Origin of the sequence: Marinobacter sp. LA51, from assembly GCF_030297175.1 — a bacterium.
GTDB lineage: Bacteria > Pseudomonadota > Gammaproteobacteria > Pseudomonadales > Oleiphilaceae > Marinobacter > Marinobacter apostichopi.
The window spans coordinates 3,730,914-3,774,518 of record NZ_AP028070.1 but is presented as its reverse complement, the minus strand read 5'-3'; the positions used below and the strand labels follow the sequence as shown (position 1 = coordinate 3,774,518).

At 58.1% G+C, this 43,605-nt stretch carries 39 protein-coding genes and 2 riboswitches (1 of these 41 cut by a window edge); of the genes, 31 read left to right on the top strand and 8 right to left on the bottom strand.

All coding sequences use genetic code 11. The annotated features are described in order from the left end of the window. The first annotated feature begins 658 nt into the window (after nucleotides 1-658). The 6 genes from rpmH (at nucleotide 659) to QUE89_RS17320 (ending at nucleotide 5,565) form a co-directional block, all read left to right on the top strand. Complete coding sequence (gene rpmH / locus QUE89_RS17345; RefSeq protein ID WP_008172542.1) at nucleotides 659-793, top strand: 50S ribosomal protein L34; 135 nt, start codon at nucleotides 659-661, stop codon at nucleotides 791-793. A gap of 12 nt (nucleotides 794-805) precedes the next feature. Beyond that, nucleotides 806-1,213, top strand: a complete 408-nt coding sequence (gene rnpA / locus QUE89_RS17340) for a ribonuclease P protein component (RefSeq protein WP_286221267.1) — start codon at nucleotides 806-808, stop codon at nucleotides 1,211-1,213. Beyond that, nucleotides 1,213-1,506: a membrane protein insertion efficiency factor YidD gene (yidD, locus tag QUE89_RS17335; protein WP_286221266.1), complete on the top strand. Its 294-nt coding sequence runs from the start codon at nucleotides 1,213-1,215 to the stop codon at nucleotides 1,504-1,506. Before rnpA ends, yidD begins: the two co-directional genes overlap by 1 nt. Before the next feature lie 4 nt (nucleotides 1,507-1,510). Beyond that, nucleotides 1,511-3,214: a membrane protein insertase YidC gene (gene yidC / locus QUE89_RS17330; protein ID WP_286221265.1), complete on the top strand. Its 1,704-nt coding sequence runs from the start codon at nucleotides 1,511-1,513 to the stop codon at nucleotides 3,212-3,214. Between the two features lie 73 nt (nucleotides 3,215-3,287). Beyond that, the gene (gene mnmE, locus QUE89_RS17325) at nucleotides 3,288-4,658 is read left to right on the top strand and encodes a tRNA uridine-5-carboxymethylaminomethyl(34) synthesis GTPase MnmE (protein WP_286221264.1); all 1,371 of its coding nucleotides are present in this window, start codon (nucleotides 3,288-3,290) and stop codon (nucleotides 4,656-4,658) included. Between the two features lie 154 nt (nucleotides 4,659-4,812). Further along, entirely contained in the window at nucleotides 4,813-5,565 is a 753-nt protein-coding gene (locus QUE89_RS17320; RefSeq protein ID WP_286221263.1) for a substrate-binding periplasmic protein, read from the top strand. 49 nt (nucleotides 5,566-5,614) lie between these two features. Here QUE89_RS17320 and QUE89_RS17315 read toward each other — a convergent pair whose 3' ends face one another. Further along, nucleotides 5,615-7,444, bottom strand: coding sequence for an acyl-CoA dehydrogenase C-terminal domain-containing protein (locus tag QUE89_RS17315; protein ID WP_286221262.1), 1,830 nt, complete (start codon nucleotides 7,442-7,444; stop codon nucleotides 5,615-5,617). A 243-nt stretch (nucleotides 7,445-7,687) separates the two neighbouring features. Between QUE89_RS17315 and QUE89_RS17310 the strand changes: the two genes are divergently transcribed. From QUE89_RS17310 to QUE89_RS17215, 20 genes are all read left to right on the top strand, one after another. After that, nucleotides 7,688-8,248 (top strand): DUF3833 domain-containing protein, encoded by a 561-nt coding sequence (locus QUE89_RS17310; RefSeq protein ID WP_286221261.1) that lies wholly within the window; start codon nucleotides 7,688-7,690, stop codon nucleotides 8,246-8,248. 40 nt (nucleotides 8,249-8,288) lie between these two features. Beyond that, nucleotides 8,289-9,383 carry an efflux RND transporter periplasmic adaptor subunit gene (locus QUE89_RS17305; protein ID WP_286221260.1) on the top strand — a complete coding sequence of 365 codons (1,095 nt, stop codon included), beginning with the start codon at nucleotides 8,289-8,291 and terminating at the stop codon, nucleotides 9,381-9,383. Between the two features lie 2 nt (nucleotides 9,384-9,385). After that, nucleotides 9,386-12,532 carry an efflux RND transporter permease subunit gene (locus tag QUE89_RS17300; protein WP_286221259.1) on the top strand — a complete coding sequence of 1,049 codons (3,147 nt, stop codon included), beginning with the start codon at nucleotides 9,386-9,388 and terminating at the stop codon, nucleotides 12,530-12,532. A gap of 117 nt (nucleotides 12,533-12,649) precedes the next feature. Next, nucleotides 12,650-13,948 (top strand): MFS transporter, encoded by a 1,299-nt coding sequence (locus QUE89_RS17295; protein WP_286221258.1) that lies wholly within the window; start codon nucleotides 12,650-12,652, stop codon nucleotides 13,946-13,948. A 341-nt stretch (nucleotides 13,949-14,289) separates the two neighbouring features. Further along, nucleotides 14,290-16,176, top strand: a complete 1,887-nt coding sequence (mnmG, locus tag QUE89_RS17290; protein ID WP_286221257.1) for a tRNA uridine-5-carboxymethylaminomethyl(34) synthesis enzyme MnmG — start codon at nucleotides 14,290-14,292, stop codon at nucleotides 16,174-16,176. 9 nt (nucleotides 16,177-16,185) lie between these two features. Continuing rightward, complete coding sequence (rsmG, locus tag QUE89_RS17285) at nucleotides 16,186-16,842, top strand: 16S rRNA (guanine(527)-N(7))-methyltransferase RsmG (protein ID WP_286221256.1); 657 nt, start codon at nucleotides 16,186-16,188, stop codon at nucleotides 16,840-16,842. Nucleotides 16,843-16,863: 21 nt separating this feature from the next. Next, complete coding sequence (locus tag QUE89_RS17280; protein ID WP_286221255.1) at nucleotides 16,864-17,658, top strand: ParA family protein; 795 nt, start codon at nucleotides 16,864-16,866, stop codon at nucleotides 17,656-17,658. A 60-nt stretch (nucleotides 17,659-17,718) separates the two neighbouring features. Then, nucleotides 17,719-18,594: a ParB/RepB/Spo0J family partition protein gene (locus QUE89_RS17275; protein ID WP_286221254.1), complete on the top strand. Its 876-nt coding sequence runs from the start codon at nucleotides 17,719-17,721 to the stop codon at nucleotides 18,592-18,594. A gap of 270 nt (nucleotides 18,595-18,864) precedes the next feature. Next, on the top strand, nucleotides 18,865-19,266 hold the full coding sequence (locus tag QUE89_RS17270; RefSeq protein ID WP_041341942.1) for a F0F1 ATP synthase subunit I: 402 nt from the start codon (nucleotides 18,865-18,867) through the stop codon (nucleotides 19,264-19,266). A 19-nt stretch (nucleotides 19,267-19,285) separates the two neighbouring features. Then, nucleotides 19,286-20,158, top strand: a complete 873-nt coding sequence (gene atpB / locus QUE89_RS17265; protein ID WP_286221253.1) for a F0F1 ATP synthase subunit A — start codon at nucleotides 19,286-19,288, stop codon at nucleotides 20,156-20,158. Between the two features lie 75 nt (nucleotides 20,159-20,233). Next, nucleotides 20,234-20,491 (top strand): F0F1 ATP synthase subunit C, encoded by a 258-nt coding sequence (atpE, locus tag QUE89_RS17260; protein ID WP_012138088.1) that lies wholly within the window; start codon nucleotides 20,234-20,236, stop codon nucleotides 20,489-20,491. 67 nt (nucleotides 20,492-20,558) lie between these two features. Then, nucleotides 20,559-21,029: a F0F1 ATP synthase subunit B gene (locus QUE89_RS17255; RefSeq protein WP_041341948.1), complete on the top strand. Its 471-nt coding sequence runs from the start codon at nucleotides 20,559-20,561 to the stop codon at nucleotides 21,027-21,029. 15 nt (nucleotides 21,030-21,044) lie between these two features. After that, complete coding sequence (locus tag QUE89_RS17250; protein WP_286221252.1) at nucleotides 21,045-21,581, top strand: F0F1 ATP synthase subunit delta; 537 nt, start codon at nucleotides 21,045-21,047, stop codon at nucleotides 21,579-21,581. A 28-nt stretch (nucleotides 21,582-21,609) separates the two neighbouring features. Further along, nucleotides 21,610-23,154, top strand: coding sequence for a F0F1 ATP synthase subunit alpha (gene atpA / locus QUE89_RS17245; protein ID WP_286221251.1), 1,545 nt, complete (start codon nucleotides 21,610-21,612; stop codon nucleotides 23,152-23,154). A gap of 75 nt (nucleotides 23,155-23,229) precedes the next feature. After that, nucleotides 23,230-24,090, top strand: a complete 861-nt coding sequence (gene atpG, locus QUE89_RS17240; RefSeq protein WP_286221250.1) for a F0F1 ATP synthase subunit gamma — start codon at nucleotides 23,230-23,232, stop codon at nucleotides 24,088-24,090. 56 nt (nucleotides 24,091-24,146) lie between these two features. Continuing rightward, nucleotides 24,147-25,541 carry a F0F1 ATP synthase subunit beta gene (atpD, locus tag QUE89_RS17235; protein WP_286221249.1) on the top strand — a complete coding sequence of 465 codons (1,395 nt, stop codon included), beginning with the start codon at nucleotides 24,147-24,149 and terminating at the stop codon, nucleotides 25,539-25,541. Between the two features lie 46 nt (nucleotides 25,542-25,587). Continuing rightward, nucleotides 25,588-26,010, top strand: coding sequence for a F0F1 ATP synthase subunit epsilon (locus tag QUE89_RS17230; protein ID WP_041341952.1), 423 nt, complete (start codon nucleotides 25,588-25,590; stop codon nucleotides 26,008-26,010). Between the two features lie 149 nt (nucleotides 26,011-26,159). Further along, nucleotides 26,160-27,527: a bifunctional UDP-N-acetylglucosamine diphosphorylase/glucosamine-1-phosphate N-acetyltransferase GlmU gene (gene glmU, locus QUE89_RS17225; protein WP_286221248.1), complete on the top strand. Its 1,368-nt coding sequence runs from the start codon at nucleotides 26,160-26,162 to the stop codon at nucleotides 27,525-27,527. 27 nt (nucleotides 27,528-27,554) lie between these two features. Further along, entirely contained in the window at nucleotides 27,555-29,387 is a 1,833-nt protein-coding gene (glmS, locus tag QUE89_RS17220; protein WP_286221247.1) for a glutamine--fructose-6-phosphate transaminase (isomerizing), read from the top strand. A gap of 78 nt (nucleotides 29,388-29,465) precedes the next feature. Further along, nucleotides 29,466-29,564: riboswitch (glycine riboswitch) on the top strand. Between the two features lie 191 nt (nucleotides 29,565-29,755). Continuing rightward, nucleotides 29,756-31,000, top strand: a complete 1,245-nt coding sequence (locus QUE89_RS17215; RefSeq protein ID WP_286221246.1) for a D-amino acid dehydrogenase — start codon at nucleotides 29,756-29,758, stop codon at nucleotides 30,998-31,000. On the opposite strand, the gene QUE89_RS17210 is transcribed toward QUE89_RS17215, so the two are convergent. Continuing rightward, on the bottom strand, nucleotides 30,997-31,887 hold the full coding sequence (locus tag QUE89_RS17210) for a LysR substrate-binding domain-containing protein (RefSeq protein ID WP_286221245.1): 891 nt from the start codon (nucleotides 31,885-31,887) through the stop codon (nucleotides 30,997-30,999). The genes QUE89_RS17215 and QUE89_RS17210 overlap by 4 nt on opposite strands. Nucleotides 31,888-32,054: 167 nt before the next feature. Here QUE89_RS17210 and QUE89_RS17205 point away from each other — a divergent pair, with 167 nt between their 5' ends. Next, nucleotides 32,055-33,173 (top strand): S-(hydroxymethyl)glutathione dehydrogenase/class III alcohol dehydrogenase, encoded by a 1,119-nt coding sequence (locus tag QUE89_RS17205; RefSeq protein ID WP_286222933.1) that lies wholly within the window; start codon nucleotides 32,055-32,057, stop codon nucleotides 33,171-33,173. A gap of 34 nt (nucleotides 33,174-33,207) precedes the next feature. On the opposite strand, the gene QUE89_RS17200 is transcribed toward QUE89_RS17205, so the two are convergent. From QUE89_RS17200 to QUE89_RS17180, 5 genes are read right to left on the bottom strand one after another with little or no spacing between them, the layout of a single operon-like run. Beyond that, entirely contained in the window at nucleotides 33,208-33,672 is a 465-nt protein-coding gene (locus tag QUE89_RS17200) for a MarR family winged helix-turn-helix transcriptional regulator (protein WP_286221244.1), read from the bottom strand. A gap of 34 nt (nucleotides 33,673-33,706) precedes the next feature. Next, nucleotides 33,707-34,846 (bottom strand): cyclohexanecarboxyl-CoA dehydrogenase, encoded by a 1,140-nt coding sequence (gene aliB, locus QUE89_RS17195; RefSeq protein ID WP_286221243.1) that lies wholly within the window; start codon nucleotides 34,844-34,846, stop codon nucleotides 33,707-33,709. 57 nt (nucleotides 34,847-34,903) lie between these two features. Beyond that, complete coding sequence (locus tag QUE89_RS17190) at nucleotides 34,904-35,686, bottom strand: enoyl-CoA hydratase-related protein (RefSeq protein ID WP_286221242.1); 783 nt, start codon at nucleotides 35,684-35,686, stop codon at nucleotides 34,904-34,906. A 32-nt stretch (nucleotides 35,687-35,718) separates the two neighbouring features. Then, a complete protein-coding gene (locus QUE89_RS17185) occupies nucleotides 35,719-36,486 on the bottom strand; it encodes an SDR family NAD(P)-dependent oxidoreductase (protein WP_286221241.1) in 768 nt (255 codons plus the stop codon). A 32-nt stretch (nucleotides 36,487-36,518) separates the two neighbouring features. Next, entirely contained in the window at nucleotides 36,519-38,183 is a 1,665-nt protein-coding gene (locus tag QUE89_RS17180; protein ID WP_286221240.1) for an AMP-binding protein, read from the bottom strand. Between the two features lie 194 nt (nucleotides 38,184-38,377). Here QUE89_RS17180 and QUE89_RS17175 point away from each other — a divergent pair, with 194 nt between their 5' ends. The 3 genes from QUE89_RS17175 to QUE89_RS17165 all read left to right on the top strand — a co-directional run bounded on the left by QUE89_RS17175 (nucleotide 38,378) and on the right by QUE89_RS17165 (nucleotide 41,780). Further along, nucleotides 38,378-39,154: an enoyl-CoA hydratase gene (locus QUE89_RS17175; protein WP_286221239.1), complete on the top strand. Its 777-nt coding sequence runs from the start codon at nucleotides 38,378-38,380 to the stop codon at nucleotides 39,152-39,154. A gap of 198 nt (nucleotides 39,155-39,352) precedes the next feature. Next, entirely contained in the window at nucleotides 39,353-40,858 is a 1,506-nt protein-coding gene (gene nhaB, locus QUE89_RS17170) for a sodium/proton antiporter NhaB (RefSeq protein ID WP_286221238.1), read from the top strand. Between the two features lie 91 nt (nucleotides 40,859-40,949). Beyond that, a complete protein-coding gene (locus QUE89_RS17165) occupies nucleotides 40,950-41,780 on the top strand; it encodes a substrate-binding periplasmic protein (RefSeq protein WP_286221237.1) in 831 nt (276 codons plus the stop codon). A gap of 12 nt (nucleotides 41,781-41,792) precedes the next feature. Here the strand turns inward: QUE89_RS17165 and QUE89_RS17160 are convergent, their stop codons facing one another. Beyond that, the gene (locus tag QUE89_RS17160; protein ID WP_434784082.1) at nucleotides 41,793-42,518 is read right to left on the bottom strand and encodes a DUF3047 domain-containing protein; all 726 of its coding nucleotides are present in this window, start codon (nucleotides 42,516-42,518) and stop codon (nucleotides 41,793-41,795) included. A 115-nt stretch (nucleotides 42,519-42,633) separates the two neighbouring features. Further along, nucleotides 42,634-42,847: riboswitch (cobalamin riboswitch) on the top strand. Between the two features lie 176 nt (nucleotides 42,848-43,023). On the opposite strand from QUE89_RS17160, the gene QUE89_RS17155 reads away from it, so the two are divergent. Then, nucleotides 43,024-43,605: the 5' end (the start) of a ribonucleoside-diphosphate reductase subunit alpha gene (locus QUE89_RS17155; RefSeq protein WP_286221236.1), read on the top strand. The gene runs 2,202 nt beyond the window's last position; the window shows 582 of its 2,784 coding nt (coding positions 1-582); it begins with the start codon at nucleotides 43,024-43,026; the stop codon falls past the right edge of the window.

Sequence of the window (43,605 nt, the reverse complement as noted above, 5' to 3'; positions counted from 1 at the left end):
GACAGCCTGCTCCTGATAACCCAGAAATGGCTCAGATCAGAATAGCTAGACATCCAATCCAAAGAGGTAACGCGAGATTCTAACCCGATGGGCCCACCAGTGAAAGACCGCCGACTATTTCATGAACAGGCTGTGGAAATAAAAGAATAAACTTATCAATTAGTTCCAGACTTACCTACAGCCTTGTGTACAGAAATTTCTTTCAAAAACTGTTATCCACACCCCCCTGTGCATACCCTGCCTTCAACCCTGTGTGAAACCCTAGGACCGAACGGTGGATAACTAGGAGGTGATTACCCGAAGTCACTTATGCACAATTCGTGGTGCCATTGTCCACAGGGCTCATCGGTATTTGTAAGCCCCCTTATCATCTCCGTAACTTACGGGCTGAAATACGTTTTCGTCGCTTATCCACAGAAAAACGCCTCAGTAATAACAGTAATAATTAATCCTTAAAGAGAATTCTAAAAGAACCTATAGATTTTATTATCTGGTCTAGATCTGGTCTGGCTAGTCCAGCCAATGAGCACCTGTGAAAACCACTTATCGATACCCATTGAACTTTCCCCCGCATTTGCATATCATGCCGCTCCTGTTTTGGCTGTACATTTTCCAGCCACATACGAATTTTCAACTTACGAATTGTGAGATCATCACCATGAAGAGAACGTTTCAACCAAGCGTCCTGAAGCGTAAGCGCGTACACGGTTTCCGTGCCCGTATGGCCACTGCCAACGGTCGCAAGGTTATTTCCCGTCGTCGTGCCAAAGGCCGCGCACGTCTGTCAGCGTAACCAGCGCGCCTCATGAAGGCTTTGAGTTTCCCGAAATCGCACCGTCTGCTCAGACCGGCTGATTACGGCAAAGTCTTCGATGACGTACAGCTGAAAGTTCCGCACAGGAATTTTCTGATCCTGGCGACACCGAATAATCTCGGTCACGCCAGGATCGGTTTAATTTTTTCCAAGAAAAATCTGAAGCTCGCGGTCCAGAGAAACCGGATCAAGCGACAGGTTCGGGAAACCTTTCGGCACCAGACCGATTATCCAAGTTTGGATATTGTCGTACTCGGTCGCCAGGGGCTAGCCCATCTGGAAACCCCAACGGTAACGGCCGCGCTCAACGATTTGTGGCGTCGACTAAAGCGGAAACACCAGCAATCGCTACCTGCGAACGCCACATCAGCACAACCAGCCGGCAAAGGATCGGGTTGATGCGTAAAGTCCTGCTTGCTCCTATCCGTTTCTACCAGTACGCCCTCAGTCCCATGATGGCCAGTCATTGCCGCCATTATCCAACCTGTTCACAATACGCCGTTGAAGCGATCAACCATCACGGTGCGTTGAAAGGGCTGATTCTCGCTACTCGCCGGTTATTGAGATGTCATCCCTGGGCCGAGGGTGGTTATGATCCAGTACCGGGTATGGCACAATCCGATTCCAGCAAGGCCGTAACACCCTGCCTTCAGGCTGAGCACTCCCACACTACAACCCAGACCAGACAGTAACTCTATGGATATTCAACGCATCGTATTATTTGCCGGCCTGGCTATTGTCAGTTATCTGATGGTGCTTGCCTGGAATGAGGATTACCATCAGCAGCCGCAAACCGAACAGGTGGCCCAGACCAACACCGGTTCAACCACCGGCGGCGAAGACAGCATGGTGCTTCCTGAGCAGAACCAGAGCACTGGCACCAGTGAGGAGTTCAGCACACCGGAGAGCGGAGAGCAGATCGCCACCGCGACGGATTCCGACGTCACCGTTGAAGACCAGTTTGTTACCGTTCGCACCGACGTTTTCGAGCTCACCATTGACCGGGTCAGTGGCAATCTTATCCACAGCTCGCTGACCGATTACGACAAGTCCCTGAATAGCCGGGAACCACTGAAGCTGCTGACCAACACCAACAGCCGCACCTACGTCATGGAAAGTGGTTTGATTGGCCGCAATGGTCCGGACAGCCGTGCCAATGGTAACGCACCGGTGTATCAGACCAACGCAGACAGCTATGAGTTGTCTGATGGCCAGGACCAACTGACTGTTGATCTCACCTACACCACCAATGACGGCGTCAAGATCACCAAACGCTATCAGTTTGAGCGCAACAGCTATGAGATCGGCGTGCGCTACCTGATCGATAACCAGTCCAATGAGGCCTGGAAAGCCAATTTCACCGGTAAGATCGTCCGGGACCAGGCGCCCGACCCGACCGCTCAGAACAGCATGGGTATTCAGGCCTTCCTGGGCATGGTGATGAGTTCTTCGGAAGATCCGTACGAAAAATTCGATTTCGGTGATCTGTCAGAAACTCCAATAAATCAGTCGGTTACCAATGGTTGGTTGGCTTTCCTTCAGCACTATTTCCTGGCTGCCTGGGTACCGGAGCCTGATCAACCGGCTCAGTTCCAGACCACACGCCGCGGCCCCCTGTACGTGATGGGCTTTGTTTATCCGGCCACCACCGTGGCAGCTGGTGACAGTGTGGAAGTGGGTGCCCGCGCCTACGTCGGCCCGAAGATCATCGATCGGCTGGAAAATGTGGCACCGAACCTCGACCGCACCGTCGATTTCGGCTTCCTGTTCTTCATTTCGCTGCCGCTGTTCATCATCCTCGAGTGGTTCTACGGCCTGGTGGGCAACTGGGGTGTCGCTATCATCCTGCTGACCGTGCTGGTCAAAGGCGTGTTCTTCCACTTGTCGGCCACCAGCTACAAGTCCATGGCCAAGATGCGGGCGGTCGCACCGCAATTGACGCGCCTGAAGGAACTGTACGGCGACGACCGACAGCGCATGTCCCAGGAAATGATGGCGCTGTACAAGCGTGAAAAGATCAATCCGTTGGGCGGCTGTCTGCCGATCCTGGTGCAGATGCCGGTGTTTATCTCCCTGTACTGGGTACTGTTCGAGAGCGTGCAGTTGCGTCATGCCCCGTTCATGCTCTGGATTCAGGATTTGTCCCAGATGGATCCGTACTTCATTCTGCCGATCCTGATGGGCGCCAGCATGTTCATGCAGATGCATCTGAACCCGACACCGCCGGATCCGATGCAGGCCAAGATCATGAAGATGATGCCGCTGATCTTTACGGTATTCTTCCTCTGGTTCCCGGCCGGTCTGGTACTGTACTGGCTGGTGAACAATATTCTGTCGATCAGTCAGCAGTGGTACATTACCCGCAAGATTGAAGCAGAGACGGCTGGTAAAAAGTACTGATCAGTATTTTTGACCCAACCCAAACAGAGGCTCCTTCACGGAGCCTCTGTTGTTTGTGCCCGAAGGAATGTTCATGAGCCAGACAGCAGACACAATTGCCGCCATTGCCACTGCCCCCGGCCAGGCCGGTGTGGGGATTGTCCGGGTGTCCGGACCGGCCGCCGCGGACATCGCCCGGCAAATGCTGGGCTTTATCCCCAAACCGCGATACGCCCATTACGGCCCCTTCCTGGACCAGAATGGTGGCCTGATCGATGAAGGTATCGGGTTGTTCTTTCCAAACCCGCATTCGTTCACCGGCGAAGATGTGTTCGAACTCCAGGGCCATGGCGGTACCGTTATCCTCGATCTGCTGCTGCGGGAAGTCTGCAGCCGTGGCGCGCGGCTGGCGCGGCCGGGGGAGTTTTCCGAGCGGGCGTTTCTGAACGACAAGCTGGATCTGGCCCAGGCCGAGGCCATCGCTGATCTTATTGAAAGCAGTTCGGAGCAGGCCGCCCGCTGTGCCGTGCGTTCGATGCAGGGGGTGTTCTCCCGTCGTGTCGACGATCTGGTGGATGCGGTGACTCATCTGCGCATCTACGTCGAAGCGGCCATCGACTTTCCCGAGGAGGAAATCGATTTCCTGGCTGACGGTAAGGTTGCCGGCGATTTGCAGCAGCTGCTCGACCGGTTGGAGACCATTCTGGGCGAGGCCCAGCAAGGCACCATTTTGCGGGATGGCATGAAGGTGGTGATTGCCGGCCGTCCCAACGCCGGCAAGTCGAGCCTGCTCAATGCCCTGGCCGGTCGCGAGGCGGCCATCGTGACCGCCATCGAAGGCACCACCCGGGATGTCCTGCGCGAACATATCCACATCGATGGCATGCCGCTGCACATCATCGACACCGCCGGCCTGCGGGACAGCCCGGACGAGGTTGAGCAGATTGGTATTGCCCGGGCCTGGGATGAAATTGCTCAGGCAGACCGGATCCTGCTAATGGTGGACGCCACCACCACCGAGCAGACCGAACCCCACGAAATCTGGCCGGATTTTATCGACCGCTTACCCGCCAACGCCCCGGTTACCGTGGTGCGCAACAAGGTGGATCTGTCCTCGGAAGCCGTGGGCTTCACCGATACCGACGGTGATGCTGCGCCGGTGATCCGGTTGGCTGCGAAATCTTCTGACGGCCTGGAAGTGCTGCGGGATCACCTCAAGCAATGCATGGGCTTTGCCAGCACTACCGAAGGCGGCTTCCTGGCCCGGCGCCGACACCTGGATGCTCTGGAGCGGGCGCGCGCGAACCTGTTGCAGGGTCAGGGGCAGCTGGAAGGTTATGGCGCCGGCGAATTGCTTGCCGAGGACCTGCGTGCGGCTCAGGATGCCCTGGGCGAAATCACCGGACACTTGAGCCCGGACGAACTGCTGGGCAAAATCTTCTCCAGTTTCTGCATCGGAAAGTAATGGCAGATTGCCGGCATGCCGGCGGTCAGCCCGGCTTTTGTTTCAGCTCCGTTACCAATTGATACGTTTTTATCTCCCAATCCGGGAACGCACAGCGGTAATCTTGTGTTCTAGTTACGGAATTTACTTATTGAGTACATTGGGGAGTAAAGGCGTGATCAAACTAGTAACAGGTTTTGCCACGGTGGCGCTGACGCTGATGGCGTCGACAACCACCGTGCAGGCAGAAGAACGGCTCTACCTCTACACCGAAAATTTCCCTCCGTACAACATGAGCGCATCCGGGCGTGCGTTTGAGCATGGTCAGGAGGATATTGACGGGTTGTGCACGGAGCTGGTGGTGGCGGCGCTGAAGCAGACCAATCTCGATTACCGCATCAAGCTCCGCAACTGGGACTACGGTTACAACCGCGCGCTGAGCAAGGAAAACCACGGCATTTTCTGTACCACCTACACCGAGGAGCGCGCGCCGCTGTTCAAGTGGGTAGGGCCTCTGACCGACAACCTGTGGACAGTTTTCGCACCACCGGGTTCTGACTTCGAGATGGACGAGCTCTCGGACGCCAGGGGCATGGTGTTCGGTGGTTACCGTAATGACGTCAAATCGGAATATCTGATCAAGAAGGGCTATGAAGTTTCGGCTCTGGACAGCGATGACCTGAACCCGAAGCGACTGGAACTGGGCCAGATCGATCTCTGGCTGGCCGATCGTCTGGGTGGCCCATACGTGGCGTCACAGCAAAATGTTGAAGGCCTGGTGCCGGTGTTCTCGTTCAACGATACCCAGTTATTCCTGGCGCTGAACCTGGAGACATCGGACGAGGTGGTCGCTGAACTGAAAGGTGGGCTGGCAGCCATTCGAGAGTCCGGTATGTTCGAGGCGATTGAGACCAAATACGGTCTTTAAAGCTTGGCTGATAAAATCCCGGGGCGGGCCCGGGACTTAAACCATCCGCCTAGCCAGTGAACGCCATGTCTTCAGCGTCCAGTTGCATCAGGTTTCTGGTTGGACTGAGCATGCTGGTGGCGTGGCTTTGGGCCCGGGGCAACAGGCGCTCGTAATAGAACTCCGCCGTGGCCAGCTTGGCGTGGTAGAACGCCTTGGATTCCTCGCCGCCGTTGGCCAACTTATCCACAGCCACCGCGGACTGCCTTAGCCACATGTAAGCCATGGTGACGTAGCCGCTGTACATCAGGAAATCGTACGCGGCAGCACTGACCACATCGCGATCCTTACGGGCGGCCAGCATTACCCGCACCGTCAGCAGGTTCCACTGCGCAGTCAGTTTCAGCAGCTCCACCGCGAACGGCCGCAGCCGCTTGTCGGTTAGCTGCTTGCGGGCAAAGTTGGCGACCTTCAGGGTAAATTCCCGAACCGCGCCGCCCTGCGTCATCACCAGGACTTTGCGACCCAGCAAATCCAGGGCCTGGATGCCGGTCGTGCCCTCGTACAGAGTAGCAATCCGGGTATCGCGCACAATCTGTTCCATACCGTGCTCGCGGATGTACCCGTGGCCGCCGAACACCTGCATGCCCAGGTTGGCGGCCTCGTAGCCCATTTCGGTGAGGAAGCCTTTCAGGATCGGCGTCAGGAAGCCCAGCTTATCGTCGTATTTCGCGACCTTGTCCAGGTCTCCTTCGGTGTGGCCTTCCACCATGTGGTCGGCCAGTCGGGCGGCGTAATAGAGCATCGCCCGGCCGCCCTCGGCGACGGCTTTCTGGGTCAGCAGCATGCGCCGGACATCACCATGGTGGATCAGCGCGTCGGCGACCTGGTCCGGCTCCTTCTTGCCGGACAGTGCGCGCATGGAGCGGCGTTCGCGGGCATAGTCCAATGCCCATTGGTAGGACAGTTCGGCCGGTCCGACACCCTGGATGGCGGTGCCGATGCGGGCGGTGTTCATGAAGGTGAACATGCAGTTCAGGCCTTCGTTTTCCGGGCCGATCAGCAAGCCGGTGGCGCCGTCGAAGTTCATCACGCAGGTAGCCGACGCCTTGATCCCCATCTTTTTTTCCAGGCTGCCGCAACTTACGCCATTGCGCTCTCCTACACCGCTTCCGTCTTTACCCCCGGACGGCAGGAACTTGGGTACGATGAACAGACTGATGCCACGGGTGCCTTTGGGCGCATCCGGAAGGCGTGCCAGCACTATGTGGACAATATTCTCGGTCAGGTCGTGGTCGCCGGAGGAGATGAAGATCTTGGTGCCGGTGAGTTTGTAACTGCCATCAGCCTGGGGTTCGGCCCTGGTTTTTACCTGGCCCAGGTCGGTGCCGCATTGTGGCTCGGTCAGGCACATGGTTCCGGCCCAGCGGCCCTCGGTGAGGGGCCGCAGATAGGTGTGTTTCTGGTCGTCGCTGCCGTGCAGGAAAATGGTATTCATGGCGCCCAGGGATAGGCCCGGGTACATCGAGAACGACCAGTTGGCGGTTCCCATCATTTCCTGTTTCAAAAGGCCCATGGAGGCCGGCAGGCCCTGACCGCCGAATTCCTCGGGCGCGGAAAGCCCTTGCCAACCGCCCTCGGCGTACTGCTGATAGGCGGTTTTGTAGCCTTCCGGTGTGGTCACTTCACCGTCGGTCAGGGTGCAGCCCTGCTCATCGCCACTCTGGTACAGCGGGCTCAGGACTTCCTCACAGAACCGGCCGCATTCGGAGAGAATGGCGTCCACAATATCGGGACTGGCGTTTGCGCCGCTGGCGAGGCGCTGGTAATGCCCGGGATAGTCAAACACTTCATTGAGCAGGAATTTCATGTCGCGCAATGGCGCTTTATAAACCGGCATAACGGTTCCTCGTAATCCTTGGCTGTGGATAAGTTATCGTTGGGCTGAGCCCTTTTCGATTGTTGTACGGTATTCCCCCGGCGCTGCCATTGACGAAAACCACCCCCGGTCCTGTCAAAAAAGACAATTGGCCGAAATGACGGGGTTTTCCACAGGCCCCTGATTGTTGATCGGGCCTAACCAACAGCGCGTATCCTGTACTCAGATGCCTCATCCACCTTTTAGCCTGCGAGTGTAAAAATCATGCAAAGCCCCTCTGTAAGCGCCGTTGTTGCTGGCCCCGTTCGTCTACTCTGGTTATTGTTTGCGGTGTGGTTACTGGCAGGTTGCGCCGGAGCTTCCCTGGACGATTACGCCGACCGGGCGCCGGAGCTGATCCCGGCCCAGTTTTTTACCGGTGAACTCTCGGCCCGGGGTGTGGTCAAGGACTACGTCGGTACGGTCATTCGCACCTTCGATGCGGACATCAGCGCCTCCTGGGATGACGACGGTACCGGCACCCTGGACGAGGTTTTCCGCTTCGACGATGGTGAAGTACAGACCCGGACCTGGACTCTGACTCCGGTAGACGACGGCTATCGGGCCACCGCCGGCGATGTGGTTGAGCCGGGCCTGATGCAGTGGCGTGGCAATGCCATCCACATGAATTATGTGCTGCGACTGGCGTACGGGGACGGTACCCTGGATGTGCGCATGGACGACTGGATGTACCTGGTGACCCCGGACACCCTGATCAACGAAACCACCCTGAGCAAATGGGGTATCGATGTTGGGGAGATTTTGCTGGTGATCCAGAAACGATAACCGAACCCGACGACGTTCACTGATTTTTTGGAAACTGTGTATGTGGAAGCAATGGCTGGTGGCTCTGGGCTTTGTGGTTGTAGCCGCCGGAGCTGCGGTGGGCTACCTGAAGCTGGGGTCCGGTGAGCAGGCCCAGAGCGGTCGTGAACGTCCGCCATCGGCCGTCAACACCCGGCTACCCGAGCGGGACACCGTGCGCGATGTGGTCAAGTCGGTGGGTAACCTGGAGGCCTTGAACTCGGTCGAAGTGACCAGCGAGGTCAGTGGCCGGGTGGTGTCGCTGCAGCTGCAGAGTGGCGCCCGGGTGGATCAGGGCACGGTTCTGCTGCAACTGGATGATCGCCAGGCCCGGGCCGACCTCCAGGTCATCGAATCCCAGCTCGCCGATGCCCGCCGTCAGTTTGAGCGCGCCCAGCAATTACGCTCCAACAGCAGTGTGTCCCAGGCCGAAGTCGATGCCTTGCGCACCGCGGTCAGGGTGGCCGAAGCCCAGCGTGAGTCGGCCCGGGTTCGGCTGGAAAACCATCGGATTGAAGCGCCCTTTGCCGGGGTGCTCGGGCTCAGTGATATCGACATTGGCGCCTATGTGAGCGCCGGGACCTCCATCGCCACCCTGGACGCCACCGACCGGATGGAACTGAATTTCGCCGTTCCCGAACGCTTCCTGGGCGCCGTAAGCCTGGGCCAGAGCGTGGCTGGTTTGTCGCCGGCTTACCCAGAGGACCACTTTACCGGCGAACTGGTGGAACTCGGTACCCGAATCAACCCACTCAGTCGCACCCTGCCAGTACGGGCTTTAATCGATAACTCGGCCGGCAAGCTGCGGCCGGGCCAGTTTATGTCCGCCACCCTGACCCTCAGGGAGCGGGTGGCCCTGGTGATTCCCGAACAGGCGGTGATGATCCGCGGCGATGAGCAGTATGTCTTTGTCGCCGAGGATGGCGTCGCCCGCCGGACCCCGGTGACCCTGGGTTCCAGAATGCCGGGCCGGGTTGAAGTGTCCGAAGGCCTGAGTCTGGAGGATGCGGTGATCGTTACCGGTCAGGACCGGATCAGCAATGGCGACCGGATTCGGGTCCAGGACGCTGACAATGCGATTCCGGAGAATCGCTTCGTTCAGTCCATGGAGTCCTGAGCGTGATCCTGTCCGATGTCTCTATTAAACGACCGGTATTTGCCACCGTCATCAGTCTGCTGATCGTGGTCTTCGGCCTGGCAGCCTTGCTGGGCCTGCCAGTGCGGGAGTATCCCGATATCGATCCACCGGAGGTCTCGATCTCCACCGACTACACCGGCGCTGCCGCCGAGGTGGTGGACACCCAGATCACCCAGGTGATCGAGGGTGCGATCAGCGGAATTGAGGGCATCCGCTCGATCGAATCGTCAACCGAACAGGGCGAGTCCCGCACCAGCATCGAGTTTTCCACAGACCGGGATGTGGATATCGCCGCCAACGACGTCCGCGACGCGGTGTCCCGGGTTGCTAACCAGCTGCCCGAGGAAGCCGATCCGTCAGTGGTGCGTAAAGCCGACTCTGACGCCCGGCCGATGATGTGGGTGACGCTACGCAGTGACGTCTGGGACAGTGCCGAACTCAGTGATTTTGCTGACCGGGCCCTGGCCGACCGGTTATCAGTGCTGGATGGTGTTGCCGATGTCTTCATCGGTGGTGAACGCCGTTACGCCATTCGGGTCTGGCTCGACCGGGAACGACTGGCAGCCCGGGATATCACCGTGGCGGAAGTGGAAGCGGCACTGCGGGCCAACAACGTGGAACTGCCGGCCGGCTCGGTGGATTCTTCCACTCGCAACTTCACGGTCCGGGCCGAGGGCCGGGTGTCGACGGTGGAGGAATTCCAGCGCCTGGTGATCCGGCGCGACGGCAATGACCTGCTGCGGCTGGGAGAGGTTGCCAACGTCGAGATGGGCGTTGAATCCGACGTCGGTCGTTTGCGCGCCAACGGTCAGACCGCCATTGGCATGGGTATTATCCGCCAGTCCAAGGCCAATACCGTGGCGGTGTCTGATGCGGTTCAGGCCGAACTCGAGAACATCCGGGAAACCCTGCCTCCGGAAGTCACCATCGCCGAGAGTTACGACGAATCGATCTTTATCCGCGCCTCCATCAAGGAGGTGGTGATCACCCTGGCCATTGCCGTCTCCCTGGTGATCCTGGTGATTTTCCTGTTCCTGCGCTCCTGGCGGGCCACCCTGATACCGGCGGTGACCATTCCGGTGGCAGTGATAGGCGCGTTTATCGGCCTCGGTTTCCTGGGCTTTTCCATCAACGTGCTGACCCTGCTGGCGGTGATCCTCGCCATCGGCCTGGTGGTGGACGATGCCATTGTCATGCTGGAAAACATCCAGCGCCGCATCGATAACGGTGAGCCGCCGTTGCTGGCGTCTTATCGGGGCGCCAAGCAGGTGGCCTTTGCCGTAATCGCCACCACCCTCACGTTAGTCGCGGTGTTTGTGCCCATCTCGTTCATGGGCGGCAACGTCGGCCGACTGTTTGCCGAGTTTGGTTTCACCCTGGCGGCTGCCGTCGTGGTGTCCAGCGTGGTGGCGCTGACCCTGGCACCGATGCTCTGTTCCAAGTGGCTGCGCCACAGCCCGGAAACCGCCGAGGGTCATCGCTTGTGGACTGCCAGCGAGAAAGTGCTCGATGGCCTGACCCACGGTTACCAGCGCCTGTTGCGGTTCTCCCTGAACCAGCCGGGGCTGTTGCTGGGGTTGGGATTGGCGGGGATGATCCTGGCCGCTGTGGTGTACCCACAATTGCCCCAGGAACTGGCGCCGACCGAAGACCGGGGCATCATCATCATGCCGGCCAGTGCACCTCGGGGCGCAACGGTGGAGTTTACCGATCACTACGTACGCCAGGCCGAGGCCGAGCTGCTGCCTTACCTGGAATCTGGTGTGGCTGACCGCTTGCTGTCGATCGTTGGCTTTCGGGATGAGGAAGACAACGCTTTCATGATCATGGGTCTGGCGCCCTGGGAGGAACGGAGCACCAAGCAGCAACAGATCACCAGTGAGTTGCGGGGCAAGCTGAGTCAGGTCTCGGGTATCCGGACGGTGGCAGTGAATCCACCGGGGCTGGGCCAACGGGGCTTTAACCAGGAGGTGCAGTTTGTGGTGGCCGGCCCGGATTACGAATCGGTCCAGGCCTGGAGTGATGAACTGGTGGAGCGGGCCAAGGACAACCCCAACCTGCTGAATCTGGACACGGATTTTGAACTGACCCGTCCGGAACTGCGGGTGTCGATTGACCGCGAGCGCGCCGCCGACCTGGACATTACCGTCGAGGATGTCGGCCTGACCCTGCAGACCATGCTGGCGTCACGGCAGGTCACCACCTTTCTGGATCGCGGCCGCGAGTACGACGTGATTGTGCAGGCCGCGGATGCCGATAGGGCGACCCCGGCTGATCTGGGGCAGATTTTCCTGCGACCCCGCGAGGGTGGCACCCTGATTCCGATGCAGGCTCTGGTGTCGATTAAGGAAACCGGTGCCAATCCGGATCTGCGCCGCATCGACCGGCTGCCGGCGGTGGTGATCAGTGCATCCCTGGCCGATGGCTACGATCTGGGCTCGGCTCTGAACTATCTGAATAACCTGGCTGTGGATAACTTGCCCCCGGAGGCGCGGGTCAGCTACCAGGGCCTGTCCCGGGAATTCCAGGAATCGTCCGCTGCCATCTACCTGACTTTCGGGCTGGCATTCGTGATCGTGTTCCTGGTGCTGGCGGCGCAATTTGAAAGCTGGATCCACCCGTTGATCATTATGCTGTCGGTACCGCTGGCGGTGACCGGTGCGCTGCTGGCGCTCTGGTGGTCGGGTATCAGCCTGAACATCTACAGTCAGATTGGCATCATCATGCTGCTTGGTCTCATGGCCAAGAACGGCATCCTGATTGTCGAGTTTGCCAATCAGCTACGGGACCGGGGCTACGCCGTTAAAGACGCCATTCTGGAAGGGGCCAGCCTGCGTTTCCGGCCGGTACTGATGACCACCATTTCCACCGTGTTTGGCGCCGTACCCCTGGTGGTTGCCACCGGTGCCGGCGCCGAAAGCCGTGCGGCGATTGGTGTGGTGATCCTGGGTGGGCTGGTGTTCGCGACCACGCTGACCCTGTTCATTATCCCGGTGCTGTATAACCTGCTGGCGCGCTTTGCCAAATCGGCCAATGCGGTGGAGAAGGAGTTGGAGCGTCAGGCCGGTGGCAACGCCGGAGGGTCGGTCACCTCAGCCGCACCGCAAAAGCGGGCCGACGATTTCTGACGCCGATTCTGGCTCTGGCATCTGTGGACAACTCCGACTACTCTGCCCACTCGACTAGGCCAACGGCTGCCGCCCGGCCATGGCCTTGCGATGCCACGCACGACAACAGGATGATCCATGGCCACACAAAGCCAGTTCCGATTGCTGGGACAACGGCGGTTTCTGCCGTTCTACCTGACCCAGTTCTCCGGCGCCTTTAACGATAATCTCTACAAGAACGCCCTGTTGCTGCTGATCACCTTCAGCGCCGGTGGCCTGATGGGGTTGTCGGTCAACGTGGTGGTCAATCTGGCGGCGTTTCTGTTCATTCTGCCGTTCTTCCTGTTCTCCGGTATTGCCGGCCAGCTGGCGGACAACTACGAAAAGGCCCGGATCATTCGCACCGTCAAATTGGCGGAGATTGTCATCATGACGCTGGCGGCCGTCGGCCTGTGGTTTGGCTGGTATGAGCTATTGCTGGTGTTGCTGTTCCTGATGGGTACCCAATCCACCTTCTTCGGGCCGGTGAAATACGCGATCCTGCCCCAGGTGCTGGCCGATGACGAACTGGTCGGCGGTAATGGCCTGGTCAGCATGGGTACCTTCGTCGCCATCCTCCTGGGTACCATCGTTGCCGGGCTGCTGATGGGTTATGACCTGGCTGCGAAATTGACTGCCGTGGCGGTACTGGTGATGGCGGTATTGGGTTATGTTGCCGCCCGCCAGGTGCCGCCGACCGGGGACCGAAGCGAGGCGCGGTCGGTCCCGTTGCGACCGGTACAGGAAACCTGGCAGTTGATGGTCATTGCCGCCGAGCGGCCCCGGGTGCTGCTGGCGGTGCTGGCGATTTCCTGGTTCTGGTTCCTCGGCGCCGCCTACCTGACCCAGTTTCCGAATTTTGCCCGCACCAGTCTGCTTGGGGATGAAACCGTGGTCACCCTGTTGCTGTCGACGTTTATTGTCGGGATATCAGCCGGTGCCATGCTCTGTGAGCGACTGACTCGCCACCGAATTTCTCTGGTCCCAGTGCCTTGGGGCGCCCTTGGGCTGACCCTGTTGGGCGTGGATCTGTTCTTTGCGGTGCCCGAATCGCCAATGCAATCGACCTGGCTGACGCTGTTGAGCGATCCCGTCTACCTGCGGGTGCTGTTCGATCTGGTGGGCATCGGTGTCTGCGGGGGCTTGTTCATTGTCCCGTTGTACGCGTTCATCCAGCACGAGACGCCGGATCACAAGCGTGCTCGCATCATTGCCGCCCTCAATGTCATTAATGCCCTGTTCATGGTGGTCAGTGCCCTGGTGGGGATTCTGGTGCTTGGAGTACTGGAAGTGACTATTCCCGGATTTTTCTTGTTGTTATCACTGCTTAACGCTGCGGTCTGGCTGGTGGTGTGGCGCCTGCGCCGACTGGAGCCGGTAAAATCTGTGGATAATTAATTGGATAAGCGTCGGAAAACCTTTGGATTAATTTTTTTAAGTATATTAAAAACATGCAGTTAAGCTTAATTTTAGGTCGGTTTACCCATGTCTGAATATGTGGATAACTGTCTTGAAAACTTTTCTGAGAAGACCGGTACAAGCGTTTGAAAAGCCGATATATTTCGGTTATCCACTACCGTCATCCACAGGCAACGGGCGGGTTTTTTTGGTGTCTGGGGTGTTGTTGGCTTTCAACACCGCTCGGCTCTGGTTAAAATTTGCACATTCCAACTGCAATTCGGTGGCCGAGACGTTATACTCGCCGCCCTGTTTTTATCCCCCGATTTCCGAGGTGAACTGTGGATTTTCCAACCCGTTTCGATGTCATTGTCATTGGTGGTGGCCATGCCGGCACTGAAGCCGCGCTGGCCGCGGCGCGCATGGGCTCGCAGACCCTGCTGCTGACCCATAACATCGAGACTCTGGGCCAGATGTCCTGCAACCCCGCTATCGGTGGTATCGGCAAGAGCCATCTGGTGAAGGAAATCGACGCCCTCGGCGGTGCCATGGCCACGGCGACTGACCGCGCCGGCATCCAGTTCCGGGTCCTGAACAGCCGGAAAGGGCCGGCGGTGCGCGCGACCCGCGCCCAGGCTGACCGGGTGTTGTACAAGGCGGCAATCCGGGAAGTACTGGAAAGTCAGCCCAACCTGACTCTGTTCCAGCAGGCTGCTGATGATCTGATTGTGGAAAACGATCAGGTCACCGGAGTGGTGAGCCAGACCGGGATCCGGTTCAACGCCAAGACCGTGGTCCTGACCACGGGCACCTTTCTGGGCGGAGTTATCCACATCGGCATGCAGCATCATTCCGGTGGTCGCGCCGGTGATGCCCCGGCCAACGCCCTGGCCCAGCGCTTGCGGGAACTGCCGTTCAATGTTGGTCGGTTGAAAACCGGTACGCCGCCGCGGATCGATGCCCGCAGCGTGGACTTCTCGGTGATGGAACAGCAATGGGGCGACAATCCGGCCCCGGTGATGTCGTTTACCGGCAGCCGAGCACAGCACCCGGAGCAGATCTGCTGTTACGTCACCCGGACCACCGAGCGTACTCACGACATCATCCGTAGCGGCTTTGACCGCTCGCCGATGTTCGCTGGCAGCATCGAAGGTGTCGGGCCGCGCTATTGCCCGTCCATCGAGGACAAGGTTAACCGCTTCGCGGACAAGGATTCGCACCAGATCTTTGTCGAGCCCGAAGGCCTGACCACCAACGAGCTCTACCCCAACGGTATTTCCACCAGCCTGCCTTTTGATATCCAGTTGCAGGCGGTACGGTCGATTCCGGGTTTTGAGAATGCCCACATTACCCGCCCGGGCTATGCCATCGAATACGATTACCTGAACCCCCAGGATCTGCGCCACACCCTGGAAACCAAGTTTATCCAGGGCCTGTACTTTGCTGGCCAGATCAACGGCACCACCGGGTACGAAGAAGCCGGTGCCCAGGGACTGTTGGCGGGCATCAACGCCGCGTTGCGGTCCCAGGACAAAGACTCGTGGTACCCGCGCCGGGATGAAGCCTACCTGGGCGTGCTGGTGGACGATCTGATCACCATGGGTACCAGTGAGCCCTACCGCATGTTCACCAGCCGGGCTGAATACCGGTTAATCCTGCGCGAGGATAACGCCGATCTGCGCCTGACCGAAATCGGTCGCAAGCTGGGTCTGGTGGACGATCATCGCTGGCAGGTCTTCAACGACAAGCGCGAGGGCATCACTCAGGAGCGCCGTCGACTGGAAACCACCCGGATTCACCCGAATACCGACGCCGGGGAGCGGGCCAACGGTTTCCTCAAGCAGCCGCTGACCCGGGACCAGTCCCTGGCCGAGCTGCTGCGCCGGCCGGAGATCGCCTACAGCCACATTGCTGAAATCGGTGCCGACAGCGCCGAAAATCCGAACGTTGCCGATCAGGTAGAGATTGAGATCAAGTACGAAGGCTACATCTCCCGTCAGGCGGATGAGATTGAACGTCTGCGCCGCAATGAGAACACCGAATTGCCAGTGGACCTGGATTACGATGTCATTGGTGGTCTGTCCAATGAAATCAAGCAGAAACTCAAGGAAGTGCGGCCAGAAACCGTGGCCCAGGCGTCCCGGGTTCAGGGTGTGACCCCGGCGGCGGTCAGCCAGATCCTGGTGCACCTGAAAAAGCGCGACCTGTTGCGCAAGCAGAGTGCCTGATCTGATCCCATGACCAATTCACTCTCTAATTCGCTCTGGCAGCGCCAGCTCCGGGACGGGCTGGTGGCAATGGATGTGTCCCTGAGCGAGGCCCAGCAACAGCAGTTGCTGGCCTTCCTGAACCTGCTCAACAAGTGGAACCGGGCCTACAACCTGACTGCAGTGCGTGACGAACGCGAGATGGTGTCCCGGCAATTGCTCGACAGCCTCAGCATTCTGCCCCGGGTTCATACCGAGCATCTGCTGGATGTGGGTGCCGGTGGTGGACTGCCTGGCATCCCCCTGGCGATCGCCCTGCCAGAGCGCCGGTTCACCCTGCTCGACAGCAATGGCAAGAAAACCCGGTTCCTGAATCAGTGTGTGCTTGAGCTTGGGCTCGGCAACGTTGAAGTTATCCACGGCCGGGCCGAAGCCTGTACACCGGAGCAGCCGTTCTCCCAGATCAGTAGCCGGGCTTTCACTGCGCTCGAGAACCTGGTCAGCTGGTGCGGCGATTTGCTGGCAAATGGCGGCGAGTTCCTTGCCATGAAAGGTCAGTTTCCGGATGATGAGGTGGCTGCGCTTCCGGCCGGCTGGCAGGTAAAATCCAGCCATTCGCTGGAAGTCCCCGGAGCCGATGGCGACCGTCACCTGCTGGTGGTCACCCGGGCAGATCATTCCCAGTAACCCGCAAACAGGAGGCGAGACATGGCGCGCGTGATTGCAGTGACCAATCAAAAAGGCGGTGTGGGGAAAACCACCACCTGCGTCAACCTTGCTGCGTCGCTGGCCGCCACCAAGCGCCGGGTTCTGCTGGTGGATATGGATCCCCAGGGCAACGCCACCATGGGTAGTGGTGTGGATAAAAACGCCCTGGAGCTTTCTGGCTACGATTTGCTGACCAAGCGCGCCACCGCCGCTGAAGTCATCTTCCTGGCGGAATCGTCCGGTTTCGATATCCTGCCCGCCAACGGCGACCTCACCGCGGCGGAAGTGGAACTGATGAACGAGATCGGCCGCGAGCATCGGCTGCGCCTGGCCCTGAACACAGTTCGGGACAACTACGATTATATCCTGATCGACTGCCCGCCCTCGCTTAGCCTGCTCACCGTAAACGCGCTGTCGTCAGCCGATTCCGTGCTGATTCCCATGCAGTGCGAGTATTACGCGCTGGAAGGCCTGGCCGCGTTGATGAACACGGTTGAACAGATCCAGGAGACGGTGAATCCGAATCTGCAGCTGGAAGGCATACTGCGCACCATGTACGACCCGCGTAACAGCCTGACCCTGGACGTATCTGGTCAGCTCAGCGAGTATTTTGGTGACAAAGTTTACCGGGCGGTGATTCCCCGCAACGTTCGCCTTGCCGAGGCCCCGAGTTATGGTATGCCGGCACTCAAATACGATCGTGCTTCCAAGGGAGCGGTGGCGTATCTGGCCCTGGCTGGTGAAATGGTCCGGCGCCATGGCTCAACAAAGACATCCGCGCCGATGGCGGTGTAACATACCGCCCTGTCACTCAATAACGCATAACGAATTTCAACGGGAAGAATGACTGACACCATGGCGGCGAAGAAACGAGGATTGGGTGAGCGAGGACTGGGAGCGCTGTTGGCGGGCTCCAAGGTCAATCTCGACCAGGAACTGAAGGATCATGATGGGGAGCTCCGCGAGGTGCCCATCGACCTCATCCAGCGTGGCCGCTTCCAGCCACGCCGGGACATGGACCCGGCGGCGCTGCAGGAACTGGCAGATTCAATCCGTCAGCAAGGTGTGATGCAGCCTGTGGTGGTGCGTCCCATTGCTGAAGGCCGCTACGAGCTGATTGCCGGTGAGCGCCGCTGGCGTGCCACCCAGATGGCTGAGCTCGACAGTATTCCCGCCATCATTCGGGATGTGCCCGATGAAGCCGCCATTGCCATGGCGCTCATCGAAAACATCCAGCGTGAAAATCTCAATCCGATCGAAGAAGCCTTCGCTCTGCAACGCCTGCAGGATGAGTTTGGTTTGACCCAGGCTCAGGTCGCCGAGGCTGTGGGTAAGTCCCGTACCACCATCACCAACCTGCTGCGACTGATTGGCCTGACTGAAGACGTTCGCCTGATGCTTGAGCACGGCGACCTGGAAATGGGCCATGGCCGTGCCATGTTGACCCTGCCGCCGGAACAGCAGATGCAGGTGGCCAAACAGGTGGTTGCCAAATCCCTGTCTGTGCGCCAGACCGAGGCGCTGGTGCGCCGGGTTCAGCAGGAAAAGCCGGACCAGAATTCCGGCCGCGAGGCCGCGGTCGATCCCAACATCCGCGCGCTGCAGGATGACCTGGCCGAGCGTCTTGGAGCCCGGGTTTCCATTGCCCACGGCCAGCGTGGCAAGGGCAAGCTGGTGATCGAATACAGCTCCCTGGACGAGCTCGACGGAATTCTTGGCCATATCAAGTAATTTGACCTGATTTTCCGGCTCTTTCGGAGCGCTACGAAAATTCGGGCTTGTTCATTTACACAACATGTAGTGGTGCGAAGTTAACCGGCCGCCTATTTGTGTGCCAATGCCGGCGACACCCTCAGCTAGGCCCTTATTGACGGGGACTTGCGGAATTCGGTTTTGTTGATTCGTGCACATTGAACACCTATAATCTGCGGCGCTCGTATCGGTGCATTTGCCTACTTTTTAAACTGCATCGACGAAAAGCACCGTACTCTCGGGAAAAAAATGACGAAGACAACGCCGAGCGGGATACGACGCCCGCCCATTGCACGATGGTTTGTCATAGAAAGTGTGGTACTTGTCTTGGTCAGCCTGGCGTTTCTCGCGTTACGTGGTCAGGTTTCCGGTTATTCAGCGCTGCTGGGCGGTCTCATTTTTCTACTGCCCCATGGATATTTTGCGCTTAAGGCATTCCGCTTTTCCGGCGCGCGGTCTGCCAAACAGATCATGAGTTCTTTTTACCAGGGTGAGGCCGGAAAGCTCATCCTGTGCGCCATCTTCTTTACGATGGTATTCAAATGGATTCAGCCGCTTGATATAGCGGCACTTTTTTTAACATTTGCGATCATGCTGGTCACCAACTGGTTGACACCGCTTCTCGCGGGCAGCAATACGCAGCAAAGCTAACTGGACCTGGGAAACCGTTATGGCAGGAAGTGCATCCGAGTATATTCAGCATCACCTCCAGAACCTCACCTACGGTAAGCTGCCGGCAGGCTATGAGCGTGCCGACGGAACCGTAGTCGAACAAGCAGGCTGGACCCTGGCGCAGAATGCCACTGAGGCATCTGACATGGGCTTTATGGCCCTGCACATTGACTCCCTCGGGTGGTCAGTCGCGCTTGGCGTTCTGTTTCTGTTTTTCTTCCGCATGGCGGCAAAGCGCGCCACCTCCGGCCAACCCGGTGGTCTGCAGAATTTCGTTGAAGTAATGATCGAGTTCGTCGACCAGAGCGTCAAGGAAACCTTCCACGGCAAGAACAAGGTCATCGCGCCGCTGGCGCTGACCATCTTCTGCTGGGTATTCCTGATGAACCTGATGGACCTGGTGCCGGTGGATTTCCTGCCGCAGGTGTTCCACCTGATGGGGCTTGAGTACATGAAGGTGGTACCGACCACTGACGTCAACATCACTCTGGGCATGTCTCTGTCGGTGTTCTTCCTGATCATCTACTACAGCCTGAAGGTGAAGGGCGTGGGCGGCTTCCTGGGCGAACTGACCCTGCACCCCTTCTCCTCGGACAACCTGATCCTTAAAATCCTGCTGGTTCCGGTGAACCTGTTGCTGGAAGGCGTGAGCCTGATCGCCAAGCCGATCTCACTGGCTCTGCGTCTGTTCGGTAACCTGTACGCTGGCGAGCTGATCTTCATCCTGATTGCGCTGCTGCCCCTGTGGGCTCAGTGGACGCTGTCTGTACCCTGGGCGATCTTCCACATTCTGGTTATCACCCTGCAGGCATTCATCTTTATGATGTTGACGATCGTGTACCTGAGCATGGCTCACGAAGACAGTCACTGATCGGACTTCATTTAGTCGTAGTTTTTAAACCCTTAACGTTAACCTGAAAACCTAAACTGAAAACTGGGAGTTATCATGGAAACTGTAGTTGGAATGACCGCGATTGCCGTTGCACTGCTGATTGGTCTGGGTGCCCTGGGTACCGCGATTGGCTTTGGTATCCTCGGTGGCAAATTCCTGGAAGGCGCTGCGCGTCAGCCGGAAATGACTCCGATGCTGCAGGTTAAAATGTTCATCGTCGCTGGTCTGCTGGACGCCGTGACCATGATCGGTGTTGGTATCGCACTGTTCTTCACTTTCGCCAACCCGTTTGTCGGCCAGATCGCCGGTTAATCGAGTCGCCAACCGGGGGTTCACCCCGGTCAGATGATTCTTAACAAAACAGGCGAGAGGTGAAGACGTGAACATTAATTTGACGATGATTGGTCAAGCCATCGCGTTCTTTATCTTTGTCGTGTTCTGCATGAAGTATGTGTGGCCGCCGATTATGGCCGCACTGCAGGAACGTCAAAAGAAGATCGCTGACGGACTGGCTGCCTCAGACCGCGCGGCGCGCGATCTGGAACTGGCTCAGGAAAAGTCAGCTCAGGAACTGCGTGAAGCCAAGCAGCAAGCCGCTGGTCTTATCGAACAGGCCAACAAGCGCGCAGCCTCCATTGTGGAAGCATCGAAAGATGACGCCCGCAAGGAAGGCGAAAAGCTGATTGAGCAGGCCAAGGCCGAAATTGAACAGGAACGTAATCAGGCCCGTGACGCGCTGCGTGCAGAAATTGCCGCCATCGCCGTTGCCGGTGCTGAGAAGATCCTGGAAACCTCTGTCGATGCCTCCAAGCACAACGAGATGTTGGAAAAACTGGCGGCAGAACTTTAAACGACGAGGTTCATCATGGCAGAACTGAGAACGCTGGCCCGTCCCTACGCGAAAGCAGCATTCAAGGCCGCCCAGGAGCATGAGCAACTGGCACAGTGGTCACAGGTGCTGACGATCGCAGGACAGGTCACCGCGAACGAAGACATTCGACAGCTTCTCGCGAATCCGGGTCTGGAAGAGCAGAAGAAAGCCGAGCTGATTCTCGAAGTCGCCGAAGACGGCGTCACCGAGCAGGTTCGTAATTTCTTCGCCGTACTGGCGGAAAACCGTCGGCTGACTCTTCTTCCTGAGATTTCAGCGCTCTTCAACACGTACCGGGCTGATCTGGAGCGCACTGTTGATATCGAAGTGACCGCGGCTTACGAGCTGACGGACGAACAGCAACAGAAGCTCGCCCAGGCACTCTCGACCAAACTCGAGCGGAAAGTGTCACTCGCAGCGTCGTCGGACAAGTCCCTGATTGGCGGTGCAATCATTCGCACCGGCGATCTGGTTATCGACGCTTCTGTACGCGGAAAGCTGACCAAGCTGGCCGACGCTCTGGGCTCCTGATTTCAGCACAAGGTTTGAGGATATTGGCATGCAGCAACTGAATCCATCCGAGATCAGTGACATCATCAAGAAGAGAATCGAGAAACTCGATATCTCTTCCGAAGCAAAGAACGAAGGTACGATCCTGTCTGTCTCTGACGGTATCGTGCTGATCCACGGTCTGGCCGACGTTATGTACGGCGAGATGATTGAATTCGCCAACGGCGTCTTCGGTATGGCTCTGAACCTGGAGCGTGATTCCGTTGGTGCGGTTGTTCTGGGTGATTACGAAGGCCTGGCAGAGGGTCAGAAGGTACGTTGTACCGGTCGTATCCTGGAAGTCCCGGTCGGACCAGAGTTGATGGGCCGCGTTGTGGACTCACTGGGTAACCCGATTGACGGTAAGGGCGAACTGGGCACTGACCTGACGTCTCCGATCGAGAAGGTTGCGCCGGGCGTTATCGAACGTCAGTCCGTTGATGAGCCGGTTCAGACAGGTCTGAAGGCGATTGACACCATGGTGCCAATCGGTCGCGGCCAGCGTGAGCTGATCATCGGCGACCGCCAGATCGGTAAGACCGCCGTCGCCATCGACGCGATCATCAACCAGAAAAACACTGGCATTAAGTGTATCTACGTTGCCGTAGGCCAGAAGCAGTCTTCCATTGCCGCTGTTGTGCGCAAGCTGGAAGAGCACGGTGCCATGGATCACACCATCGTGGTTGCCGCTGGCGCCGCCGATCCGGCTGCTACCCAGTTCCTGGCTCCGTACGCCGGTACTTCCATGGGTGAATACTTCCGTGACCGCGGTGAAGACGCGCTGATCATCTATGATGATCTGTCCAAGCAGGCTGTGGCGTATCGCCAGATCTCCCTGCTGCTGCGTCGTCCGCCGGGCCGTGAAGCCTATCCGGGTGACGTGTTCTATCTGCACTCCCGTCTGCTGGAGCGTGCGTCCCGCGTCAACGCCGACTACGTTGAAAAGTTCACCAAGGGTGAAGTGAAAGGCAAGACCGGTTCCCTGACCGCCCTGCCGATCATCGAAACCCAGGCCGGTGACGTGTCTGCATTCGTACCGACCAACGTGATCTCGATCACTGACGGCCAGATCTTCCTGGAAACCAACCTGTTCAACTCGGGTATCCGTCCGGCAATGAACGCCGGTGTCTCGGTATCGCGGGTAGGTGGTTCAGCCCAGACCAAGATCATGAAGAAGCTTGGCGGTAACATCCGTCTGGCTCTGGCCCAGTTCCGTGAATTGGCCGCTTTCGCCCAGTTTGCTTCCGACCTTGACGAAGCAACCCGTAAGCAGCTGGAGCACGGTCAGCGTGTAACGGAACTCATGAAGCAGAACCAGTACAGCCCGATGTCTGTGGCTGAAATGGGTACGGTTCTGTTTGCAGCCAACGAAGGCTTCCTGGACGACGTTGATGTCGATAAGGTTGTTAAGTTCGAAGCGCAGTTGCTTGACTGGATGCGCGCCGAACAGAAAGACCTGCTCGCCAAGATCAACGAGAAAGGTGATTTCAACGACGAAATCGCTTCCGGCCTGAAAGCTGCACTTGAGAAATTCAAGACCACTCAGAGCTGGTAAGAAAACGGGCCTGCGACCTGCGTCGCGGGCCAATTTTCGTAGCAACGAGTGTCTAACTTGAGAAGGCAGTGAGTTATGGCCGTCGGCAAAGAAATACGTAACCAGATTTCAAGCATCAAGAGCACGCAGAAGATTACCAGCGCCATGGAAATGGTCGCTGCGAGTAAGATGCGTAAAGCTCAGGAGCGCATGCAGGCCACTCGCCCGTATGCCGAAAAGATGCGTCAGATGATCGGGCACATTGCCAAGGCGAACGCTCAGTACAAGCATCCGTTTATGGTTGACCGTGAAGTTAAGCGGGTCGGCTATATTGTGGTGTCCACTGACCGGGGCCTTTGCGGTGGTCTGAATGGCAACCTGTTTAAAGCGCTTGTCCGTGAAATGCGAGCGTGGAAGGACAAAGGAGTAGAAGCTGATCTGTGCGCCATCGGGCAGAAAGGCGCTTCCTTTTTCCGGAGCTACGGCGGCAATGTCGTCGCGGCGCTGACCCATCTGGGTGACAGCCCGAGCTCTGAAAAACTCATCGGCAACGTCAAGGTCATGTTGGATGCGTACTCGGAAGGCAAGATTGATCGCCTGTACGTGGTAAGCAACGAGTTCGTTAACACCATGACCCAAAGCCCGAAGGTGGAGCAGCTGCTGCCCCTGCCTGAGAGCGAAGACGAAGAGATCAAGAACCAGTGGGATTATCTCTACGAGCCCGATGCCAGGCAGATCCTCGATGGTCTTCTGCCACGTTTTATTGAATCCCAGGTATACCAGGGTGTGGTAGAAAATCTGGCATGTGAACAGGCAGCCCGGATGATCGCCATGAAGAGCGCAACTGATAACGCCGGTGACATTATGGACGAGCTTCAGTTGGCCTATAACAAGGCGCGTCAGGCAGCCATCACCCAAGAGATTTCGGAGATTGTTAGCGGCGCGGCTTCGGTCTGATCCCGCAAACAGTCCTACTGGTTTTATTGACTACTTAAGATAACGAGGAACCGAGCATGAGTAGCGGACAAATCGTTCAGATCATTGGCGCGGTTATCGACGTGGAATTCCCACGTGACTCCGTACCCAACGTATATGACGCACTGCTGCTTGAAGGTGGCGACACAACTCTGGAAGTCCAGCAGCAGCTGGGTGACGGCATTGTTCGTACCATCGCCATGGGCAGCACCGAAGGCCTGAAGCGTGGCCTGAAAGCAGAAAACACTGGCAAGGCAATCTCGGTACCGGTTGGTACCAAGACCCTCGGCCGTATCATGGACGTTCTGGGTCGCCCCATCGACGAAGCCGGCGAGATCGGCGAAGACGAGCGCTGGGCTATCCACCGCAAGGCGCCGGGCTATGCCGACCAGGCAGCGTCTGCCGACCTGCTGGAAACCGGCATCAAGGTTATCGACCTGATCTGCCCGTTCGCCAAGGGTGGTAAGGTTGGCCTGTTCGGTGGTGCCGGCGTAGGCAAGACCGTAAACATGATGGAGCTGATCAACAACATCGCGAAAGAGCACTCCGGTCTCTCCGTATTCGCAGGTGTTGGTGAGCGGACCCGTGAAGGTAACGACTTCTACTACGAAATGAAGGACTCCAACGTCCTTGATAAAGTAGCGATGGTCTACGGCCAGATGAACGAGCCTCCCGGAAACCGTCTGCGTGTGGCCCTGACTGGTCTCACCATGGCAGAGAAGTTCCGTGACGAAGGTCGTGACGTACTGTTGTTCGTTGACAACATCTACCGTTACACCCTGGCGGGCACCGAGGTATCTGCACTGTTGGGCCGTATGCCTTCAGCGGTAGGTTACCAGCCGACACTGGCCGAAGAGATGGGCCAGCTGCAGGAGCGGATCACCTCCACCAAGAACGGTTCCATCACGTCTATCCAGGCGGTATACGTACCGGCGGATGACTTGACTGACCCGTCACCAGCGACCACCTTCTCGCACCTTGATGCGACCGTGGTACTGAGCCGAGACATCGCTTCCAAGGGTATCTACCCGGCGATCGATCCGCTTGACTCCACTTCGCGTCAGCTGGATCCGCTGGTCATTGGTCACGAGCACTATGAAGTGGCCCGTGGCGTGCAGACTAACCTGCAGCGCTACAAGGAACTGAAAGACATCATCGCGATCCTGGGTATGGATGAGCTGTCTGAAGAAGACAAGCTGGTTGTATCCCGTGCCCGTAAGATCGAGCGTTTTCTGTCCCAGCCGTTCCACGTTGCTGAAGTATTCACTGGTTCACCCGGTAAGTACGTGTCCCTGAAGGAGACAATCAGCAGCTTTAAGGGCATCCTCAACGGTGACTATGACGATATGCCTGAGCAGGCGTTCTACATGGTTGGTACCATTGAGGAAGCGGTCGAGAAAGCGAAGGAAATGAAGAACAAGGCCAAGAAGTAATTGAGCCGAAGCTCTTGTTTCCGGATCGATCAAAGAGGCAACTGACATGGGTATAACCGTGCATTGTGATGTGGTAAGTGCCGAAACAAAGATCTATTCCGGATTGGTTGAAATGCTGATCGCAGCGGGCTCTGAAGGTGACCTGGGTATTGCCCCGGGTCACACCCCGCTGCTGACCGAGCTGAAGCCGGGTCCTATTCGGATCATCAAGCAGGGCGGTGAGGAAGAAATTCTTTACGTGTCCGGCGGATATCTGGAGGTCCAGCCCAATCTGGTGACTTTGCTGGCTGACACTGCGGTTCGCGCCAAGGATGTGGACGAAGCCGCTGCTCTTGAGGCACAGAAAGAAGCCGAGAAAGCACTTGCCAACAAGACCGGTGAATTCGAGTACTCCCGTGCCGCTGCAGAACTGGCCGAAGCTGCTGCTCAGCTTCGTACTATCCAGCAGCTGCGCAACAAAATGCGCTAAGCGTTTTCGTTTCGGGTTTGCCGAACACCAAAGCCGCATCCTGCGCGGCTGGAAATCCAACGCTCTGCGTTGGGCTCCGGCCTCCCGGGTTGCGGCTTTTTTTGTTTATCGATACATCAATTTAGACACTCCGGGGGTCTGATTTGTCCATGAGCCCGCTACACGTTGTGATTCTGGCCGCTGGCCAGGGTTCGAGAATGAAATCCGCTCTGCCCAAGGTTCTGCACGCGGTGGCCGGTCGGCCGATGCTGCATCACGTCATCGGAACGGCTAAGAAGCTTGGTGCGGAGACGATTCACACGGTGATTGGTCATGGTTCGGACCAGGTTAGGGCAGTCACCCCGGAAACCTCGGTCAACTGGGTGGTACAAAGCGAGCAGCTCGGCACCGGTCATGCGGTGGCCCAGGCGCTGCCGGATCTACCGGACGACGCCCGGGTTCTGGTGCTTTATGGTGATGTGCCTTTGACCCGGGTGGAAACCCTGGAAGCCATGGTGGCGGAACTGGATGAGCGTACTCTGGGACTGCTCACGGTGACTCTGAACGACCCCGCCGGTTATGGCCGTATTGTTCGCAACGGCGACGATCAGGTTACCTCCATCGTGGAGCAAAAAGACGCTTCCGAGACCCAGCTCGCTATACAGGAGGTCAACACTGGCATCCTGGCGGTGTCAGCCAAGCACCTGAAGAGCTGGCTGCCAACGCTGTCCAACGCGAATGCCCAGGGTGAATACTACCTGACCGATATCATCGCCATGGCGGTGGACCATGGTTTGTCTATTTCCGTAGCCCAGCCTGGTGATGCGTTTGAAGTTCAGGGCGTTAATAACCGGTTACAGCTCGCTGAGTTGGAGCGCTGGTTCCAGCGCCGGGAAGCCGACCGGCTGATGACCGAAGGTGCCACCCTGGCCGACCCGGCCCGAATCGATGTCCGGGGCGACCTGACCATCGGTAACGACATCCTGATTGACGTCAACGTGGTGTTCGAAGGCGAGGTATCGATTGGCAGTGGCGTGTCCATCGGCCCGGGCTGCGTGATCAAGGATGCGAAGATTGCCGACGGTGCAAAGATTCACGCCCATAGCGTGATCGAGGGTGCCAGTGTTGGCGCCAATGCCCAGATCGGGCCGTTTGCCCGTCTGCGCCCGGGTACTGAACTGGCCGCCGACACCAAGGTTGGCAACTTTGTGGAAACCAAGAAGGCAGTCGTAGGCCAGGGCAGCAAGATCAATCACCTCAGTTACGTGGGTGACGCCTCACTAGGCCGTAATGTGAATGTGGGTGCAGGCACCATCACCTGCAACTATGATGGGGTGAACAAGTTCAGGACCGAGATTGGCGACAATGTCTTTGTCGGTTCCAATACCTCACTGGTTGCTCCAGTCAGTATCTCTGCAGACGCCACCATCGGTGCCGGGTCGACCATTACCCGGAATGTCGCAGACAGTGAACTGGCCGTGGCGCGCGGGCGCCAACGCAACGTTTCCGGCTGGGAACGGCCGAAGAAATCTGATTAATAGTTTTACAGGACAGGTGATAGCAGCATGTGTGGCATTGTAGGTGCGGTTTCGGAACGGGACGTTCAGGGCATTCTTCTGGAGGGTCTGCGCCGTCTGGAATACCGGGGGTACGATTCCGCCGGTATGGCAGTCATTGATGGCGGCAGTGTTACCCATCGCGCCCGCGAGGTTGGCAAGGTGGCGTCACTGGCCGAGGCCATTGAAGCCAACCCGCTGACCGGTCATCTGGGTATTGCCCACACCCGCTGGGCTACCCATGGCGAGCCGTCTCAGATCAATGCCCATCCCCACATGTCCGGGGATCGTCTGGCCATTGTCCACAACGGCATCATCGAGAACTATCAGGAACTGCGTGACGAACTGAAAGCGGATGGCTTCGAGTTCACCTCCCAGACCGACACCGAAGTGGTCGCCCACCTGATCGAGCAGTATTACCGCAAGCACAGCAATCTTTACGACGCCGTGAAAGCCGCCATCGCCCGTCTGCGCGGAGCCTACGCACTGGCCGTGGTGCATGCGGATGAGCCGGATCACCTGGTGGTGTGCCGGGAAGGCAGCCCGCTGGTGATCGGCGTCGGTATTGGCGAGAACTTCATTGCCTCCGACCAGCTGGCGCTGCTGCCGGTGACCGACCGCTTCATGTTTCTTGAGGAAGGCGATATCGCCGACATCCGTCGGGACGCGGTGACCATCCATGACCGCGAAGGCACGCCGGTCGAGCGCAAGATCATTCGTTTCGAGCATGGTTCAGATTCGGCCGACAAAGGCGAATATCGCCACTTCATGCTCAAGGAAATCTACGAGCAGCCGAGGGTGATCAAAGCCACCATGGAAGGCCGGATTACCGATAACCGGGTACTGGAGCAGGCGCTCGGCACCGAAGCCGCCAACCTTCTGCAGGACGTCAACCACGTCCAGATCATTGCCTGCGGCACCAGTTATCACGCCGGTATGGTTGCCCGCTACTGGATTGAGGAGCTGGCCGGCGTTGCCTGTTCGGTCGAGGTCGCCTCGGAATTCCGTTACCGCAAACACGTGATCCAGCGCGACACCCTGTTCCTGTGCATTTCCCAGTCTGGCGAAACCGCCGATACCCTGGCTGCCCTGCGACAGGCCAAACAGGCCGGTTTCCGGGCCGCGCTAGCCATCTGCAACGTACCTGGCAGCTCACTGGTCCGTGAATCCGACCTGGTGATCATGACCCAGGCCGGCCCGGAGATCGGTGTTGCCTCCACCAAGGCCTTCACCACCCAGCTGACGGCGCTGCTGATCTTCACCCTGGCTCTGGCCCGTCACAATGGCCTCACTGAGGAGCGGGAAGCGGAAATCGTGAAGGCTATTCACCAGTTGCCGGGGCAGGTCGACCAGGTGCTGGCATTGGATGCCGACATCGCCGAGATGTCCAAGGCCTTCATGGATAAAAATCACAGCTTGTTCCTGGGCCGGGGCTCGCAGTTCCCGGTGGCACTGGAAGGTGCCCTAAAGCTCAAGGAAATTTCCTACATCCATGCCGAAGCCTATCCGGCCGGTGAGCTGAAGCATGGCCCGCTGGCTCTGGTCGACAGTGAGATGCCGGTGGTCACCGTGGCTCCCAACAACACCTTGGTGGAAAAGCTCAAGTCCAACCTGGAGGAAGTTCGGGCCCGGGGCGGCGAGCTGTTTGTCTTCGCCGACAGCGCCGCCGGCGTGAAAGCGGAAGAGGGCATCCACGTGATGCCGTTGCCTTCGGTGCACGAGATTACCGCACCTATCGTGTACACGGTGCCGCTGCAGTTGCTGTCCTACCATGTGGCCGTACTCAAGGGCACGGACGTGGATCAGCCGCGCAACCTGGCCAAGAGTGTGACGGTGGAGTAAGCCTCAACTGAGGTAAAGGTTTTGTAGAACCCAGTTATTTGCTATTTTGCAGACCAGATTGGCGATAATCGCTGATCTGACATGCTAGCGGGAGAGACCGCGCTGCACTCTTGTGTGGCCGGCGCCGAAGGAGCAACTGCCCCGGAAACTCTCAGGCAAACGGACCGCTAGCATGAATACTTTCCGAAGAGCTGCCGACGACCGCGTCCGTTGGCACACCGAAGGAGCAAGCCGCTGATTTCAAGGAATTGGCGAGTGAATCTCTCAGGTACCGTGACGGAAGGGGTGCTTTCTACCATGCTGTACACAGAATGCTGTGTAAACAGGCTATGGGGAAAGGGAACCCTGGACGCCTCTTGGAGAGTTCTATGAAGCGAATTGCAGTTATCGGCGGTGGTATTACCGGTATCACCACGGCTTACACCCTGGCCAAGCGCGGCCTGGATGTCACCGTTTACGAAAAGCACCGCTATGCCGCGATGGAAACGTCCTTCGCCAACGGCGGCCAGTTGTCGGCGTCTAACGCCGAGGTATGGAACAACTGGCAGACCATCATCAAAGGCATGAAGTGGATGATGCACAGCGATGCCCCGCTGCTGGTCAATCCCAAACCGTCCTGGCACAAATTAAGCTGGTTTGCCGAGTTCATGGCGGCAATTCCCCAGTACGAAAAGAACACCACGGAAACCGCTCGCTTGGCCATTGCGGCCCGTGAACACCTGTTCCAGTGGGCGCAGGACGAAGGCATCGATTTCGATCTGAAGAAGCAGGGCATCCTGCACATTTACCGGGACAAGGCTGGTTTTGATCACGCCTCGAACGTCTCCAAGCTGCTGGCAGCGGGCGGCCTTGAGCGTCGGCCGGTGACTCCCGAGGAAATGAAATCGATCGAGCCCACGCTGGCCGGTACCTACTACGGTGGTTTTTACACCGAGAGTGATTCCACCGGAGATATCCACAAGTTCACCAACGGCCTGGCCGATGCGATCCAGCGCCGTGGCGTTAAGACCAACTACGGCCACACCGTGACCGAACTGAGCGCAGATGCGTCCAGCGCCTGGGTTACCTCCTTCGACGGCAAAGAACAGACCCGCGAAACCTACGACGGCGTGGTGATCTGTGCCGGTGTTGGCAGTCGCGCTCTGGCGGCCAAGCTGGGTGACCGGGTCAACATCTATCCGGTTAAAGGCTATTCCATCACCGTAGAACTGGACGACGAGGCCTCTCAGCAAGCCGCTCCGACTGTCAGCCTGCTGGACGATGCCACCAAGCTGGTCACCAGTCGTCTGGGTGATGACCGTTTCCGGGTTGCCGGTACTGCCGAGTTCAACGGCTACAACCGCAACATCCGCGACGACCGCATCAAGCCGCTGACACGCTGGGTTGAGGAATGCTTCCCCGGGGTCAGCACCCGTCGCGTGGTGCCTTGGGCTGGTCTGCGTCCCATGTTGCCGAACATGATGCCGCGCGTCGGCCCCGGCCGCCTGCCCACGGTGTTCTACAACACCGGTCATGGCCACCTGGGCTGGACGCTCTCCGCCATCACCGCCGAGCTGCTGGCGGATGCAGTTGATACGGCGCCTTCAGGCGCGACCGTGAGCACGGCTCGCTAGGCTCTATCAGCCCCTGACGGTCCTAGTGACTCGACAAGGAAGTCGAGCAGCATCCGGACTTTCGGAGACAGGTGACGGGTTTGGGGATAAACCGCCCAGATACCGTCATCATCCTCTCGGTAATCTTTCAGCAGCGGCAGCAACTGGCCCGTATCCAGTGCTGTTTGCACGTAATAGTCCGGTAACTGGACGATACCAATCCCCTTCAATGCTGCATCCAGCAACGCCCTGCCACTGTCGCACCGGATGTTTCCGCTGATTCGGACATTGCGAGGTTGGCCCTGTTCCTGGAAACGCCAGTAATCCAGGTTGCCCTGCAGACAGTTGTGCTGCGCCAGTTCCGACAGCTCATAAGGTGTGCCGTGGACCGAGAGGTACTGGGGCGATGCGCACACATACAGGGTGCGGGATGACAGGCGCCGGGCCATCATGCTGGAGTCCTCCAGCTTGCCGAGCCGTACGGCCAAATCATAACCCTCGCCCACCAGATCCAGTTTCTGGTTGGTCAGGTTCATTTCGACGTCCAGTTCCGGATACTGCACCACAAACTCGTTCACCAGGGGCGCAATCCTCTTCTCACCGTAAGTAATGGGTGCCGTCAGCCTGAGCTTGCCCCTTGGGGATAACTGCAGGTTGGTGATGGAGCGCTCGGCATCGTCCAGCGCATCCAGTACCTGCCGGCAATGCTGGTAGTAAATCCGACCTGCCTCAGTAACCGATACCCGCCGCGTTGTCCGGTAGAACAGCCGGGTGGCCAGCCGGGTTTCCAGGGCACTGACCTGCCGGCTCACCTGAGCGGTCGAGACGCCGAGTCTCCGGGCTGCCTGGGTAAAGCTTTCGGTTTCAGCGACGGCAACAAACTCGTTCACGCCTTCCCAGCGATACATGCCTGTTCTCTCCACGTCTGCCAGATTTGATGATTGTTGCAGCACAGTAAAAGTAATTTGATGAACAGTGTCATTATCAATTGATTGTGGATAAATACAATGTATGCACAAATCAGACGGCGCTAATCGCCGTCCACAAGCTACCAGCGGAGAGCGTTATGGCTGAAATCATCAAATCAAAAGCAGCAATTGCCTGGGGACCGGGCCAACCTCTGTCCGTGGAAGAGGTGGATGTCATGCCCCCAAAGGCAGGGGAAGTCAGAGTGCGTGTTGTCGCCACCGGCGTTTGCCATACCGATGCGTTTACCCTTTCTGGCGATGACCCGGAGGGTAACTTTCCGGCGATTCTCGGCCACGAAGGTGGCGGCATCGTTGAGTCGATTGGTGAGGGTGTCACCAGTGTGCAGGTGGGTGATCACGTTATTCCGCTTTACACCCCGGAATGTGGCGAGTGCAAATTCTGCCTGTCGGGCAAGACCAATCTATGCCAGAAAATCCGCGAAACCCAGGGCAAGGGACTGATGCCCGATGGCACCTCGCGCTTTTACAAGGATGGCGAACCCATCTTCCACTACATGGGCTGCTCGACATTTTCCGAGTACACCGTGTTGCCGGAAATTGCCCTGGCCAAGGTCAGCAAAGAGGCGCCACTGGAGGAAGTCTGTCTGCTGGGCTGCGGCGTGACCACCGGCATGGGCGCGGTGATGAACACCGCCAAGGTGGAAGAGGGCGCCACCGTCGCCATTTTTGGTCTGGGTGGCATTGGTCTGTCTGCCATCATTGGTGCCGTCATGGCGAAAGCCAGCCGCATCATTGCCATCGACATCAACGAGAGCAAGTTCGACCTAGCCCGTCAGTTGGGCGCAACCGACTGCGTCAACCCGAAGGATTATGACAAGCCGATCCAGGAAGTCATTGTTGAGCTCACCGACGGCGGCGTGGACTATTCCTTCGAATGCATCGGCAACGTCGACGTTATGCGGTCCGCCCTGGAATGCTGTCATAAAGGCTGGGGCGAGTCGGTGGTCATCGGTGTAGCCGGGGCCGGCCAGGAAATCTCAACCCGTCCGTTCCAGCTGGTCACCGGCCGGGTCTGGAAAGGTTCAGCGTTTGGCGGCGTTAAGGGTCGCTCTGAGCTACCGGGGATGGTTGAGCGTTACTTGCAGGGTGAATTCAAGCTGAACGACTTCATTACCCACACCATGGGTCTGGATACCATCAACGACGCCTTTGAGCTGATGCACGAGGGTAAAAGCATTCGGACTGTTATCCACTTCGATCAGTGAATAGAGTGGCCGCCTGTCCTGTTGGTCAGGCGGCCTATTCGTTCTCTGAGGTCAGCGAGACCTGAACAAGTTCGTGCTGCAGTTTCTTGAGAAGGTGCAGCAGGCTGACCCCGTCATCAAAACTCAGACCCTGCAGCGCCTGCTGGTAAAACTCGGTGATGGTGTCCTGCAGCTGATTCCAGAACTTCTGCCCACTGTCAGTCAGTTTCACCAGCCGGGCGCGACGGTCCTGTGGGTCCGTTATCCGAACCACATGGCCATCCCGCTCCATCCGTTTCAGCACCCCATCGAGGTTCTGCCGGCTCACGTACAGGTATTCTTTCAGCTGGTTGAACGAGGTGCCGTCCTCAAAACCTTCCCGTGACAACGCACCCAGCACTGACCACTGCACCGCACTGATTCCCATCTCATTCTGAACCTGCCGCTGCAGGATGTTGCCAGTCTGGAACAGGCGGAAAAACAGCCGGTTCGGAATGCCGCCGGATTCGTTGACGATCATCTGAGCTCCTGTGTGTCCCCGGGGCTGGGATGCCTCACGTGGGTAGGTATTCGCGGGCAATAATGTTTTTCATGATCTGCGCGGTGCCATCACCTATTTGCAGACCCAGCACGTCCCGCAGACGCTGGGCAAAGGGCAGATCCTCGCCCCAACCGGTATGACCATGGGCCAGCAGACACTGTTTCACCACGTCGAACGCCAGCTTTGGCCCCCACCACTTGTTCATGGCGGCCTCGGCGTTATGGGGCAGGTCGCTGTCCTTCAACCAGAGCGCATGGTAGCACTGCAGGCGCGCGGCATGAACGTAAGTCTGGTATTCGGCCAGTGGGTGGGTCAGGCCCTGGAATGCCGACAGGTTTTGGCCGAAGGCGGTGCGTTCAGTCAGCCACTGCCAGGTTTCGTCCAGAGATTGCTGGGCTACCGCGAGGCACTGCAGGCCGATCAGTGCACGGCTGTAGTCAAAGCCCTGCATTACCTGTTTGAAGCCCTTTCCCTCATCACCCATCATGTGGCTGGCAGGTACCTCCACGTTGTCGAAAAAGATGGAGCCGCGGCCGATGGCGCGTTGACCGTTGTCCTCGAATCGGGTGGTGGTGATGCCCGGTGTGTCCATGGGCACCAGAAATGCGCTGATCCCGGAAGCTTTTTGTTCCACCGTGCCGGTGCGGGCAAACACCACCGCCACATCGGCCTGGTCGGCCATGGAGATGGAGGTTTTTTCGCCGTTGAGCACATAGACATCGCCCTTTTTCTCCGCTTTCAGGCGCAGGTTGGCGGCGTCGGAACCGCCGTGGGGTTCTGTCAGGGCAATGCAGGCGACGTTTTGGCCAGAAGTGATGCCGTGCAGCCACTTCTTCGCCAGGTCGGGTTCGGCGTGACTGGCGATAATCTGGCCATTGAGGGAAGCCAGTAGCGGAATGTAGCCGACGTTGAAATCCCCTTTGGCGATCTCTTCCATGATCAGGCCACTGGTGACACAGTCCATACCGCTGCCGCCAAAGTGCTCCGGCAGTTCGCCACCGAGCAGGCCCATCTCGCCAAGCTGGCGGATGACATCCTTTTCGATCACCCCTTCCTTGTCCCGCTTGCGGTAGCCCGGAGCCAGCACCTCGGTGCTGAAGCGGGCCACAACCTCGCGGATTGCGTTCTGTTCTTCGTTAAATCCGAAATTCATGGTGTTCTCCGGGCTGTGTCTGTGACCCGGCCGCTTATAGCCACCGGGTCGGTCTGCTTACTTGTAGAATTTCCGGAAGTCCGGCTTGCGCTTTTCCTTGAAAGCGTTGACGCCTTCCCTGGACTCGTCGGTGTTGTAGTACAGGCTCAGGGCCTGCATGCCGAGCGCGCCAATACCGGCAATGTTGTCGCTGTCCGCGTTAAAGGAGCGTTTGGCAATCGAGAGGGCGGTCGGGCTCTTTTCCAGGATCTCGTCGCACCATTTGCGCACCTCTTCGTCCAGCTGATCTGCTGGTACCACCGCATTCACCAGCCCCCACTCCAGGGCTTGCTCCGCCGAATACTTGCGGCACAGGTACCAGATTTCACGGGCCCGCTTCTCACCGACTACGCGGGCGAGATAGGCGGTACCGAACCCGGGGTCGACTGAACCGACCTTGGGGCCAACCTGGCCAAAGATGGCGGTTTCCGAGGCAATGCTCAGATCGCAGATCACATGAAGGACATGGCCACCGCCGATGGCGAAACCATTAACCCGGGCGATGACCGGCTTGGGTACCTCCCGGATCAGCCGCTGCAATTCCTCCACGGGTAAGCCGATCAGGCCCCGACCGTCGTACTGGCCTTCGTGGGCACCCTGGTCACCGCCGGTACAGAAGGCTTTTTCACCGGCACCGGTAAAGACAATTACCCCGATGTCCTTGTTCCAGCCGGCCCGGTTGAAGGCGTCAAGCAGTTCCAAACAGGTTTGGCCTCGGAAGGCGTTGTAACGCTCTGGCCGGTTAATGGTAATGGTGGCGACGCCGTCGCTTTCGTCGTAAAGGATATCTTCGTAGTTCATGATGCAGTCTCCTGATTCGTGTAACTGGTCGCTTAGCCGGCCATGGTCAATCCGCCGGACACGCTGATGACCTGGCCGGTGATGAAGTTGGCATCGTCACTGGCAAGCAGGGCGATAACGCCGGGGTAGTCTTCCGGTTGCGCCAGTCGCTTCATGGGGACCGCGTTGCGGAAGGCTTCCAGCAGTTTCTCCGGGTTGGACGCGCTCTCGGCCACGCCTTTAAGCAGGGCCGTGTCTGTGGGGCCGGGACAGACCACATTCAGGCACACCTTTTTGGTAGCCAGTTCCCGGGCCACGGTCTTGCTGAAGCCCACCAGGCCAGCTTTGCAGGCGGCGTAGACGGATTCACCGGAAGAGCCGACACGGGCGGCATCGGAGGCGACGTTGATGACCTTGCCACCGCCGGCGGCGACCATCTTCGGCAATACCACATGGTGCATGTTCAGGGCGCCAGTAAGGTTCACCGCAATCAGCTGTTCCCAGAGCTTCGGCTCGGTTTTCAGGAACGGCATAAAGCGGTCGAAACCGGCGTTGTTCACCAGCACGGTCGGTACGCCCAGTTCGTTTTCGATGGCGGCTACGGTGTCAGTGATCGCGGCGTAATCGGTGATGTCGGCGGCGTAGGCGCGGGCCTTACCACCCGTCTCGGTGATCAGGTCTGCCGTGGCTTGGGCCGCGTTCTCATCACGGTCGAGCACGGCCACCAGGCTGCCTTCCTCGGCAAAGCGCTGGCAAACGGCGCGGCCGATGCCACCACCGCCACCGGTGACGATGACTGTTTTTCCTTTCAGGCCTCTCATGATGGTTCCTCCTGTTGTTTTCGATGAACGAATCAGCTGCGTTTGGCTGGGTCCAGGCGTACTTCCTTCGCCTGTTCACGCAATTTGAATTTCTGGATCTTGCCGGAGGCGGTGCGGGGCATGGCCTCAATCACCTCGAGATACTCCGGCAGGTAGCTTTTGGAGAGTTTTTCTTCGATGAGGTAATTCTTGACGTCGTCCAGAGAAAGATCGGTGGTCTTCTCGTCGAGGGTGACGTAGGCGCAGACCCGCTCGCCCAATCGCTCATCCGGGCAGCCCACCAGGGCAACATCGACGATCCCCGGGTATTTGTAGAGCAGGTTCTCCACCTCAACGACGGGAATGTTTTCACCGCCACGGATCACCACGTCCTTGGTGCGACCGGTGATGCGGATGTAGCCATCTTTGTCCATGCGGGCCAGGTCGCCGGTGCTGAACCAACCCTCCTGATCCACGCCATAAAGCTCCGGGCGCTTGAGGTAGCCAACAAACAGGCTCGCGCCGCGAACCAAAAGGTTGCCCTCTTCCCCTACCGGCGCTGCGTTGCCCTTGAAATCGGTGACTTTGATTTCCATCCAGGGCAGCACTTTGCCGTCAGACTGGCTGGCGCGTTCGGCCGGGTCTTCCGGGCAGGTCATGGTCACTGCGCCGTTTTCAGTCATGCCCCAGGCCGAGACGATCTTGGCTTGCAGGGTGTTGCTGGCCTGTTCGACCACGGCGGTTGGAATGGGGGCGCCGGCTGAGACAAAGATGCGCAATGAGTCGAGCTCGCCCTCATGCTTGGGCGCGGTTTTCACCAAGTCTGCGAGGAAAGGCGTGGACGCCATGGTGAAGGCCGGCTTTTCAGCGGCAATCACCTTGCAGACATAGTCGGCATCCCAGATATCCTGAAGGATGGCTGTGGTGCCCAGGTAAACCGGCATCATCACGCCATAAAGGAAGCCGGTCTGGTGGGCCAGGGGTGAGGCCATCAGGATCTTGTCGTCGGATGTCAGGTGCAGCCGTTCAGCATAAGGACGCACGTTGGAGAACAGGGTGTTGGAGGTGTGCATAACGCCCTTGGGTTCGCCGGTAGTGCCGGAGGTATACAGAATCTGGACCACCTCATCGGCTCCAGGTTTGCGCTCGGCAAACAGCGCCGCAGTGTCCGTTTTTTCTTCCCATGGCGTCTCCAGCAGACGCTGTTCAAAGCTGCGGTCACCCTCGCCGCCAATCACCAGCAGGGTTTCCAGTTTTGGCAGCTCGGAGCGGATGCCATCAACCATGGCTTCGTAATCAAAATTGCGGAAGATCTTGGGAGTGACCAACAGTCTGGCTTCGCCGTGGCTGAGCATGAAACGCAGTTCCCGCTCCCGGAAGATCGGCATCAATGGGTTGAGAATGGCGCCGATGCGCATGCAGGCAAGGTGTAGCGCGGTGGTCTGCCACCAGTTCGGGAGCTGGCATGCCACGACATCGCCCTTATCGATGCCCATTGCGGCCAGGCCCGCGGCCATTCGGGCGACGGCATGGTTGAGTTCCTGGAAGGTAAGCGCTGTTCGGATATCACCGGTGACCTGATAGCCGACGATGGCTTGGCGATCCGGGGTGCGGGCCACTGCTTCGTCCAGGTAATCGGTAATGAGCTTGTCGTTCCATGCGCCATTACCAATCATGGCGGAGCGACGTTCCGATTTTGGGGTGATGCCAGTTTCCATGTGATTCACCTTTAGGGTCGGGATTTTTTGTTGTTGGCGATTCCGGCAGCGCCAACTGCTGACGTTGTTTAAAAATACGTCAACTCAAAATAATGTGTCAACATGTTGTTTTATATTTTGTTGGAACATGCATTTCGAGGTATCTTTATAAGCGGTTTAAAGGATCTACACCCTGGAAATTTTTGGAGGCGGTTATGACTTACAACAATATCTTGCTAGAGCGCCATGATCCGGTCGCATTAATCCGGCTCAATCGTCCTAAGGTTCTCAACGCCCTGAACAGCGCCTTGATGTCGGAGCTTTCGGACCTGCTCAAGGACCTGGAACAGGACGAGAAGGTCAGGGCAATCGTCATCACCGGTAGTGAAAAGGCGTTCGCCGCCGGCGCAGACATCTCCGAGATGCAGGCCCTGGATTTTTCCCGGGCCTATCGGGAGCAATTCATCTCCTCGAACTGGGAGCAGGTCACACGGTGCCGGAAACCGGTCATTGCCGCGGTTGCCGGTGTTGCCCTGGGTGGCGGCTGTGAGCTGGCGATGATGTGTGATGTGATCATTGCCGCCGATTCGGCCCGCTTTGGTCAGCCGGAAGTGAAGCTGGGCATTCTGCCAGGGGCCGGTGGAACCCAGCGCCTGACCCGGGCTATCGGCAAGGCCAAGGCGATGGATCTGTGCCTGACCGGGCGCATGATGGATGCCGAAGAGGCCGAGCGCAGCGGCCTGGTCTGTCGCATTGTTCCGGCAGCAACGCTGGTGGACGATGCCATTGCCATGGCCGGTGAGATCGCCAAAAACTCCCTGATGGCGACCATGCTGAACAAGGAGGCCGTTAACCAGGCATTTGAGACGTCATTGGGGACGGGTGTGGATTACGAGCGCCGCCTGTTCTGGGCGAGTCTGGACACCGAAGACCGCAAGGAAGGCATGGCCGCTTTCCTGGAGAAGCGCAGCCCGGACTGGAAGCATCGATAAGATGATTTTGTAATATTTTTTCACCAAGTGCCCGCATTGCCCGAGAAATCGGGTAAAATGCGGTCACTTAATCTACAAAATTTAGTAATAATACGAAAATAATCAGTTTGGCCGACGCATTGACCCCCGTCGATTGCGATTAGCCACGAATAACTACGCAATAATTCCAATAAACCGTGCTTCCAGAAGACTTTCGCCATGCCTAATACCGTTATTTCCGGCTTTACCCACAATTTTCTTGGTAAGGCTCCGGTCTGGTACAAGCAGGTCATCCTGCTGTTCCTGCTTGTTAATCCCATTGTCATGTATCTGTTGGGGCCGGGCACGGCGGGCTGGCTGTTGATTGCCGAGTTTATCTTTACCCTGGCCATGGCCCTGAAGTGCTATCCGTTGTTGCCCGGCGGGCTGCTGGCGGTGGAAGCCCTGTTGATTGGCCTGACCACGCCGGATGCGGTGTATCTGGAAGTGCTGACCAACTTCCCGGTGATCCTGCTGCTGATGTTCATGGTGGCCGGAATTTACTTCATGAAGGAGCTGTTGCTGGTTACCTTCACCCAGATTTTGGTGGGCGTGCGTTCCAAATCCGCACTGTCACTGCTGTTTTGTGGTGCCGCTGCCGTGTTGTCGGCGTTTCTGGATGCCTTGACGGTCACCGCGGTAATCATCAGTGTCGCAGTCGGCTTCTACTCGGTGTATCACAAGGTTGCCTCCGGCAAGGGCTACCACCATAACGACCACAACGCCGGCAGTGACGACGAGGTGGTGGAGCTGCACCGGGAAGACCTGGAGAATTTCCGGGCCTTCATGCGCAGCCTGCTGATGCACGGCGCCATCGGTACCGCCCTTGGCGGTGTGTCCACCATGGTGGGTGAGCCGCAGAACCTGTTGATCGCCAAAGTAGTGGGCTGGGATTTTGCCGATTTCTTCCTGACCATGGCGCCGGTAAGCATCCCGGTACTGTTTGCCGGTTTGTTTACCTGCTGGGCGCTGGAGAAGCTGCGTTGGTTTGGCTACGGCGGGCGCCTGCCCAAGCCGGTTCGCCGGGTATTGGAAGAATTCGCCGAAAACGAGCGTTCCAAACGCACCAAGGCCGACCAGGCCGCGCTCTGGATCCAGGCTTTGGCCGCCGCCATTCTGGTGATTGGCCTGGCGTTCCATCTGGCGGAAGTGGGCTTGATCGGCCTCCTGGTAATTATCCTGATCACCTCGTTCACCGGCATCACCGATGAACACCAGATTGGTAAAGCCTTCCAGGAGTCGCTGCCGTTCACGTCACTGCTGGTGGTGTTCTTCGCGGTGGTTGCGGTGATCCACGAGCAGCACCTGTTCAAGCCGATTATCGATCTGGTGCTGAGCCTGCCGGAAAGCAGCCAGCCGGGCTGGTTCTTTGTTGCTAACGGTATCCTGTCGATGATCAGTGACAATGTATTCGTAGCCACGGTTTACATCAGTGAGGTCAAGCAGGCGTTGGACGCCGGTAGCATCAGTTACCCCCATTTCCAGGCACTCGCTGTCGCTATCAACACCGGCACCAACCTGCCGAGTGTGGCGACTCCCAACGGCCAGGCGGCGTTCCTGTTTCTGCTTACCTCGGCCATTGCGCCGCTGGTTCGGCTGTCTTATGGGCGCATGGTGATTATGGCCTTCCCCTACACCCTGGTGATGGGGGGTGTTGGCCTGTACATGGTGATTAACCACATTTGATAACCGGTTCGAAAAATTCCCAAACCAGTCAGTGCAGTTTACTGCGGGTCTGATAAGCTTTAGCGAAAATTGAGCATAAAAAAAATACTTAATGAACCATCGCAGTAACCCGCACACTCGCACTGATTGGTTCCGCGCCGTGGTCCACGGTTTTTGGCTGTTGTTGTTTTCCTTGCTGGCGGCAACCCCTGTTGTAGGCGAAGAAACGACCGACAAGACGCTGCGTATCGCCTACGTGGAATTTCCACCGATCACCTTTCGCAATGAAAACGGCGACGCAGACGGCGAGCTGATCGACATCACCCGTAAGGTTGTTCAGGAGGCCGGTTACGTTCCCGATTTCGTTCATTTGCCGATCAGCCGGGTCTATCTGTATCTAAAAACGGGCCAGATCGATGTCTGGCCCGGCCTGACCAATATTCCGATTCTCAACGGTGAAGTGCTGGAAAGCTGGGTCAGCCCCATGCCGGTCCAGTTGAGTGCCTGGTATTGCCAGGACAAGGGCCGTCCGCTGGAGCATTTCGATCAGCTGAGTGGCAAGCGCGTGATTGTGATTGCCGGCTACACATACGCTGGCTTGATCAACTGGCTGAACCGGGCCGAAGACATCCGCATCACCGAGGCGCCCGATCACCGTGCTGCCATCAATATGCTCAAGCGCAACCGCGGCGACTATCTGCTCGACTACCGCCAACCCATCGAGCAGATCCTGACCGCCCCGTACGATGATCACATACTCCATTCGGAAGTGCGCACCCGCAATGCGGCCTGGCTGTTCTCATTGGCCCACCCACGAGCGGCGATCCTGCGGGAAGAATTCGACGACGCCTACCTGCGGCTGGTCGAGGCCGGCGAGGTCCCGCCGGTGCGCGAGTTATCCCCAGGTTTCGTTATTCCCGGGTTCCCCGAGCCCTATCGCTAAGGCCTGATTGTTTCAGGGCGATAGAGTGATATCGCCGTACCAGGCGGTGGCAGATTCGCCGGTATTGTCAGAATCCGACATGATAGCAATGCCCACCAGCGGTGGCGGTGCCTCGCCAAAGGCCTGGCGGTAATCCGCGACAATATCCCGTTCCACCGTGACCCACTCGCCGGCCTGCGCGTTGCCGGAATTAACCGCCACCATCATCGTGCTGTCGGTGTAGGGGTTGGGCACAATGTCACCCTCGGGTACCTCGTTGGCCCAGATGTAATTCAGGGCATTGCCGGGCAGAGACTCACCAAACACCACTTCCACCGCCTTGCGTTTGGCTCGTTCGAAGAACCCGGCCTTATCAGGCTGGAACTTGAACGCCACATAGATCCGGGCCGGGTAATCGTCCCCGGACTTCTCCCGGGCGTTGCCCTTCTCAAACACGTTCGACACCTTCCAGCGCCAGCGCAGAATCAGCGAGTCGGTCGGTTTCAAGTCGAGCCGGGCAATCAGACCCGAGGCGCCGCCGTTGGTTTGCGCCTTCACCACCTGAGTGCCGTTGTCGGTCACCAATTCATACTGGGAATGCTGATCAATTTTCGGGAATTCCAGAGGCTCCCAACCCTCGGTGAGCGCTGATATCTGGGAGAACGGCTGCAATAGCGGTTCGGCGGCGAAAAGCTTGCCCGATGTCAGGGCCAGAGCCATCAGCATCAATGGCAGGGTAAGTCGGGGAACTTGCTGCATGCGGTACCTCGCAGTGTTTTTGGAAAGGGTAGTTGACTGAATAGCGACTGGATAGTGACCAAGTAGTGACCGGAAAAATCCGCGGAAGTGCCTTGTTCCTCTGAAATTCTCTGTATATAGTGTTCGAATCCTTGGTCAAATACCATATGTTGATTTTTTGAGCATCGTGGTATCGGGAATCCGGTGAGAATCCGGAACTGACGCGCAGCGGTAATGGAGAACGAGCGTGGCATAAAGACACTGGCGCAAGCCGGGAAGTCGCCACGCGAGGCCGAATCGAACGGTTCACGCTCCTGAGTCCGAAGACCTGCCGAGGAGGTGCTGTTGTCCACCACATTGGAGAACAGCGCGACTGCACCTTCGCGACTCAGGCGCCTGCATTCGGCCCGATTAAGGTGAGCAGCAAACGGACAGGGAAGTTCCGCCAGGTCTTGGCGAGCGCCCCCCGCTCCGTCCTGCGTACGCGAAGGTTATAGAATTCAACGCGTATTCAGGAGAACTCAGCATGTCCGCCTCTGCTCTAGCCGAACCTCAATCCTCGGCCCCGGCCAACACCGAATCCCTTCAGGTTATTAAACGCAACGGCACCCTCGTTGGCTTCAATCCGTCCAAGATCAGTGTCGCCGTGACCAAGGCCTTCCTTGCCGTGGAAGGCGACCAGGCCGCCGGTTCGGCCCACATCAACGACGCCGTGCACCGGGTCACCGAACAGGTGGCACACGCTATTGGCCGGCGCCTGAAAGCTGGCGGCAAGGTGCATATCGAGGATATTCAGGACCAGGTGGAACTGGCGCTGATGCGCGCCGAAGAGCAGCGAGTGGCCCGGGCCTATGTTCTGTACCGGGAAGAACACGCCCGCGAACGCGCCCTTCATGCGCCGGTGGAAGCCCACCCACACCTGACCGTGAAGAAAATCAGTGGCGAGACCGCACCCCTGGACCTGGGCCTGATGAAACTGCAGGTGGAGCAGGCCGCCGCCGGCCTTGAAGGCATCGATGGCGACACCCTGGTGGAAGATGCCGTGACCAACCTGTACGACGGCATCGCCGAGGCAGACGTGCTGTCGGCCCTGGTGATGACCGCCCGC

What these genes read in the sequence shown, in the direction of transcription:
- rpmH (WP_008172542.1), top strand. Translation starts at nt 659, where the DNA reads ATGAAGAGAACGTTTCAACCAAGCGTCCTGAAGCGTAAGCGCGTACAC.
- rnpA (WP_286221267.1), top strand. Translation starts at nt 806, where the DNA reads ATGAAGGCTTTGAGTTTCCCGAAATCGCACCGTCTGCTCAGACCGGCT.
- yidD (WP_286221266.1), top strand. Translation starts at nt 1,213, where the DNA reads ATGCGTAAAGTCCTGCTTGCTCCTATCCGTTTCTACCAGTACGCCCTC.
- yidC (WP_286221265.1), top strand. Translation starts at nt 1,511, where the DNA reads ATGGATATTCAACGCATCGTATTATTTGCCGGCCTGGCTATTGTCAGT.
- mnmE (WP_286221264.1), top strand. Translation starts at nt 3,288, where the DNA reads ATGAGCCAGACAGCAGACACAATTGCCGCCATTGCCACTGCCCCCGGC.
- QUE89_RS17315 (WP_286221262.1), bottom strand. Translation starts at nt 7,444, where the DNA reads ATGCCGGTTTATAAAGCGCCATTGCGCGACATGAAATTCCTGCTCAAT.
- QUE89_RS17310 (WP_286221261.1), top strand. Translation starts at nt 7,688, where the DNA reads ATGCAAAGCCCCTCTGTAAGCGCCGTTGTTGCTGGCCCCGTTCGTCTA.
- QUE89_RS17305 (WP_286221260.1), top strand. Translation starts at nt 8,289, where the DNA reads ATGTGGAAGCAATGGCTGGTGGCTCTGGGCTTTGTGGTTGTAGCCGCC.
- QUE89_RS17295 (WP_286221258.1), top strand. Translation starts at nt 12,650, where the DNA reads ATGGCCACACAAAGCCAGTTCCGATTGCTGGGACAACGGCGGTTTCTG.
- rsmG (WP_286221256.1), top strand. Translation starts at nt 16,186, where the DNA reads ATGACCAATTCACTCTCTAATTCGCTCTGGCAGCGCCAGCTCCGGGAC.
- QUE89_RS17280 (WP_286221255.1), top strand. Translation starts at nt 16,864, where the DNA reads ATGGCGCGCGTGATTGCAGTGACCAATCAAAAAGGCGGTGTGGGGAAA.
- QUE89_RS17275 (WP_286221254.1), top strand. Translation starts at nt 17,719, where the DNA reads ATGGCGGCGAAGAAACGAGGATTGGGTGAGCGAGGACTGGGAGCGCTG.
- QUE89_RS17270 (WP_041341942.1), top strand. Translation starts at nt 18,865, where the DNA reads ATGACGAAGACAACGCCGAGCGGGATACGACGCCCGCCCATTGCACGA.
- atpB (WP_286221253.1), top strand. Translation starts at nt 19,286, where the DNA reads ATGGCAGGAAGTGCATCCGAGTATATTCAGCATCACCTCCAGAACCTC.
- atpE (WP_012138088.1), top strand. Translation starts at nt 20,234, where the DNA reads ATGGAAACTGTAGTTGGAATGACCGCGATTGCCGTTGCACTGCTGATT.
- QUE89_RS17250 (WP_286221252.1), top strand. Translation starts at nt 21,045, where the DNA reads ATGGCAGAACTGAGAACGCTGGCCCGTCCCTACGCGAAAGCAGCATTC.
- atpA (WP_286221251.1), top strand. Translation starts at nt 21,610, where the DNA reads ATGCAGCAACTGAATCCATCCGAGATCAGTGACATCATCAAGAAGAGA.
- atpG (WP_286221250.1), top strand. Translation starts at nt 23,230, where the DNA reads ATGGCCGTCGGCAAAGAAATACGTAACCAGATTTCAAGCATCAAGAGC.
- atpD (WP_286221249.1), top strand. Translation starts at nt 24,147, where the DNA reads ATGAGTAGCGGACAAATCGTTCAGATCATTGGCGCGGTTATCGACGTG.
- QUE89_RS17230 (WP_041341952.1), top strand. Translation starts at nt 25,588, where the DNA reads ATGGGTATAACCGTGCATTGTGATGTGGTAAGTGCCGAAACAAAGATC.
- glmU (WP_286221248.1), top strand. Translation starts at nt 26,160, where the DNA reads ATGAGCCCGCTACACGTTGTGATTCTGGCCGCTGGCCAGGGTTCGAGA.
- glmS (WP_286221247.1), top strand. Translation starts at nt 27,555, where the DNA reads ATGTGTGGCATTGTAGGTGCGGTTTCGGAACGGGACGTTCAGGGCATT.
- QUE89_RS17215 (WP_286221246.1), top strand. Translation starts at nt 29,756, where the DNA reads ATGAAGCGAATTGCAGTTATCGGCGGTGGTATTACCGGTATCACCACG.
- QUE89_RS17210 (WP_286221245.1), bottom strand. Translation starts at nt 31,887, where the DNA reads ATGTATCGCTGGGAAGGCGTGAACGAGTTTGTTGCCGTCGCTGAAACC.
- QUE89_RS17200 (WP_286221244.1), bottom strand. Translation starts at nt 33,672, where the DNA reads ATGATCGTCAACGAATCCGGCGGCATTCCGAACCGGCTGTTTTTCCGC.
- aliB (WP_286221243.1), bottom strand. Translation starts at nt 34,846, where the DNA reads ATGAATTTCGGATTTAACGAAGAACAGAACGCAATCCGCGAGGTTGTG.
- QUE89_RS17190 (WP_286221242.1), bottom strand. Translation starts at nt 35,686, where the DNA reads ATGAACTACGAAGATATCCTTTACGACGAAAGCGACGGCGTCGCCACC.
- QUE89_RS17185 (WP_286221241.1), bottom strand. Translation starts at nt 36,486, where the DNA reads ATGAGAGGCCTGAAAGGAAAAACAGTCATCGTCACCGGTGGCGGTGGT.
- QUE89_RS17180 (WP_286221240.1), bottom strand. Translation starts at nt 38,183, where the DNA reads ATGGAAACTGGCATCACCCCAAAATCGGAACGTCGCTCCGCCATGATT.
- QUE89_RS17175 (WP_286221239.1), top strand. Translation starts at nt 38,378, where the DNA reads ATGACTTACAACAATATCTTGCTAGAGCGCCATGATCCGGTCGCATTA.
- nhaB (WP_286221238.1), top strand. Translation starts at nt 39,353, where the DNA reads ATGCCTAATACCGTTATTTCCGGCTTTACCCACAATTTTCTTGGTAAG.
- QUE89_RS17165 (WP_286221237.1), top strand. Translation starts at nt 40,950, where the DNA reads ATGAACCATCGCAGTAACCCGCACACTCGCACTGATTGGTTCCGCGCC.
- QUE89_RS17160 (WP_434784082.1), bottom strand. Translation starts at nt 42,518, where the DNA reads ATGCAGCAAGTTCCCCGACTTACCCTGCCATTGATGCTGATGGCTCTG.